The 54586-nt window shown below is 71.4% G+C and carries 62 protein-coding genes and 1 pseudogene (1 of these 63 cut by a window edge); 24 read left to right on the top strand and 39 right to left on the bottom strand.

Going from position 1 to position 54586, the window contains the following annotated elements; translation table 11 throughout:
• Positions 1-38: the end of a metallophosphoesterase gene (locus ABH931_RS19865; protein WP_370115040.1), read on the top strand. 1207 nt of this gene lie to the left of the window's left edge; the window shows 38 of its 1245 coding nt (coding positions 1208-1245); its start codon lies beyond the left edge, outside the window; it ends in the stop codon at positions 36-38.
• A 308-nt stretch (positions 39-346) separates the two neighbouring features.
• Here ABH931_RS19865 and ABH931_RS19860 read toward each other — a convergent pair whose 3' ends face one another.
• The gene (locus ABH931_RS19860) at positions 347-1312 is read right to left on the bottom strand and encodes a zinc-binding alcohol dehydrogenase family protein (protein WP_370115038.1); all 966 of its coding nucleotides are present in this window, start codon (positions 1310-1312) and stop codon (positions 347-349) included.
• A gap of 129 nt (positions 1313-1441) precedes the next feature.
• On the opposite strand from ABH931_RS19860, the gene ABH931_RS19855 reads away from it, so the two are divergent.
• From ABH931_RS19855 to ABH931_RS19845, 3 genes are all read left to right on the top strand, one after another.
• A complete protein-coding gene (locus tag ABH931_RS19855; protein WP_370115036.1) occupies positions 1442-2017 on the top strand; it encodes a TetR/AcrR family transcriptional regulator in 576 nt (191 codons plus the stop codon).
• A 172-nt stretch (positions 2018-2189) separates the two neighbouring features.
• Complete coding sequence (locus ABH931_RS19850) at positions 2190-2438, top strand: hypothetical protein (protein WP_370115034.1); 249 nt, start codon at positions 2190-2192, stop codon at positions 2436-2438.
• 46 nt (positions 2439-2484) lie between these two features.
• Positions 2485-3123 (top strand): class I SAM-dependent methyltransferase, encoded by a 639-nt coding sequence (locus ABH931_RS19845; protein ID WP_370115032.1) that lies wholly within the window; start codon positions 2485-2487, stop codon positions 3121-3123.
• A gap of 9 nt (positions 3124-3132) precedes the next feature.
• Here the strand turns inward: ABH931_RS19845 and ABH931_RS19840 are convergent, their stop codons facing one another.
• Positions 3133-4485: a TIM44-like domain-containing protein gene (locus ABH931_RS19840; RefSeq protein ID WP_370115030.1), complete on the bottom strand. Its 1353-nt coding sequence runs from the start codon at positions 4483-4485 to the stop codon at positions 3133-3135.
• 423 nt (positions 4486-4908) lie between these two features.
• Here ABH931_RS19840 and ABH931_RS19835 point away from each other — a divergent pair, with 423 nt between their 5' ends.
• Positions 4909-7359, top strand: a complete 2451-nt coding sequence (locus ABH931_RS19835) for a lamin tail domain-containing protein (protein WP_370115028.1) — start codon at positions 4909-4911, stop codon at positions 7357-7359.
• A 79-nt stretch (positions 7360-7438) separates the two neighbouring features.
• Here ABH931_RS19835 and ABH931_RS19830 read toward each other — a convergent pair whose 3' ends face one another.
• From ABH931_RS19830 to ABH931_RS19810, 5 genes are all read right to left on the bottom strand, one after another.
• Positions 7439-8509 (bottom strand): phosphatidylinositol-specific phospholipase C, encoded by a 1071-nt coding sequence (locus tag ABH931_RS19830; RefSeq protein WP_370115027.1) that lies wholly within the window; start codon positions 8507-8509, stop codon positions 7439-7441.
• A 175-nt stretch (positions 8510-8684) separates the two neighbouring features.
• Entirely contained in the window at positions 8685-11249 is a 2565-nt protein-coding gene (locus tag ABH931_RS19825; protein ID WP_370115026.1) for an ABC transporter permease, read from the bottom strand.
• Positions 11246-12034 carry an ABC transporter ATP-binding protein gene (locus ABH931_RS19820; protein ID WP_370115024.1) on the bottom strand — a complete coding sequence of 263 codons (789 nt, stop codon included), beginning with the start codon at positions 12032-12034 and terminating at the stop codon, positions 11246-11248. The genes ABH931_RS19825 and ABH931_RS19820 overlap by 4 nt, the downstream gene beginning before the upstream one ends.
• 284 nt (positions 12035-12318) lie before the next feature.
• The gene (locus ABH931_RS19815; protein ID WP_370115022.1) at positions 12319-13812 is read right to left on the bottom strand and encodes a transglycosylase domain-containing protein; all 1494 of its coding nucleotides are present in this window, start codon (positions 13810-13812) and stop codon (positions 12319-12321) included.
• Between the two features lie 251 nt (positions 13813-14063).
• Positions 14064-14891, bottom strand: coding sequence for a hypothetical protein (locus tag ABH931_RS19810; protein ID WP_370115020.1), 828 nt, complete (start codon positions 14889-14891; stop codon positions 14064-14066).
• Between the two features lie 274 nt (positions 14892-15165).
• Here ABH931_RS19810 and ABH931_RS19805 point away from each other — a divergent pair, with 274 nt between their 5' ends.
• From ABH931_RS19805 to ABH931_RS19790, 4 genes are all read left to right on the top strand, one after another.
• Positions 15166-15678 carry a SigE family RNA polymerase sigma factor gene (locus tag ABH931_RS19805; RefSeq protein WP_370115018.1) on the top strand — a complete coding sequence of 171 codons (513 nt, stop codon included), beginning with the start codon at positions 15166-15168 and terminating at the stop codon, positions 15676-15678.
• Positions 15671-16495 carry a hypothetical protein gene (locus tag ABH931_RS19800; protein ID WP_370115016.1) on the top strand — a complete coding sequence of 275 codons (825 nt, stop codon included), beginning with the start codon at positions 15671-15673 and terminating at the stop codon, positions 16493-16495. Before ABH931_RS19805 ends, ABH931_RS19800 begins: the two co-directional genes overlap by 8 nt.
• Positions 16496-16691: 196 nt before the next feature.
• Entirely contained in the window at positions 16692-17747 is a 1056-nt protein-coding gene (locus ABH931_RS19795; protein ID WP_370115014.1) for a polyprenyl synthetase family protein, read from the top strand.
• Between the two features lie 96 nt (positions 17748-17843).
• Positions 17844-18704 (top strand): hypothetical protein, encoded by an 861-nt coding sequence (locus ABH931_RS19790; RefSeq protein ID WP_370115012.1) that lies wholly within the window; start codon positions 17844-17846, stop codon positions 18702-18704.
• Between the two features lie 48 nt (positions 18705-18752).
• On the opposite strand, the gene ABH931_RS19785 is transcribed toward ABH931_RS19790, so the two are convergent.
• From ABH931_RS19785 to ABH931_RS19775, 3 genes are all read right to left on the bottom strand, one after another.
• Positions 18753-19100, bottom strand: a complete 348-nt coding sequence (locus ABH931_RS19785; protein WP_370115010.1) for an MmcQ/YjbR family DNA-binding protein — start codon at positions 19098-19100, stop codon at positions 18753-18755.
• 122 nt (positions 19101-19222) lie between these two features.
• Positions 19223-20353 carry a glycoside hydrolase family 19 protein gene (locus tag ABH931_RS19780; RefSeq protein ID WP_370115008.1) on the bottom strand — a complete coding sequence of 377 codons (1131 nt, stop codon included), beginning with the start codon at positions 20351-20353 and terminating at the stop codon, positions 19223-19225.
• A gap of 365 nt (positions 20354-20718) precedes the next feature.
• Positions 20719-21141 (bottom strand): arsenate reductase ArsC, encoded by a 423-nt coding sequence (locus ABH931_RS19775; protein WP_370115006.1) that lies wholly within the window; start codon positions 21139-21141, stop codon positions 20719-20721.
• 117 nt (positions 21142-21258) lie between these two features.
• Here ABH931_RS19775 and ABH931_RS19770 point away from each other — a divergent pair, with 117 nt between their 5' ends.
• Together ABH931_RS19770 and ABH931_RS19765 are read left to right on the top strand one after the other, a co-directional pair.
• Entirely contained in the window at positions 21259-21573 is a 315-nt protein-coding gene (locus tag ABH931_RS19770; protein WP_111499312.1) for a helix-turn-helix transcriptional regulator, read from the top strand.
• Positions 21574-21596: 23 nt separating this feature from the next.
• Entirely contained in the window at positions 21597-22412 is an 816-nt protein-coding gene (locus ABH931_RS19765) for an aquaporin (protein ID WP_370115189.1), read from the top strand.
• A 52-nt stretch (positions 22413-22464) separates the two neighbouring features.
• Here the strand turns inward: ABH931_RS19765 and ABH931_RS19760 are convergent, their stop codons facing one another.
• Positions 22465-22833 (bottom strand): ArsR/SmtB family transcription factor, encoded by a 369-nt coding sequence (locus ABH931_RS19760; protein ID WP_370115003.1) that lies wholly within the window; start codon positions 22831-22833, stop codon positions 22465-22467.
• Between the two features lie 80 nt (positions 22834-22913).
• On the opposite strand from ABH931_RS19760, the gene ABH931_RS19755 reads away from it, so the two are divergent.
• Positions 22914-24305: an FAD-dependent oxidoreductase gene (locus tag ABH931_RS19755; RefSeq protein ID WP_370115001.1), complete on the top strand. Its 1392-nt coding sequence runs from the start codon at positions 22914-22916 to the stop codon at positions 24303-24305.
• A 214-nt stretch (positions 24306-24519) separates the two neighbouring features.
• Here ABH931_RS19755 and ABH931_RS19750 read toward each other — a convergent pair whose 3' ends face one another.
• On the bottom strand, positions 24520-25023 hold the full coding sequence (locus tag ABH931_RS19750) for a GNAT family N-acetyltransferase (protein WP_370114999.1): 504 nt from the start codon (positions 25021-25023) through the stop codon (positions 24520-24522).
• Between the two features lie 339 nt (positions 25024-25362).
• On the opposite strand from ABH931_RS19750, the gene ABH931_RS19745 reads away from it, so the two are divergent.
• Complete coding sequence (locus tag ABH931_RS19745) at positions 25363-27159, top strand: alkaline phosphatase family protein (RefSeq protein ID WP_370114997.1); 1797 nt, start codon at positions 25363-25365, stop codon at positions 27157-27159.
• Between the two features lie 437 nt (positions 27160-27596).
• Positions 27597-27755, top strand: a complete 159-nt coding sequence (locus tag ABH931_RS19740) for a hypothetical protein (protein WP_370114995.1) — start codon at positions 27597-27599, stop codon at positions 27753-27755.
• 235 nt (positions 27756-27990) lie between these two features.
• Here ABH931_RS19740 and ABH931_RS19735 read toward each other — a convergent pair whose 3' ends face one another.
• The 6 genes and pseudogenes from ABH931_RS19735 to ABH931_RS19710 all read right to left on the bottom strand — a co-directional run bounded on the left by ABH931_RS19735 (position 27991) and on the right by ABH931_RS19710 (position 31470).
• Positions 27991-28272, bottom strand: coding sequence for a hypothetical protein (locus ABH931_RS19735; protein WP_370114993.1), 282 nt, complete (start codon positions 28270-28272; stop codon positions 27991-27993).
• Positions 28273-28532: 260 nt separating this feature from the next.
• On the bottom strand, positions 28533-28784 hold the full coding sequence (locus ABH931_RS19730; protein WP_370114991.1) for a hypothetical protein: 252 nt from the start codon (positions 28782-28784) through the stop codon (positions 28533-28535).
• Positions 28785-29129: 345 nt separating this feature from the next.
• Positions 29130-29471 (bottom strand): hypothetical protein, encoded by a 342-nt coding sequence (locus tag ABH931_RS19725; RefSeq protein ID WP_370114989.1) that lies wholly within the window; start codon positions 29469-29471, stop codon positions 29130-29132.
• A 250-nt stretch (positions 29472-29721) separates the two neighbouring features.
• Positions 29722-30063, bottom strand: a complete 342-nt coding sequence (locus ABH931_RS19720) for a CBS domain-containing protein (RefSeq protein ID WP_370114987.1) — start codon at positions 30061-30063, stop codon at positions 29722-29724.
• Positions 30064-30323: 260 nt separating this feature from the next.
• A pseudogene (locus ABH931_RS19715) lies at positions 30324-30960 on the bottom strand (DEAD/DEAH box helicase); the annotation flags it as partial.
• A gap of 306 nt (positions 30961-31266) precedes the next feature.
• Positions 31267-31470: a cold-shock protein gene (locus ABH931_RS19710; RefSeq protein ID WP_037603820.1), complete on the bottom strand. Its 204-nt coding sequence runs from the start codon at positions 31468-31470 to the stop codon at positions 31267-31269.
• Between the two features lie 484 nt (positions 31471-31954).
• Between ABH931_RS19710 and ABH931_RS19705 the strand changes: the two genes are divergently transcribed.
• Positions 31955-32182, top strand: coding sequence for a hypothetical protein (locus ABH931_RS19705; RefSeq protein WP_370114985.1), 228 nt, complete (start codon positions 31955-31957; stop codon positions 32180-32182).
• A gap of 126 nt (positions 32183-32308) precedes the next feature.
• Here the strand turns inward: ABH931_RS19705 and ABH931_RS19700 are convergent, their stop codons facing one another.
• From ABH931_RS19700 to ABH931_RS19685, 4 genes are all read right to left on the bottom strand, one after another.
• Positions 32309-32497, bottom strand: a complete 189-nt coding sequence (locus tag ABH931_RS19700) for a hypothetical protein (RefSeq protein WP_370114983.1) — start codon at positions 32495-32497, stop codon at positions 32309-32311.
• Positions 32498-32571: 74 nt separating this feature from the next.
• A complete protein-coding gene (locus ABH931_RS19695) occupies positions 32572-33096 on the bottom strand; it encodes a DUF5994 family protein (protein ID WP_370114981.1) in 525 nt (174 codons plus the stop codon).
• A gap of 151 nt (positions 33097-33247) precedes the next feature.
• Positions 33248-33415: a hypothetical protein gene (locus tag ABH931_RS19690; protein WP_370114979.1), complete on the bottom strand. Its 168-nt coding sequence runs from the start codon at positions 33413-33415 to the stop codon at positions 33248-33250.
• Complete coding sequence (locus ABH931_RS19685; protein WP_370114977.1) at positions 33412-34023, bottom strand: DUF5994 family protein; 612 nt, start codon at positions 34021-34023, stop codon at positions 33412-33414. The genes ABH931_RS19690 and ABH931_RS19685 overlap by 4 nt, the downstream gene beginning before the upstream one ends.
• A gap of 352 nt (positions 34024-34375) precedes the next feature.
• On the opposite strand from ABH931_RS19685, the gene ABH931_RS19680 reads away from it, so the two are divergent.
• The 3 genes from ABH931_RS19680 (at position 34376) to ABH931_RS19670 (ending at position 37693) form a co-directional block, all read left to right on the top strand.
• Positions 34376-34855, top strand: coding sequence for a DUF5994 family protein (locus ABH931_RS19680; protein ID WP_370114975.1), 480 nt, complete (start codon positions 34376-34378; stop codon positions 34853-34855).
• A 141-nt stretch (positions 34856-34996) separates the two neighbouring features.
• Entirely contained in the window at positions 34997-36265 is a 1269-nt protein-coding gene (locus tag ABH931_RS19675; protein WP_370114973.1) for an ATP-binding protein, read from the top strand.
• A 288-nt stretch (positions 36266-36553) separates the two neighbouring features.
• The gene (locus ABH931_RS19670) at positions 36554-37693 is read left to right on the top strand and encodes an SPFH domain-containing protein (RefSeq protein ID WP_370114972.1); all 1140 of its coding nucleotides are present in this window, start codon (positions 36554-36556) and stop codon (positions 37691-37693) included.
• Positions 37694-37711: 18 nt separating this feature from the next.
• On the opposite strand, the gene ABH931_RS19665 is transcribed toward ABH931_RS19670, so the two are convergent.
• Positions 37712-38959 carry a PP2C family protein-serine/threonine phosphatase gene (locus ABH931_RS19665; protein WP_370114970.1) on the bottom strand — a complete coding sequence of 416 codons (1248 nt, stop codon included), beginning with the start codon at positions 38957-38959 and terminating at the stop codon, positions 37712-37714.
• A 339-nt stretch (positions 38960-39298) separates the two neighbouring features.
• Here ABH931_RS19665 and ABH931_RS19660 point away from each other — a divergent pair, with 339 nt between their 5' ends.
• Entirely contained in the window at positions 39299-39685 is a 387-nt protein-coding gene (locus tag ABH931_RS19660; protein ID WP_370114968.1) for a hypothetical protein, read from the top strand.
• A 200-nt stretch (positions 39686-39885) separates the two neighbouring features.
• On the opposite strand, the gene ABH931_RS19655 is transcribed toward ABH931_RS19660, so the two are convergent.
• Entirely contained in the window at positions 39886-40287 is a 402-nt protein-coding gene (locus ABH931_RS19655; protein WP_370114966.1) for a CBS domain-containing protein, read from the bottom strand.
• 438 nt (positions 40288-40725) lie between these two features.
• On the opposite strand from ABH931_RS19655, the gene ABH931_RS19650 reads away from it, so the two are divergent.
• The 3 genes from ABH931_RS19650 to ABH931_RS19640 are packed head-to-tail and all read left to right on the top strand — an operon-like array spanning position 40726 to position 42842.
• Entirely contained in the window at positions 40726-41217 is a 492-nt protein-coding gene (locus ABH931_RS19650; RefSeq protein WP_370114963.1) for an inorganic diphosphatase, read from the top strand.
• A 15-nt stretch (positions 41218-41232) separates the two neighbouring features.
• The gene (locus ABH931_RS19645) at positions 41233-41616 is read left to right on the top strand and encodes an SAM-dependent methyltransferase (protein ID WP_370114961.1); all 384 of its coding nucleotides are present in this window, start codon (positions 41233-41235) and stop codon (positions 41614-41616) included.
• Positions 41613-42842, top strand: a complete 1230-nt coding sequence (locus ABH931_RS19640) for a PP2C family protein-serine/threonine phosphatase (RefSeq protein ID WP_370114959.1) — start codon at positions 41613-41615, stop codon at positions 42840-42842. Before ABH931_RS19645 ends, ABH931_RS19640 begins: the two co-directional genes overlap by 4 nt.
• A gap of 27 nt (positions 42843-42869) precedes the next feature.
• Here ABH931_RS19640 and ABH931_RS19635 read toward each other — a convergent pair whose 3' ends face one another.
• Together ABH931_RS19635 and ABH931_RS19630 are read right to left on the bottom strand one after the other, a co-directional pair.
• Positions 42870-43349 (bottom strand): DUF5994 family protein, encoded by a 480-nt coding sequence (locus ABH931_RS19635; RefSeq protein WP_370114957.1) that lies wholly within the window; start codon positions 43347-43349, stop codon positions 42870-42872.
• A 278-nt stretch (positions 43350-43627) separates the two neighbouring features.
• Positions 43628-43831, bottom strand: a complete 204-nt coding sequence (locus ABH931_RS19630) for a hypothetical protein (protein ID WP_370114956.1) — start codon at positions 43829-43831, stop codon at positions 43628-43630.
• A gap of 321 nt (positions 43832-44152) precedes the next feature.
• Between ABH931_RS19630 and ABH931_RS19625 the strand changes: the two genes are divergently transcribed.
• Positions 44153-44428 carry a hypothetical protein gene (locus ABH931_RS19625; RefSeq protein WP_370114954.1) on the top strand — a complete coding sequence of 92 codons (276 nt, stop codon included), beginning with the start codon at positions 44153-44155 and terminating at the stop codon, positions 44426-44428.
• Between the two features lie 261 nt (positions 44429-44689).
• Here the strand turns inward: ABH931_RS19625 and ABH931_RS19620 are convergent, their stop codons facing one another.
• The 12 genes from ABH931_RS19620 to ABH931_RS19565 all read right to left on the bottom strand — a co-directional run bounded on the left by ABH931_RS19620 (position 44690) and on the right by ABH931_RS19565 (position 52865).
• Entirely contained in the window at positions 44690-45265 is a 576-nt protein-coding gene (locus ABH931_RS19620) for a universal stress protein (protein WP_370114952.1), read from the bottom strand.
• Positions 45266-45300: 35 nt separating this feature from the next.
• Complete coding sequence (locus tag ABH931_RS19615) at positions 45301-45627, bottom strand: DUF3040 domain-containing protein (RefSeq protein ID WP_370114950.1); 327 nt, start codon at positions 45625-45627, stop codon at positions 45301-45303.
• Between the two features lie 614 nt (positions 45628-46241).
• Entirely contained in the window at positions 46242-46703 is a 462-nt protein-coding gene (locus ABH931_RS19610; protein ID WP_370114948.1) for a universal stress protein, read from the bottom strand.
• Between the two features lie 109 nt (positions 46704-46812).
• Complete coding sequence (locus tag ABH931_RS19605) at positions 46813-47223, bottom strand: STAS domain-containing protein (protein ID WP_370114946.1); 411 nt, start codon at positions 47221-47223, stop codon at positions 46813-46815.
• A gap of 295 nt (positions 47224-47518) precedes the next feature.
• Entirely contained in the window at positions 47519-48238 is a 720-nt protein-coding gene (locus ABH931_RS19600) for an ANTAR domain-containing protein (RefSeq protein WP_370114944.1), read from the bottom strand.
• A 74-nt stretch (positions 48239-48312) separates the two neighbouring features.
• Positions 48313-49041 (bottom strand): ANTAR domain-containing protein, encoded by a 729-nt coding sequence (locus ABH931_RS19595; protein ID WP_370114943.1) that lies wholly within the window; start codon positions 49039-49041, stop codon positions 48313-48315.
• Positions 49042-49222: 181 nt separating this feature from the next.
• Positions 49223-49759, bottom strand: coding sequence for a hypothetical protein (locus tag ABH931_RS19590; RefSeq protein WP_370114941.1), 537 nt, complete (start codon positions 49757-49759; stop codon positions 49223-49225).
• 313 nt (positions 49760-50072) lie between these two features.
• Positions 50073-50264 (bottom strand): YegP family protein, encoded by a 192-nt coding sequence (locus ABH931_RS19585; protein WP_370114939.1) that lies wholly within the window; start codon positions 50262-50264, stop codon positions 50073-50075.
• 137 nt (positions 50265-50401) lie between these two features.
• Entirely contained in the window at positions 50402-51403 is a 1002-nt protein-coding gene (locus ABH931_RS19580) for an SPFH domain-containing protein (RefSeq protein ID WP_370114937.1), read from the bottom strand.
• 239 nt (positions 51404-51642) lie between these two features.
• On the bottom strand, positions 51643-51813 hold the full coding sequence (locus ABH931_RS19575) for a hypothetical protein (RefSeq protein ID WP_370114935.1): 171 nt from the start codon (positions 51811-51813) through the stop codon (positions 51643-51645).
• A gap of 5 nt (positions 51814-51818) precedes the next feature.
• The gene (locus tag ABH931_RS19570) at positions 51819-52427 is read right to left on the bottom strand and encodes a DUF5994 family protein (protein WP_370114933.1); all 609 of its coding nucleotides are present in this window, start codon (positions 52425-52427) and stop codon (positions 51819-51821) included.
• A 180-nt stretch (positions 52428-52607) separates the two neighbouring features.
• Positions 52608-52865 carry a hypothetical protein gene (locus tag ABH931_RS19565; RefSeq protein WP_370114931.1) on the bottom strand — a complete coding sequence of 86 codons (258 nt, stop codon included), beginning with the start codon at positions 52863-52865 and terminating at the stop codon, positions 52608-52610.
• A 346-nt stretch (positions 52866-53211) separates the two neighbouring features.
• Here ABH931_RS19565 and ABH931_RS19560 point away from each other — a divergent pair, with 346 nt between their 5' ends.
• On the top strand, positions 53212-54186 hold the full coding sequence (locus tag ABH931_RS19560) for a magnesium transporter CorA family protein (protein WP_370114929.1): 975 nt from the start codon (positions 53212-53214) through the stop codon (positions 54184-54186).
• Positions 54187-54233: 47 nt separating this feature from the next.
• On the opposite strand, the gene ABH931_RS19555 is transcribed toward ABH931_RS19560, so the two are convergent.
• Complete coding sequence (locus tag ABH931_RS19555; RefSeq protein ID WP_370114927.1) at positions 54234-54479, bottom strand: hypothetical protein; 246 nt, start codon at positions 54477-54479, stop codon at positions 54234-54236.
• Positions 54480-54586: the final 107 nt, after the last annotated feature.

Raw genomic sequence — 54586 nt, 5'->3', positions numbered from 1 at the left:
CGAGCGAGATCACCCTGCTGACCCTGCGGGCGGCGTAGCGCGAGCGAACTCGCCGCGTTACGCACGGCTGGACTCGGCCTCGATCTGGAGCTGATCGAGCAGGCGCGCCCCGACTTCGAGCGCCAGCGGGCGGCGCTCGCCGCCGCGGGCATCGGTCACCACCGTGCACGTGTGGTGGTGGAGCCGGTGAGCGCGGCGCCACCCGCCACCTGGAACCCCGTGTCGTCAGCGCCGCCCGTGCCCTCGTGCCACGGCTGCATGGAGCGGGGGGAGGGGCTGAGCACGTACTTCCCCCGCGCGATCGCCGGCCCGGATGTCCCGCGACCGTGACCGTGAGCGTCGAGCCTCAGGGGCGTAGCACCAGCTTGGTGCCCGGTGAGGCGGCCTGCGCCGTCCAGGCGTCGGCGACCCCGTCCAGCGGGTAGGGGGTGACGGACAGGGGGAGGGTGCCGTCGGCGGCGAGCGTGGCCACCTCCTGGTAGGCGGCCACCACGCGCGCGGGAGGCAGTGCGGCGGCGCTGAAGCCCGAGAGCCGCAGCCGCAGGTGCCGCAGGACGGCGGCGTCGAGCCGGGCGTGACCGCCCGCCGTCTGGCCGAGGTTGACCCAGCGTCCGCCCGGCCGCAGTGCCGTCGCCGCAAGTGCCGCGTGCGGGCCCCAGAGCAGGTCGGCCACGACGTCGACGGGGCCACCGATCGCGGCGAGCTCCTCCGCGGTGGTCGGTGGCGCGTCCGGGGCGGAGGGCAGCGTCAGCGTCGCGTCGGCCGTCGCGCCGAGGGCCTTGAGCCGGTCCGCGTTGCGGCCGGCGGCCACCACCCGACCGGCGCCGAGCGCGCGCGCCGTCGCGACCAGGGCTTGGCCGAGCCCGCCGGTCGCGCCCAGGACCAGCACCGACTCGCCCGGCCGCAACGCGGCCTCGTCGCGCAGGGCGAGCAGCGCACTGACGCCGACCACGCCGACGGCGGCCGCGAGATCGTCGTCCAGCCCGTCCGGCAGTGGGACGCAGGTCTGGTCCGGGGCCAGGACGTACTCGGCGAGGGTGCCGTCGACCAGTCCGCCGGGCACCGCGACGCGGACGCGGGTGCCCGCGGGCAGGGTGCCGCCCGCGACGACCGTCCCCACCCCCTCCACGCCTGGCACGAACGGCCCCGCGGGCGCGCCCGCGGGGTGGGTTCCCGAGGCGATGTGCAGGTCCACCGGGTTGAGCGCGGCCGCGGTGACGCGCACCAGCGTGTGCCCGGCGCGCTCGACCGGGTCCGGTCGCTGTCCGAGGCGGGGTGTCCGGCCGAGCTCGTCCACGATCGCTGCGCGCATGGCGCCTCCTCATTCGTGTTCTTCGTGCGGGGATGCGGTGCTTCGGGGCTTCGGTGGTTCAGTGACCGACCGGTCAGTCACTCTAGCGAAGAGGGCGTGTCCCCACCAGGGGGCCCCTAGACTCCCGGCATGACCACCCGAGCGGCCGCGGCCGAGCGCACCAGAGAGTCCCTGCTCGACGCGGGGCTGGCGATCGCCGCCGAGCACGGGCTCTCGGGCATGAGCGTGAACCGCGTGGTGGCCGCCGCAGGGGTCGCCAAGGGCACCTTCTACGTGCACTTCCCGGACCGGGGTGCCTTCCTGAACGCCCTGCACGGGCGCTTCCACGCCCAGGTGGCCGAGGCGGTCGGAGCAGCGATGGACCCGCTGCCACCCGGCCGCGCCCGCCTCCGCGCCGGCATGGAGACCTACCTGGACCTCTGCCTGCGGCACAACGGCGTCAAGGCGATGCTGCTGGAGGCCCGCAGCGACCCCCGCCTGGCCGACCAGGTCACCGCCCGCACGGAGGTCTTCGCCGCCCAGGCGGAGGCCGACCTGCGCGCCATGGGCTGGCCGGACGCGGCCTCGGCCGCGCGCCTGGTCGTCGCGATGTCCGCGGAGCTCTCGGTGGCGGAGACGACCACGGGCGCACGGGACGCGGCCGGCCGCGCCACGCTCTGGCGGCTCCTCGACCGGCTCGATCTGGGCACTCCCGGGGCCGGCTGACTTTCGGGGCGTAGGAGCCGCCGGAACCCCGATTCCATGACGGTACGTCAGACCGGCATGGAGTCGGAGAGAGTTACCGCGGCGACATCCACGCCATCCACGGCATCCGCGACATCCGCAGCATCCACGGTATCCGCGACATCCGCGACGTCGGAGACGTCGGCGATTCGTCGTGCGGCGTGAGCCCGGGGTGGTGGCCGTGCTGGTGACGTGCGCGGCGTTGCTGAGCGGCTGCGTCTCGGGCGCACAGGTGCGGCCGGGCGGCTCGCCGCAGGCCGCGGCGCAGGCGGAGAGCACGGATCTGCTGACCGCGTTCCACGCGCCGCCCGGGGCCAGGCCGTTGACGGGGCCGCCCACGGGCGCGCCGTGGGAGGTGTCGGCCCCCTTCAGCCGACCCGCATCGCCGGCCCTCGCGAGCTGAGCCCGTCCCCGGCGGTGTGGGAAGGCCTCGTCGTACGATGCGGGACATGGACGAGGTCACACCGCCGCACGCCGGCGGCACCCCGATGACGGCGCGGCCGACCCGCTGGCAGGAGGCGGGCTGGAGCGGGAACTACGGCAAGCGGTTCGCCGACCTGGTCGCCGCCGGCCAGGACGTCGACGGCGAGGCCCGGCTCGCCGACACGCTCCTACCCCGCCGGGCCCGGGTTCTCGACGCCGGCGCCGGCATGGGCCGAGTGGCCGCCGCGCTCCTGCGGCGCGAGCACGAGGTGGTGGCCATCGAGCCCGACGCAGGGCTGCTCCGGCAGGCCCGGGAGACCTACCCGGGGCTGCCGATCGAGAAGCGGGACATCCTCGACCTCGGTCCCGAGGACGGTCCCTTCGACCTGGTCGTCTGCGTGGGCAACGTGATGGTCTACCTGGCCGAGGGGACCGAGCGGACGGCGCTGGCGGCGATGCGCGACGTGCTCGGTGACAACGGCCGCCTTCTGGTCGGGTTCCACCTGCGGGACCTGCCCCCGCACGCCCGCGTCTACCCGGCCGCGGAGTTCGAGGCGGACGCGGCCGCCGTCGGCCTCCGCGTCGACCTCCGGGCCGGCAGCTACGAGCTGCACCCCGCGAACGACACCTACGGCGTCTGGATCCTGAGCCCCGCCCGCGGGTGAGGGCGCGACCTACTCCGCGTGGGCGGCGATCACGCTCCACGCCGCGGCCGACGTGTCGTCCAGCCGCAGGCCGAACGCGAAGGTGATCGGCCTGCGCTTGAGGGCGTCGCCACGGAGCACCTGCTCGGTCCCGCGGTCGACCTCGTAGTAGACGCCCTCCGCGTCGACCGTGACCCGGAAGACGACCGGCTCGCGCGAGACCAGCGAGCTCACCGTGACCGACCTGATGACGGCGTCACGCATGACGGTCCGATGCGGCGTGCGCACGGCCGTGAAGTCCAGGCTGCCGTCGTTCATGACCCACTCCTCGAGGAACCGCTCGACGGCGACCTCGAGAACCGACCTGTCGAACCGGCCGTCGAGCACGCTCAGATCGCCGACAGCCGCGTCCGCGTCGGTGCTCCAGGAGATGTTGGTGAGCGACAGGAGGTCGCTCCCGCCCCCGACCGCGGTCTTCCCGGCCACCTCGAGCACCGCCTCCCGGGCGACCTCCCGCTGGTCCCAGCCGTCCGTCTCGATGGCGGCGGTCAGGTGGTGTGCCCCCTCGGCCGCCTGCTCGATGGACGAGACGATCCACTCGCCGGACGTGTTCTTGCGCAGCGTCCAGTACTCGACCGGCCGCGTCGAGCCGTCCTTGCGCCGGGAGTCCGGGCCGTAGTTGCTGCGGACGAAGTCGTTGAGGGTCGCGGTGATCCGGAAGGTGACGGTGTCGTTGATCTCACCGGCACGGTTCGCGACGTCGACCAGCTCGACGACCGGACCGGAGACGATCTCCACGATGTTGGTCTCGCCGCGCGACGCGTAGTCGCGCAGCTCGTCGGCCCACTTGCCGTAGAGCACCGGCGACAGGATCTGCTGGAGCATGGCGTGGTCGCGTGCCGTCCAGGCACGTTGCGCCGTCGTGTACAGCCAGGCGGCGCGGCTCTCGAGCGCCGTGCGCTCGAAGGTCGCGTCGGTGTCGGCGATGGCGTCGACCCGGGCCCCGACCTGGGCGGCGCGCTCGCGCGCCTGCTCGTCGGCGCGGTGCGCGGTGCGGTCCGACCCCGTGTTCAGGCCGCCGGCCAGCCCCGCCTTCCGGCGCCGCGACCTGAGCCACAGGATCAGGAGGACCACGGCCACGAGCACCAGCAAGGGGAGGATCCCACCGCCACCGGCTCCGAGGCCGACACCGAAGCCGCCGCCGAAACCGTGACCGAAGCTGCCGCCGAAGCCGCCTCCGCCCGACCCGTGGAATCCGCCACTGTGGCTGCTCCCGCCGCCACTGAACCCGTGGCTGCCACCACCACCACGGGCGTACGCCACCGTCGGGCTGCTCAGCACGACGACTCCAGCGACCACGGATATCCAGCGACGGGTGCGCACCGGGGCCTCCCCCCAAGAATTCAGAGATGTTCCACGCCAGCCTACAAGCCGGCCCACCCGGAACGCCCCGAGCCGGCCGCCGGGACCACGCGACCTCACGCGCGCTCGCGGGCACTCCGCCGCCCGGACCGGGGTCGACCCGGCCCCGGAACCCTCAGTTGCCACCGCTACCCCCGTCCGTCACCGGCAGAGCGTACCGAGGGCCCCGGCGGCGCCGGATCTACGCCCGTTGCCAACCCGCGTAGATCAGTCATGACCTGGGAGGATGTCGACGGCTCGGTGAACTGGCGCTGACAGCTTCGCGAATCGCCCTACGTGGTCTGTTCGAGGCCCCCATGCTGTCTCCTGAGCACCACTCGGAGACATCAGCCGACCGGAGACCTCCGCGTCGGCCGATGCAGGCTGCCCAGGTCTAGGAGGACCGTGTCCACTCCCCGCAACCGCCTGCTCGTGGCCGCCATCGCGGTCAGCAGTGCGCTCGCCGCCATCGCCCTCGCCCCTTCTGCCGGGGCCACGCCCTCGGCCGACCTGGTCGTCAGTCAGGTCTACGGCGGTGGCGGCAACTCGGGTGCGACCCTGAAGAACGACTTCGTCGAGCTGCGCAACAACGGGTCCGCCCCGGTCGACCTGTCCAGCTGGTCGGTGCAGTACCTCTCCGCCGCGCCCGGGGCGACGACGACGTGGCAGGTCACCCCGCTCAGCGGCAGCATCGCGCCGGGCGGCTCCTACCTGGTCCAGGAGGCCGCCGGCAGCGGCGGCACCGCCGACCTGCCCACCCCGGACGCGACCGGCGCGATCAACCTGAGCGGTACCTCGGGCACGGTCGCCCTGGTCACCTCGCAGACCGCGCTGACCTGCAAGACCTCCGCCGACTGCGCCGCCGACACCACCGTGCGCGACCTCGTCGGCTACGGCACGGCCGTGGTCCACGAGGGCGCCGCCGACGCGCCGACGCTGAGCAACACCACCGCGGACACCCGCAGCGCCGCCGGCGCGGACACCGACCAGAACGGCGCCGACTTCACGGCCGTCGCCCCGCAGCCGGACAACTCGGCCACCGGCGGCGCGAGCGGCAGCCCGAGCGCCAGTGCCGGCCCCAGCGCCACGGCGACGCCGGGCAGCGTCCGGATCCACGACATCCAGGGCACCACCTGGGTCTCGCCGTTGAACGGCAAGACCGTCACCAACGTGCCCGGCGTGGTCACCGCGATCCGCAGCAGCGGCAGCAAGGGCTTCTGGATCCAGGACCCGAACCCCGACGACAACCCGGCCACCAGCGAGGGCGTCTTCGTCTACACCGGTTCGGCCGCCCCGACCGTGGCGGTCGGTGACTCCGTGCTGGTCTCCGCCAAGGTCTCCCAGTACTACCCGCTCGCCAGTGGCGACACCGCCGCCACCACCTCCAACCTGTCGGTGACGGAGCTGGTCTCACCCACCGTCACCACGCTGAGCAGCGGCAATCCGCTGCCCGCGCCGATCGTCCTGGACGCCTCGGACGTGCCCGGCACCTACGCGCCCGATCTCGGCGGCGGCAACATCGAGAGCACGCCGATCACTCCGAGCCGCTCCGTGCTGGACTTCTACGAGTCCATCGAGGGCATGCGCGTCGAGGTGGACAACGCGCGCGTCGTCGGCCCCTCCGACTCCTACGGCGAGCAGTACGTCACGGTCAAGCCGACCGAGGCCGTCAGCTACCGCGGCGGCACCGAGCTGACCGGTGAGAACACCACCCCGTCCGGCCGCCTGGAGGTGGTCGCCGACGACGGCTCCAACCCCAGGGTGAGCGTGGGCGACGAGTTCACCGGCGCGACGGTCGGCACCGTCGACTACTCGCAGTACGGCGGCTTCCTGGTGGCGGCCTCCAACCTCGGCGCCGTCCAGTCCGGCCACCTGGCTCCGGTGGTCGCCACGCCGGCCGCCGCCAAGGACCTCTCCATCGCCACCTACAACGTGGAGAACCTGGCCCCGTCCGACCCGGACACCAAGTTCTCCGCGCTGGCCCAGGGCATCGTGACCAACCTCGCCAAGCCCGACATCATCGCCCTGGAGGAGATCCAGGACAACTCCGGCGCCACCGACGACGGCACCGTGGCCGCCGACCAGACCATCGGCAAGCTCACCGCCGCCATCACCGCCGCCGGCGGCCCGCAGTACAGCTACCGCGAGATCGACCCGGTCAACGACCAGGACGGCGGCCAGCCCGGCGGCAACATCCGCGTCGTCTTCCTCTACAACGCGGCCCGGGTGAGCTTCGTCGACCGCGGCCCCTCGGACACGAACCGCAGCACGACCGGCACCCACGTCGTCAAGGTCGACGGCGAGCCGCAGCTCACCCTGTCGCCGGGCCGGATCGACCCGGCCAACCCGATCTGGGGCTCCAGCCGCAAGCCGCTGGTGGGGGAGTTCAGCTTCCGCGGCAAGCCGGTCTTCGTCATCGCCAACCACTTCGACGCGAAGCTCGGCGACCAGAACCAGGACGGCCGCTTCCAGTACCCGGCGCAGTCCTCGGCGCTCCAGCGCTCCGGCCAGGCCCAGGTCGTGCACGACTTCGTGCAGAGCCTGCTGGCGGTCAGGAAGAACGCGGACGTGGTCGTCGTCGGCGACCTGAACGACTACCAGTTCAGCCCGGCCCTCCAGTCGTTGACCACGGGCACCGCCGACGGCACCGGCCCGCGGATCCTGACCGACCTCATCACCACGCTGCCGCTGGACCAGCAGTACACCTACGACTACGAGGGCGTCTCCGAGGTGCTCGACCACATCCTGGTCAGCCGGGGTGTCGGTGACAGCACCTACCAGGTCGTGCACATGAACTCGGAGTACACCAACCAGACCAGCGACCACGACCCGCAGGAGGTCCAGTTCCGCCCGTGATCTCCTGAGCGGACGACCGGGACGCCACCGGGCAGCGGCACGGCTCATCGCCGCCCGCTGCCCGGTGCCGTAGTGAACGTCAGCCGGATGAGCCGGAGTTGGCGTTGATGACGGCCTGGACCAGCCCGGCCCCGGGGAAGTCGGAGTAGACGATCCCGTAGCGGTGGTGCGTGCCGGACGCCGCGTCCATCTTCTGCATCGCCATGACGTTCACGCCCTGGAAGGCCACCGAGCAGGTGCCCCAGAAGCAGTTCACGCTGGGGTACTCCGGGATGCAACTGGACGACGAGCCACAGGTGTTGATGATGCCGCGGGTCCAGCCCGTGAGCAGGTCGGGCGCGCCGGTTCCCGGGCTGGAGTGGCCGCTGGCCACGAAGTAGGGGAAGGACCCGCCGGACCCGCTCAGGTAGTTGACGTACGTCTCCGTGGCCGGTCCGGAGGCCGCGGCGTCCAACTGGGCCGAGACGCTGTGCCACTTGTCGGCCAGGGACCAGTTGTCGGCCAGGGTGTAGTTGTCCTGGACCGACCAGCTGCTGTTGTCGTAGGGGATGCCCTCCCGGTCGGGGGAGGAGAAGTCCTGAAGCACGACGATCTTGCCTCTGATGTCGCCCAGTTGCGGATCGTCGCTGGTGCCGCGGTACACCCGTGGGTCGGCGGCGAGGTAGCTGTGCACCTGGGTGGCGAAGTCGGTGACGGTCTGCTCCTCCTTCACGCGCATCAGCACCGACTCGGTGGGGTGCGCCTGGAGGAAGGCGTCGGCGGTGGCGAGGACGTCGTTCTGGAAGTCCTGACCCTGCCGGGCCACACCGTGGTAGAGCTCCAGGCGACCGGAGGACTCGCCCAGCCGGATGTCCCAGGCCCGGATCCCCGAGTTCAACTGCGTCGGCAGGTCCATCGACTGCGTGAAGGCGATGTCCCCGCCGAAGACGGAGGCGCCGCTGTCGTGGGTGCCGGGAACGGACATCTCGCTCAGCAGCGTCGAGTCGGGCAGTCGGGCCATCCAGTCGGTGGCGGACAGCCCGATGCTGCCATCGTGGGAGTAGCCCGCGGTCTGGTCGGCCAGGGCAGGCGTGGCCGTGGCACCGGCCAGGCAGGTGAGCGCGGTGGCGAGAAGCGCGGCACGCGACGCGACACGGCGGGCTCCGGTCATGCGGTACTCCCTCGGGTTGGCTTCGGCTGGGCGTGGCGAAAGTCAACACCCTTGCTGACAAGGTAAGTTACCCAGCCGTAACGACGGTCGACGCGTATCCTCGCAGGGTCTTCACCACTCTTCAACGGGAGCGGCGGGCCCCGTGTTCTCACAGGGCCCGCCGTGCCTGGTGCTCTCAGTCCGTGGCGACGGCCTTGAGGATGTTCATCCGCCCGGCGCGGAAGGCCGGGAAGAGCGCGGCCAACAGGCCCACCAGTGCGGAGCCGAGGAAGACGACGCCGATCGTGGTCCACGGGATGCTGAGCACCCCCAGCCCCGACAGGGCCAGCAGCTTCTGGGCCGCGACGCCCCAGCCCAGGCCCAGGCCCACGCCGAGCACCGCGCCGAACAGGGCGATGACGACCGACTCCAGCCGGACCATCCGGCGCAGTTGGCGGCGGGAGAGCCCGATGGCGCGCATCAGGCCGATCTCGCGGGTGCGCTCGACGACCGAGAGGGCGAGGGTGTTCACCACACCGAGGACGGCGACCACGATGGCCAGGGCCAGCAGGGCGTAGATCATGTTGAGCAGTTGGTCGAGCTGCTGCTGGATCATGTTCTTGTAGTCGGCCTGGTCGCGGACCTTGATCTGCGGGTAGTCCGCGGTGGCGGCCCCCAGTGCGGCGGCCGCCTGGCTCTGCTGGCCGGGGAGCGCCGCGGCGAACATCATGTCGTTCGCGGGGAACCTGTCCGCGGGCAGGTACTTCCTCGCGTCCGCGATGTTCATGTACATCGCGCCCTTGTCGAAGACCGTGTCGTCCGAGGTGATCGCCTCCACCGTGAGGTGGGCGGTCGACCCGCTGGTGAAGGCGACGTCGAGCCGGTCGCCGAGGGTGACCTTGTGGGTCTTGGCCCACCCCTCGGGCACCGACATCGCGCCGGGCCCGTAGGCGTCGATCAGCTTGCCCTGGACGGTCTTGGCCTGGAGGTCGTCGGTGTACGACGGCGTGGCCGCCGCGATCACCGTCCGGTCCTTCGTGCCGTCGGGGGCCGTCACGGTCGCGGCGACGTCCGTGCGGTCGGTGACGTGGGCCAGGTGACCGGCCGCGTGAACGGCCTTCGCCGCGGCCGGGCTGATCGGATTGCCGTTGCCGGCCTGGATGATGAAGTCCGCGCCGACGGACCGGTCCATCTGGGCGGTCGCCGAGGCGACCATGGAGTCGCCGACCACCGACAACCCCGCGACCAGCGCCAGGCCGATCATGAGCGCGGCGGCGGTGGCCCCGGTGCGACGCGGGTTGCGCAGCGCGTTGCGTTCGGCGAGCCGGCCCACCGGGCCGAACCACCGCAGTGTGACCGCGCCGAGGACGCGCACGACGAGCCTGGCGAGCAGCGGGCCGACGACGACGAAGCCGACGAGCGTCAGCAGCACGCCGAGCGCGAGCAGCCCGGAGCCGGCCGACGCGGAGGCGGCGCTCGCGGCCAGCGCGAGGGCGGTCCCGCCCGCCGCCGTCAGCAGCACCCCGAGCGTCGCACGGACGCGACCCGCGCGGGCGTCGGCGGGAGTGCCGGCGTCCCGCATGGCCGCCATCGGGGAGATCGCCCCGGCGCGGCGGGCGGGCACCATGGCGGACACCACCGTCACGACCACGCCGACGGTCAGGCCGATCAGCGGCGTCGCCGCCTTGATCGTCAGATCGGCGGTGGTCAGGTGCATCCCGAAAGCGCCCATGAGCTTCATCAGGCCGACCGCGAGGCCGATGCCCGCGCCGATCCCGGCGACGGAGCCGACGACGCCGAGCAGTACCGCCTCGACCAGCACCGCGCGGTTGACCTGGCGGCGGCTGGAACCGATGGCCCGCATCAGCCCGATCTCGCGGGTGCGCTGGGCCACCAGCATGGAGAAGGTGTTGACGATCAGGAAGACGCCGACGAGGACCGCGATCCCGGCGAAGCCGAGCAGCACGTACTTCATCGGACCCAGGAAGGAACCGATGTCCTTCTGGTTCTGTGCCTTCAGCTCCGCAGCCGTCTGCACCTGGTAGCCGTGGCCGATCGCCGCGTCGACCCGCGCCTTGAGCTGGTCGTCGCTGACGCCGGGCGCGGCGTCCAGGGCGACGTCGGTGTACGCGGTGCGGGAGCCCAGCAGCCCCTGCTGCGCGGTCGGGGTGTCGAGGTAGACGACAGCCGCGCCCGGGTTGGTGGTCCTGAAGGTGGCGATCCCGGCGATGGTCACCTTGAAGTCGCCGGGACCGGCGATGACGCGCAGCGTGTCGCCGATGCCCAGGTGGTGCCTGGCCGCGGTGTCGGCGTCCAGGACGGCGTCGCCCGGCGCGAGCGGGACGTGGCCGGAGGTGATGCCCACGGATTTGGTCCGGGTCGGGTTCCAGTTCGCGACGATGGTCGGGGCGCCGGTCGTGGAGCCGATGTCGTTGTTGTGGCCGTCGGCGACGGTGGCCTGCTGGCTGCTGACCTCGGGCACGACCGCGGCCACGCCGGGGACCCGTGCGAGCCGGGCCTGAAGCGAGGCGGGCAGGGTGTCCGGCGTCCCGGTCTGCTGGGCGTTGTCGACCTTGGCGGGGCTGACGGTGACGTCGGAGGCGGTCGTCGCGAAGAGCTTGTCGAAGGTCGCGTTCATGGTGTCGGTGAAGACGAGCGTCCCGCAGACGAACGCCACCGACAGCAGCACCGCGACCGCGGAGAGGGCCATCCGGCCCTTGTGCGCGAGGAAGTTGCGCAGGGAGGTCCGCAGCACGGTCATGACGTCCGGCCCCGCGAGTCGAAGGACTTCATCCGCTCCAGGACGGCGTCGGCCGTCGGGGCGTGCATCTCGTCGACGATACGGCCGTCGGCGAGGTAGAGCACGCGGTCCGCGTAGGAGGCGGCGACCGGGTCGTGGGTCACCATGACGATGGTCTGGCCGAGTTCGTCGACCGAGCGGCGCAGGAATCCGAGGATCTCGGCTCCGGCACGGGAGTCGAGGTTCCCGGTCGGCTCGTCCCCGAAGATGATCTCGGGGCGGGCGACCAGGGCCCGGGCCACGGCCACGCGCTGCTGCTGGCCTCCGGAGAGCTGCGCCGGGCGGTGCTTCAGCCGCCCGGCCAGCCCGACCGTTTCCACGACGCGGTCCAACCACGCCCGGTCGGGCGTGCGGCCGGCGATGTCCATCGGCAGCGTGATGTTCTCCAGCGCGGTCAGTGTGGGCAGCAGGTTGAACGCCTGGAAGACGAAGCCGATGCTGTCGCGGCGCAGCCGGGTCAGGCGCTTGTCCCTGAGCTTGGTGATCTCCGTCTCGCCGACCCAGATCCGGCCGCTGGAGGCCGTGTCGAGACCGGCCAGGCAGTGCATCAGCGTCGACTTGCCGGAGCCCGAGGGGCCCATGATCGCGGTGAACCTCCCGCGCGGCATGTCGACGTCCACCGCGTCGAGTGCGACCACCCGCGTGTCGCCGCTGCCGTACGCCTTGGTGAGCCCGCGCGCGCGGGCCGCGACTGACGTGCGCGAGTCGCTGCCCTGGGCCGGGGGACTCGATACGGACGTGGTCACTGGGGGGCTCCTGAGTGCTCGACTGCCTGCTCGGCTGTGTGCTCGTCACGGGCTTGCGCCCGTGCGTCCAGCCTGCTGGAGCGGCATCTTGGGAACCATGGGGCGAGTCACCGGACCGGGGGTGGGGCTAACCCCCCGCGCCGGAAGGCGGCGGTTCGCGGCGGGCGGCCGCGGCCGGCTTGGCACCCCGGAGGGTCAACTCAGCTGAGGCCTCACCTGGTCCGCGTCTCGTTGTCGGGAGCCTGCTGGGGTTCGGTGACGCTGCGCGGATCCATGCGGCCACGCTACGGCAGCCGGGCCGGCGCGCTGGAGAGGATGTCGCGGGCGATGCGCGCCGCGACCGCGGTCGGTTCGCCCTTGGTGAGGCCTGCCAGCGTGGCGGGGGTGGCCGGCTTGCCGCCGGTGACGGGGTGCTGGGCGAAGAGGGCGACGGCCAGGGCGAGGTGGGTGTTCTCGCCGCCGACCGCCCAGGCGGTGCGCCGGCCGGCCTGGCCGGTGAGCAGCGTGTAGCCGCTGACGCCGGTCTGGGCCGTCGGGTGGGGTCGCGTGGTGTAGAGGGTCTGACCGCCACGGGTGATGCTGTCGACCGTGTAGGCGGCGCTGTACCGGCCGCCGGCCGGGAGGGCGGCGTAGAGAGCGGCCATCTGGACGGGGGTGACGGTGGCGGCCGAGGCGAGATCCCCGGCCCCGCTCAGACGGGCCCCGGTCAGGTGGCTCAGGGTGGTGCCGACCTCGACATCGCCGTCGGTGGCGTCGTCGAAGGGCTGCTGGGCGTAGTCGGCTCCCCCGTACAGGGCCCGGACGGCGCCGCCGCCCGGCGCGACGACGGCGACGGCGGTGTGCAGCAGAGCTGTCGTCCGGGAGCCGCCGGCGCCGTGCGGGCCGAGGGTGTCGGAGCGGACGGCGTTCGTCGTGGCGTCCTGGAGCGTGAGGTCGAACGTGGTGCGGACGACGTAGCCGCCGCGGGCGAGCTCGTCCTGGGTGATGCCGAGCCGGTGCGCGGCTTCGGCGGAGGCGACGTCCAGCAGGTACTGGCGCTGGCCGTCGGAGGGGCTGGGCGGGTAGGGCCGGAACGTGGGGAACCGGGCCTGGGCGCGCTGGGCCGGGGAGAGGGCGTGGTCGGTGACCATGCCGTCCAGGACCCACGACCAGCGCTGCCGCAGGGTGGCGGTGACGGCGGGGGCCGAGCCGGCGCGCTCGTAGTAGGAGGGCAGATTGATGATCGCGGCCAGGGCCGCGCCCTGGTCCACGGTCAGCCGCTCGGCGCCCACGCCGAAGTAGTTGCGGGCGGCGGACTGGATACCCGCCGCGCCGCGCCCGAAGTACACCGTGTTCAGGTAGTCCTGGAGGATCTCGTCCTTGGGCCGGGTCTGGTCGAGCTTGACCGCGATCAGGGCCTCGCGGACCTTCCGGGAGAGGGACTGCTGCGGGGTGAGCAGGGCGTTCTTGACGTACTGCTGGGTGATGGTGGAACCGCCCTGGCGCTCACCGCCCGTGACGGCGGCGAGCACCGCGCGGGCGATGGAGGAGGGGTTGACCCCGGTGTCGCTGCGGAAGGTGCGGTTCTCCGCAGCGATCACCGCGTCCTGCACGAACGTCGGCACCCGTGCCAGCGGCACCTCCTGACGGTCCACCGGCCCGCGGCGGCCGATGTAGGCCCCGTGCACGTCGTAGAACACGGTGCTCTGCATCACCGCCTCCGGGTGCGGCGCGGGGATGTCGACCATGGCGTACGCCCCCACGACGAGTCCGGCGATCCCGACCGCCGCCACCAGCACCACGCCGAGGATCCGGCGCAGCCACCGCCACCACCACCGGCGACGCGGACGCCCACCCCGGACGCGGCGTCGAGGCGCGTCAGGGGCGGGATCTTGCTGGGTGGGACCTCCCTGACGGACACGCCGGAACAGGGGGAGTGCAGGCAGGCGAGACATCAAGCAGCGCTTTCACCGTCATGAGAGAGAAGAGGACAGGGAACTCCCCGGGCGGGCCGTGGGCCCCGGTCGCACGCCGGGGCCCACGTCGCGTGTCAGAGTGTGGGGTCGTTCTTCTGGTTGTAGATCTCGTGGCCGGACGCGTCGTAGGCGTGGACGTAGGGGGTCGGGAGCTCGATGTTCGGGCCGAGCTGGTCGGCGTTGGTGGACAGGGCGGTGGTGTAGGCGAACGCGCCGCCGGCCATCTGGGCCGGGTACTGCTTCGGGTCGGAGCCGTAGCTGATGGTGATCCTGGCGACGTTCGCGGCGTAGTGCCCGGCCCCCAGCAACAGGTACCGGCCCCCGCCGGCGGGCTCGCCGGTGGAGTCGAAGTACTCGATCAGGTGGCCGCTGCCCCAGAGCCGGTCGTTGATGAACGTCGGCGGGACGGACTGGCTGGTGCCCTTGCGGCCCTTGGTCTCGCACTGCACGTACTGCTTCGCGGAGTTGACGGCCACGACCACGCCGTCCTGGTCCGCCGAGGCGATCGGAGCACGCAGCGCGAGCACCGCGTGGTAACGCGACGCGTCCGGGCCCAGGCACGAGGCCAGGATCTCGGCCACCGCCCCGGCAGAGATCGGCGTCCCCTGCGCACCGACGACCGTGAACGCGACCGGAGTGAGAGTCACCGGGCCGGAGGACGGGACGCCGCCGCCGCTGCCCGGGGTGCTGGACGCCCCGCCGGCCGGGGTGCTGGACGCGCCGGCGGAGGGCGTGGCGACCGGCTGGGAGGTGCCGGCCGAGGGCGTGGCGGTGACCGCCGCGGAGCCGGCGGAGGGCGTGGCGGCGGGCTGGGAGGTGCCGGTCGAGGCGGCGGCCACTCCACCAGCCGTCGCGACGGCGGCGGCAGCGGCCACACCGACGATGATCGGGCGCAAACGCATGAAAGTGAACTCCTTGTCCGCAAGCTTCGGTTGATGCCTGCGCCCGGATACGCCCCCTGGCACCTGCCAGGTCGCACCCGGCATACGTGATCTAGGTCATAGGTCGCGGGTGCGACCCTGGCACGGTGCTCGTGCGTACAGACCACGGCAGGGCCGCGCGACACGCGGGGGACACGCTTGGGGGAAACGGGTTTCAGGGCCTCAGGCAAACGAGTGTTCCCTGGCAGACCGCCTGTGACGTGCGCCGACCGACAGCACCAGAAGAGGGCCCTTGATGACACCACAGGAGTTCGACGCGTTCTACGCGGCGTCCTTCTCCCGCCTGACCGGGCAGCTCTACGCGATGACCGGCGACTGGTCCGAAGCACAGGACGTGGTCCAGGAGGCCTTCATCCGCGCATGGGACCGACGGCGGACCCTCGACCCTGACGACGCACCGGAGGCGTGGATACGCACCACCGCCCGGCGGCTCGCCGTCTCCCGGTGGCGACGCCTGGCCCGCGGCCTGCACCTGGCCGGACGCCACCAGCGCCACGAGCCACCCACTGTCGAGCCGCCCACCGAAGAACACCTCATGCTGGTCGCCGCGCTGCGCGACCTGCCCGAAGCACAGCGCAGTGCCGTCGTCCTGCACCACATATGCGACTTGTCCGTCGAGCAGGTCGCCGCCGAGACCGGCGCCGGACTCAGTGCCGTCAAGAGCCGCCTCGCCCGCGGTCGGGCGGCCCTCGCGGCCCAGCTCGGAGACCAGCACCCGACCAGCGAGGAAGGACGACTCCGTGTCTGACCCGATCCACGACACCCTGGGCGACCGGCTACGGGTGCTCGGCACTCGGACTCCTGCACCGACCCTGTCCGCTCCGGAGATCCGCCGACAGGCCGACCGGCGCCGCCGCCGGCGGCGCGCCGTGGGCACGACCGTGGTCTGTGGCGCGGCAGCCCTCTGCCTGGCCCTCCCGTCCGTGCTGCACTCGGCACGACCGGACCAGGGATCGGCCACCCCGGACGTCTCCTCCCTGCCGGCTTCCCCCCAACCCCGACCGCCGGTCGCGTTCACGGTCGTCGGTGCGCAGGGGACGCCGATCTCTGCCGGGGCGGTGGCCGAGATCCTGGCCTCGTGCCTGGGCCCGGACGCGTCGCGTTACCACGCGGTGCTCGCGCTGCGTGCTCCGATCGCCTCGGCGGACCAGGACGGCGTGGTCGTGGCCGTCAACTCCGCGAAGCAGTACGTGCAGTGCGAGACCAAGGGCCGCAAGGGCACCAGCCAGTCCGTCCCGCCGACGTTCATCAACGACCGGCTCTGGGGCAGCGGCCACCTGATCGAGTACTTCGACTCCACCGGCGAGCCCGCCGGCGGGGGCCGGTACCTGTTGCTGGGGGCCGGGCACTACGCCGCGAACGTCGCCAAGATCACCATCAGCTACGGCTCCGACCCGAAGCAGTACCCGGCCCAGATGGCCGGCGGCGCGTTCGCCTACACCACCGCCCTGTCCACCAACGCCGACCAGCTCGGCCCGAACATCGAGCTCCCGACCCCCTACGTCCACGCCTACGACGCGTCCGGCCACGAGATCTACAACCAGAAGAACGACCCCGCACGCTGACGAAAGGCCGGGTCGGTGGTGGTGGAGTGCGCCCGCGGTGCCGCGAGGCAGCGGGTCGGTTGGGTAACGCCGGTGGCTACACTGATCGGCCGGTCCCGTGTCCGGCCGCGTGCTCACACCGTTGCCCGGGCCGTCGGGGTGTCTGCCCGGGACGGCACGGGGTGACGTCGTGGTTTCCGTCCAGGGAGGAACTGTCTTGTCGAACGTCGCTGATGTCACGGTGCCGGACCTGGTGCGTATACGTGAGGCGGTCGACGGCACCCTGGGCGAGTTGATCGCCGCGAAGCGCGCCAGTGCCTGTGCGGGACTGCTCGACGACTTCTTCGACGTCCTGACCGGATTCCTCGCATCCGGAGGGCGGCGGGCGCGGCCGCTGTTCTGTTGCCTGGGCTGGCGCGCGGTGGACGGACTGCCCGAGACCCCGGAGGTCCTGCGCGCGGCAGCGTCCCTCGAACTCCTGCACACCTACGCCATGATCCACGACGACATCATCGACCGCTCCGACGTGCGCCACCAGCAGCCCACCGTCCACCGCGCGTTCGCGTTGCGCCACCCCGGTCCGCGAGCGGACTGGCTCGGCGGCAGCGCCGCCCTCCTGCTGGGCAACCTGTGCGCGGCGTGGGCCTCGGAAGGATTCAACTCCCTGCCGCCCAACGGCCGGACGCAGGCCGCACGTTCGCTGTTCGACGAGATGTGCACCGAGCTCATCGCGGGCGAGTACCAGGACGTGCGCGGATTCCAGGACAGCGCCGCCGACGTGGAGCACGCGCTGAGCGTCGTTCACCACAAGACCACGAGTTACTCGATCGAACGGCCGCTGCAGATCGGCGCGGCACTGGCCGGAGGCGGAAGGGCGCTCCAGGACGCCTGCAGCGCCTACGCCCGCCCGGTGGGGGAGGCCTTCCAGATGCTGAACGACCTCGACGATGTGGCGGTCGGCAGCGACAAGATCGGCGAGGACATCCGTACGGGCAAGCACACGGTCGTCCTCACCCTCGCCAGGCAGAAGCTCGACCGCGCCCCGGCCCAGCGCCTGCGAGCCCTCATGGGCGACCCCGACCTGACCAAAGCCGAACTGGAGGAGGCCCGCGCCCTCATCGAGGCCTCCGGCGCGCCCACGACGGTGCGCCGGATGATCGACGAACGCCTCGCGCGGTCCGAGGACGTGCTCGCCCGAGCCCCGTTCCACCCCTCGGTGCGCAGGCCGTTGCAGCTCATGATCGAGATGGGAAAACAGGGACACCGCGCCTGATCCCGCGCCTGATCCCGCGCCTGTCGGGCGCTGTCCGGGGCCCGGGCCCGTCGTGCATGCTGATCATCAACAGTGGATCAGCAGGGGGAGCAGGACATGCCGGAGTTGCACCTACCGCCGTCGCTGGTCGTGACCGGCGGCGCGGTGACGGCCCGACTGAAGCCGGGGGCTTTGCTGTGGGAGAGCGAGTCGGCGGTGAGCCGTATTCCCTACGGTGCGATCGTCGGGGTGACCGCGGAGCCGCAGGGGCCGAGAGGCCACAGTACGGTGCGGATAGCGGTCGACGACCGGGCACTCGTCTTCGAGCTGGTCTGCCGCCGCCAGGAAGCCTCCGTCCTGGCGGCTGCGATCGAACAGCAGCTCATCGCATACGCGCCCGACGGTTCGGGTGTCCGGCCGACGGTCACCACTGAGCCGCGCGAGGAGCCCGCGGCCGACAGCACGGGTGGGATGCCCCTCTGGGTCAGGCTTGCGCTGGGTGGACTCGCGGCACTCTGCGTGGTCGAGTCCGTCGCCCTCCTGCTGCTCGGGCACGCCGGCCGTGCGGTCCTCGCCCCGGTGGGTTTCGTCCTGTGGGTGCCGGGCCTGGTGCTCGCGTTCTGCGTTTTCCGGTTGTTGGGGGACGTGCGCCGTGGGCTGGGACCCGGGGTGAAGCTGGAGGCGCGGTTCGTCGGTCTCGAGTGGCGTCAGGGAGCCAGCAGGCCCATGCTCCACGAGGTGTACACCGTCACCGGCCTGGACCGCGCCGCCCATGAGTACACCCGAGTCCGCAACGGCACGTCGACAACCGAGCCCAAGCCCGTGCGCACGGTGACGGCGCTGACCGACGGCTCCGAGATCGACACACGCCTCGCCTTGGTGGCCGGACCGCTGCTGTTCGGGTTCTTCTGCCTTGTCGGCGTCGTCGTGTTGGTCGGGCTGGGTTTCGCCCTGGTGCCGGGGATGCTGCTCTGGTAGCCGACGCGAACGCGTCTGCGCCTGAGCCCCCGTTGACTTGACCTCCAGTCACCGGTCCTCCGGGCTGAAGTCCTCCACGAGCCGTTCGGGTGCGGCCTGCCTCCAGGAGTCCACCAGAATGTCGTACAGCTCGGCGCGGCCTTCCAGCGCGCCGAGCCGCACCCGCACCCAGGCGGAGGACGCCTCGTGCGGCGGCACCCAGAACTTCTGCGGCTCCGCGGCGATCAGCTCCGCCCGTTCGTGCTTCGGGCAGCGCACGGCGAACGACGTCTGGTCGTCGGGAACCGTGACGAACATCTTCCCGGCGACCCGGAACGTGGGCATGCTCCACGCCTCCTTCTCCACGGTCTGCGGGAAGGACAGCGCGATACGGCGGACATCATCGGCATCGACCACGGTTGACACCCTAGACGGGTGGGGCGGTGACGGCGGCGTCAGCCACTCGACCGGGCCGTGGCAGCCGATCGGCCGGACCGCGTGGGCGGTCACGGCCGACCGGCTGCCTGGGTGAGTCGCCGTCAGCAGGTGAGGTTGGAACCCGCGGGGACGCCGAGGATCGACGTGAAGGACGTGTAGTCGTTGACGCGGTCCTGCATCTCGGCGGTGTTGCCGCCGTTGCACTCGATGCTGCCGTTGATGCTCCAGATCGTCTGACCGAAGCCCGCGCCGTTGACCATGGCGTTGTGACCGGTCATCGTGCCCGGACCGGTCTGGGTGTTCCAGTACCAGAGGGCGGTCTTCCAGGAGATCGTCGCGTCGGAGGCGACGAGGCCGGGGTTGTCGAGCAGGTCGACGCCGAGCGCGTCGCCCGCGGCCTTGTAGTTGAAGTTCCAGCTGAGTTGCAGCGGGCCGCGCCCGTAGTAGGCGTTGGTGCCGGCGGGGCAGCCGTAGGACTCACTCGCGCAGTAGTTGCCGGACTGGTCGACCTCGTTGATGTAGACGAGTCCGCCCGTCTCGTGGTCCACGTTCGCCAGGAACGCCGCGGCCTCATGCTCCTGGACCGTGGTGCTGCCGGTGGTGGCGAAGCCGGGGTACGCGCTCAGTGCGGCCACCAGGCCGCTGTAGGTGTAGAAGGAGTTCCGGTTCGGGAACATCTGGTCGAACTGGGCCTCGCTGACGACGAATCCGCCGGAGCCACCGGTGCCGCCGCCGCCCGTTCCGCCACCCGTCGAGCCGCCGGTGCAGCTGTAGGGGGACCAGTACCAGGTGCTGATGGTGGGGTCGTAGCCGGGGTTGTCGTGGGTGGCGACGTAGTACTGCCCGTTGGCGGTGTACTGCACGACGGCGCCGGTCACGTAGGACTGCCCGGCCACCCAGGCGGGGTAGTTGCAGCTGCCCGAGCCGCCGCCGGTCCCGCCCCCGGTACCGCCGCCGGAGCTGCCGCAGGCGCCCTGGTCGGCCCAGACGCCCGAGCCCCCGGTGGAGGGCGCCTCGCCCTGCGTCCACCACTTGGCCTGCCAGTTGTCTCCGTTGTAGGAGGCGGTCATGCCGCCGGTGTACACCGCGCTGGAACTCCAGGCCGCGGCGCAGTCCGCCGCCATCGCCGGGCTTGCGGCACCGAGGACGGCGAACGAGCCGAGGAGACCGGCCAGGACGGCCAGCAGCGCGGCGATTCGCCTGCGGTGCCGGTGCTTTGGGGGTATGCGCATGTGCCACTCCAGATGTGGGGGTGAGTGGAGACTGGAGCAGCAAAGCGTGATTGGTCCAGACCAGTCAAGGGTCCCGTCAAAGTTTGTCGTGGCGCGACCAAGACCCGCGCAGGTAGGGACCCGTCTCTCCCGCCGGCGGATTGTCCTGCGCTGGTCGGAACAACGGTGTCCGGGATGGAAGTTGACGGGCGTTGGCCCGCAAGGGAGTTCGGTGTCGAGCGATCGTGCGATAGGGACGGCCTGGCGCATCCACGGCCACCTCAACGACCTCAAAGGCAAGTTCGTACCCGCCGATCACCACCGTCAGGAGGCCCGCAACCCGCTTCGTGGGGCCCGGCGTCCCCCGACCGGGCCCTGCGGAGCTGTCACTGCGCCTGCTGCCTCGCGTCGATCTCGGCGATCAGGCCCTCGATGAGCTTCCTGATCTCGTCGCGGATCGGGCGGACCGCGTCGACGCCCTGGCCGGCCGGGTCCTCCAACTGCCAGTCGAGGTACTGCTTGCCCGGGAAGAGCGGGCAGGCGTCGCCGCAGCCCATGGTGATGCAGTAGTCGGACGCCTGGACGGCCTCGGTGGTCAGCACCTTGGGCTTCTGGTCGGAGATGTCGATGCCCACCTCGGCCATGGCGGCGACAGCGGCCGGGTTGACCTGGTCGCCGGGGACGGAGCCCGCGGAGCGGACCTCGACGCGGTCCCCGGCGAGGTGGCGCAGGAACCCGGCGGCCATCTGGGAGCGGCCGGCGTTGTGGACGCAGACGAACAGGACGGACGCGACGGGGCTGGCGGTCATCATCGGTCTTTCGGGTGTCAGAGGCAGGCGGCGGGGGCCAGGTGGGGATGGGGTGGGGGCAGGCCGATGGGCCGCCCGGGCTGGTATCAGCGCCAGCTGATGTGAGACTATCAGTCCATGCTGACGTCAGTCGATACTGATCTGGTCCGGGTGCTGGCCGATCCGCTGCGTATGCAGATCGTGAGCCTGCTCGCGCGGGAGACGCTGTGCACGACGCATCTGGTGGAGGAGACCGGCGCGAAGCAGACCAACCTGTCGAACCACCTGAAGGTGCTGCGCGATGCCGGGGTGGTGGAGACCGAGCCGTGCGGCCGGTTCACCTACTACCGGCTGCGGCCGGAGGTGCTGGACCAGCTCGCCGAGCAGTTCACCCGTCTCGCCTCCCTCGCCCGCGTGAACGACGCGGCCAACTCCAAGAGGGCCTGCCCGTGACCAGCGCCGACGCCCCCGAGGCCATAGTGGACCAGCCCGCCACGCACGTGGACCCGGCGCTGCCGCCCGGCCCCGCGGTCGCCCACCGACCGCCGCTGTTCCAGCGGGTCGCCGCCGAGTTCGTCGGCACCGCCGCCCTGGTCGCCGTCGTCGTCGGCTCCGGCATCCAGGCCACCGAACTCACTCCGGACGTCGGCCTGGAGTTGCTGGCCAACTCCCTGGCCACGGTCTTCGGGCTGGGCGTCCTGATCCTGTTGCTCGGCCCGGTCTCCGGTGGGCACTTCAATCCGGTGGTCACGCTGGCTGATTGGTGGACCGGCCGCCGCACCGAGGGTGGCCTCGCCGCCCGGGACGTCGCCGCGTACCTGCCCGCGCAGATCGCGGGGGCCGTCGCGGGCGCGGTGCTCGCGGACGCGATGTTCGGCAAGCAACTGGTGCAGTGGTCCACGCACGACCGCTCGGCCGGGCACCTGCTGATCGGCGAGGTCGTCGCCACCGCCGGACTGGTCTTCCTGATCTTCGGCCTGGCGAAGAAGGACCGGCTGCGCTACGCGCCCGTCGCGGTCGCCTCCTACATCGGCGCCGCCTACTGGTTCACCTCCTCCACCTCTTTCGCGAACCCCGCCGTGGCGATCGGCCGCGCGTTCACCGACACCTTCGCCGGCATCGAGCCGTCCAGCCTGCCCGGTTTCGTCGGCATGGAACTCGTCGGCGGCGTCGTGGGCCTGGCCCTGGTGGCACTGGTCTTCGGCTCCCGCAGCAACAGCAACGGCAACAGCAACGGCAACAGCAACGGCAACAGCAACGGCAACAGCAACGGCGGAGCGGAGCAGGAGTGAACTGCCTGGCCGGCTCGCCCTCGGCGACTGAACGCCCGACGGCGGCATGCGGTCAGCGGCGCAGGTCCAGCAGCGCGGACATGGCGGCGACGACGTCCGGTGCCACCTTGTAGTAGACCCAGGTCGCCCGGCGCTCCGAGGTGAGCAGCCCGGCGTCCTTCAGCTTCTTCAGGTGGTGCGACACGGTTGGCTGGGACACGCCCACGTCGGAGATGTCGCACACGCACGCCTCGCCGCCCTCGTGCGAGGCGATCAGTGAGAACAGCCGCAGGCGCACCGGGTCGCCCAGTGCCTTGAACATGACGGCCGTGCGCTCGGCCTCCTCGGCCGACAGCGGGCGCTCGGTCAACGGCGGGCAGCACGGCACCGCCGTCTGCTCGGGCTGGAGGACCGGCAACTCCGACACGCTCAGATTCGACATGCGTCAATATTGACATCCATCTAGACAAGGGGCAATGCTTGCTGCATCGACAAACGTCGAACCAAGACCCGGGAGGCCCGATGCCCGACAGCACCACCCCCGACCTGCCCGTCGTCGTCATCGGTGCAGGACCGGCCGGTCTCGCCGCCGCCGCTCACCTGCTCGAGCGCGGGCTCGAACCCCTGGTCCTGGAGGCCGGACCGCAGGCAGGCGCGTCTGTGCGAGAGTGGGCGCACGTGCGGCTGTTCTCCACCTGGAGCGAGCTGACCGATCCTGCCGCCGAGAGGCTCCTCGCCCCGAGCGGCTGGGCCAAGCCCGACCCGGCCACCTACCCGTCCGGCGGCGACTGGGCCGAGCTCTACCTCCAGCCTCTGGCCGACGTCCTTGGCGAGCGTGTCCACTACGGCGCCCGGGTCACCGGGGTCTCGCGTGTCGGACGCGACCGCATCGTCGACACCGACCGCGAATCCCAGCCCTTCACCGTCCAGACCCGCCACGCAGACGGCCGTGAGGAGCGGATTCCCGCCCGCGCAGTCCTCGACGCCTCCGGTACCTGGACCAGGCCCAGCCCGGCCGGCGGCAACGGCCTCCCCGCACTCGGGGAGCGGGCCGCCGCCGACCGGATCAGCTACCGCGTCCCCGATCTGACCGACCCCCAAGTCCGCGCCCGCTACGCGGGCAAGCGCACCGCCGTCGTCGGGACCGGCGCCTCCGCCTTCACCGCCCTCGCCTACCTCGCGGACCTCGCCAAGTCCGCCGACGGCGCGGCCACGCACGCCGTCTGGGTGCTGCGGCGCGGCATCAGCGGCTCCACCTTCGGCGGAGGCACCGCCGACCAACTGCCCGCCCGCGGCGCGCTCGGGCTCACGGCCAAGGCCGCCGTCGACAACGGCCATGCCGACGCCGTCACCGGATTCCGCACCGAAGCCGTCGAACGCGACACGGACGGCCGCGTGATCCTCGTCGCCGAGGACGGCCGCCGCCTCGACCCCGTCGACGAGGTCGTCGTCCTCACCGGCTTCCGCCCCGACCTGTCCCACCTCGACGAACTACGGCTGCGCTTGGACGACCGCCTCCAGGCCCCCGTCCAGCTGGCCCCGCTGATCGACCCCAACCAGCACTCCTGTGGCACCGTCTACCCGCACGGCCACCGCGAGCTCGCCCACCCCGAGCCCGGCGTCTACCTGGTCGGCATGAAGTCCTACGGCCGCGCCCCCACGTTCCTCGCCCTCACCGGCTACGAGCAGGTCCGCTCCGTCGCCGCCGCCCTCGCCGGCGACCTCGACGCCGCCGACCGGGTCGAGCTCACGCTGCCGGAAACCGGCGTCTGCGGCGGCGCCGGACTGTTCGACAGCCCCGACGCCACGCAGGAGAGCGGGGGCGGATGCTGCACCCCCGCCCCGCAACCGGTGCGGATCGGCGTCGGCGCCCCCGTCGAGGTGGAGCCCTCCGGCAGCTGCTGCGGCTCGTGACCACCACGCGATCAGCCCAGCCTTTCCGCTCAGGTCCCGCGGTGGCGCCGCACGGTGGCGACGGTGACGGCCACCACCAGGACGCCGCCGTAGAACACCGGGGAGACCCAGGCTTGCGCTGACGCGGGACGGCAAGCCCGTGGGACGACGGTGATGTGGGTGCGTGACGTGACCCCCCTGACTGCCCGTCGAGCCTCCCGGCTTCGACCGGGTGTTACGCGCCGGCGTGTGGCGGCAGAGCGAGCCAGTCCTGCCAGGAGATCTCGCGGCCGAGGAATCGCGGCTGCTCGAACGGCCAGTCGGTGTCGATCCACTGCGGCACCAGCGCGTCCAGGGCCTGCTCGATCTCGCCGCCGACCAGCTCGTCCACCACCCACCAGGAGATCTCTCCGTCCGCGCCGGTCTTCTCCGGTGGGTCGATGTAGACGCAACCGAGCAGGGCCGTCTCCGCCGCGTCGAACAGCGCGTAGTTGAAGGACTGGTGAGCGGCGATCTCCTTCTCGTGCCGCAACAGGTCCGCCTGGTCTGCCTCGTAGGTCATGGTGGCCGCGGGCCAGCCCCAGGCCGGGCCGAAGACGGTCCACAGCCGCTCGCGCGAGCCCATCACGGCCGGATAGTCGAGGGGGGTGTCCGCCTCCCGGATCGGCCGCAGATGGTGGCTGCCACCCGTCAGCGGAACCAGGACGGGGTGGACGAAGTCATCAGGAAGCCAGCTCATGGCGGCCGACCGTAGCACCGCGCGAGCGCGGGTTCCCCTGGATTTTCCTCCGCACCGACACACGGACCGTCGTCTCCGGAAGCGGGCCCTGGAGACGAGAGGGCTGCGAACACGGAGTAGTTCGCACCTTCCTGGTCGACGTCGCCGCTCGTGCCGGGAGGCCGGGGCGAGGTGTGTCCGTGGGGCCCGGCGAGGGCTCGCGCGGACCCTCAGCATCCGGACGTGGCCTGGTGGTTGCTTGATGGACACCCAGTCTTTCTCGTGTGCCCGTCTGGGCGGTGAAGCATACGCGCGCACCGCAATGTGCGACTTCATTGGCTCGACCTGTAGGAGAGCATGATGCCCAGGTACACCCGTCCGGCGTTGGTCGGACTGGCCACGGCGACCGCGGCCGCACTGTGCGGGCTTCCGGCCCTGAACGCCAGCGCCGAGACGCACCCGTCCACCAGCAAGCACGTCCTGCTCATCTCGATCGACGGCATGCACCAGAGTGACCTCGACTGGTACATCGCCAACCACCCGGGCTCAACGCTGGCCAGACTGACGCACGGCGGCAGCGAGTACACCAATGCGGAGACGTCCAACCCGTCGGACTCCGACCCGGGCGGCACCGCGATCATGACCGGCGGGAACCCCAAGTCCACCGGCGTCTACTACGACGTCGAGTACAGCCACAAGGTCGACGAGCCGGGCGCCGCCTGTACGCCTGGCCACCCGGCTACCGGTGGCGACGTCATCTACGACTCGCCGGACGACGCGCTGGCCAGCGTCAACGACTTCGTCAACCCGGCGAACGGCACCTTCCCGTCGTTCGACGAGAACGGCTCGGTCTACCCCAAGGGTGTCGACACCAACCCGGCCGCGATCATGAACCTGAAGTTCGACCCGAAGACGTCGCTCAACCCGAAGACGTTCCCGGTCGACCCCAAGACCTGCAAGCCGATCACCCCGTGGGACTACCTCGGCGACAACACGATCTTTCAGGTCATCCACAACGCCGGCCTGCGCACCGCGTGGTCCGACAAGCACGAGGTCTACGCGTCCTTCAACGGTCCCGGCTCGAACGGGCAGAGCATCGACGACCTCTTCTCGCCGGAGATCGACTCGCAGGCCGTCATGCCGAACGGCGTCCCGTACCCGCAGGACGACGACTGGGCCCACATCGACGCCGCCACGAAGCAGTACGACGGTTACAAGGTCCAGGCCGTCCTCAACGAGATCGGCGGCCGCGACCACTCGGGCAAGACCAAGGTCGGCACCCCGGCGATCTTCGGCATGAACTTCCAGACCGTCTCGGTCGCGCAGAAGATCCGCTCGACCCCGACGACGCTGATCGGTCCGGACGCCCACGGCAACTACACCACCAGCGCCCCGGAGGCGGGCGGCTACCAGTGGGTGCACGGCAAGCTCGTCCCCGGGCCGGTGCTGTCCAGCGCGCTGGACTATGTCAACGCCCAGCTCGGACGCATGGTCCGCGCCATTCACAAGGACGGCCTCGCGGGCTCGACGACGATCATCGTGACGGCCAAGCACGGTCAGTCCCCGCAGGACCCCAACAAGCTCGTCACCGTCCAGGACGGTCCGATCGTCAGCGCGATCAACGCCGCGTGGGCGAAGACGCACCCGAGCAACAAGACCCTCATCGTCGCCGGCACCGACGACGACCTGTGGCAGTCCTACCTGTCGGACAACTCGCAGGCCGCGGACAACTTCGTCAAGAGCTACCTGTGGGACCACACCGCGCAGGGTTACGACGTCAACAAGAAGCCGGTCACCGTTGCGCACTCGGGCCTGGCGCAGATCTGGGCCGGCGCGGCCGCCGCGCACTTCTTCGGCGTCTCGGTGAACAACGGCCACTACCCGGACGTCTTCGGCGAGGTCCAGGAGGGCGTCGTCTACGCGAAGCCGACCAAGCTGGCCGAGCACGGTGGCATGAACACCGGCGACCGGCACGTCCTGATGATCGTCGACGGCCCGGGCATCCCGGCCCAGGTCGAGTCCGCCTCGGTCGAGACCACCCAGGTCGCTCCCACGATCCTGTCCGTTCTGGGGCTCAGCCCGCGTCAGCTGACGGCCGTCAAGGTCGAGGGCACGCGGGTCCTTCCCGGGCTCGGTGCACGCCGCCGGGACCAGTGACCAGGAGCCTCCACTTGCCGGCTGATTGACCGGCAGCACCCAAGCGGGAGGCCGGGGCCGATTCGCCCCGGCCTCCTCGCGTCCGGCGCTCGATCGAGCACGCGGGGGAGGCCTGGAGTGCGCACCTCTCTGCTGGTCCCCCCCCGTGCTGCCGCCCGGGGCCGGTGCACGGGCGCGCCCTGCGGTTGGGGTCCTGGCCCCTCGAACCAGCGCAGATCGTCCGCCTGGGCACAAGCCGGAGAGGCTGGCTCGTCGGCGTCATCCACGAGTACCGGCATGCTGTCCGAGCTCCACGGATGAGGGTGTCGGCGGGCGCAGTCCCGCGGAGTCGTCGTCACTCCCAGGACTGGATGCTCTCTTCGGGGCCCCAGCGCAGGGTGATGGTGCCGTTGTCCGCGTCGGGGGAGAGGCCCGAGAGGGTGGCGGCGACGAGGCCCGTGGCGGCGAGGGCTCTCGGCGCGGGCGTCTACTTCACGAACTTCTCTGATCTCAGCGGAGCCACCGCGATCATCAGCCGGGTGGTGTCGGGCGTGGTCGTGCTGGCCAGCGGAATCGGCCTGTGGCTGGTGCGCGGCGAGAGGGACGCCTCCCAGTGATCCGGTTCTGGGCTGCGTGAGGAGCGGCGGCGGGGCCTTCTGTGTGGACCGTTGTCGCAGATCATGTGGACCGCCGGAGGCCGGTCGGTCCGGCGGATGCGGTCGCCCGCCGAGCGACTGGACATCGTACGACCTGGGCGGCGAAACCGGTCTGGCCTCCGCTCACCTCACCGCCCGTTGCGGCCCCCACCGCAAGAACTCACTCGCGATGCTCACCCGGATCCTCCGGCTGGTCTCATGTGTTGCCCTGACGACCGCGTGGCGCGGCAGCACAGGCCTCGGAGCAGAAGCGGTGGCGTGCGTTGCTGCCCCAGCGCTCGTGCGCGGTGCCGCAGTGGGGGCATCGGCGGGTGATCCCGGCGATGGTGGGATCGATCAGGCCGAGAGCGTGGAGAAGGGCGCGGCAGTCCTCCGCGCTGTCTGCGCGCGAGGCCACGAGCAGGCGGGCCTGTTGGCGGGTGTGTCGGTCGTGAACGGTGAAGAGGTCGTAGTCGCTCGAGCCGTAGGGTTCCTGCACGGTGGACCCTCCCTTGGGTGTCGCTGTCGGGGTGTCTGATGTGGCTCTCCACCGGGGTGGGGGCTGTCCTGTCTTCGTGCTCGCGCCAGGGGATGTCGTGCTGGGCGGTCGTGATCGGCAGCGCCAAGGGTGGCTCTCGGGGCCCGCTCGTAGCGCCGCCTGTCGGCCGGTCGGACGTTGCCAGGTTGTCCACGGTGAGGGCGCACCCCGAGGGGTGGCGCCGCCCGGCTTCCTTTGGGAGCCGCGGCGAGCCCGTGTGGTCACGGCGTGCACTCTCCAGTCCCGCCGATCACGGGCGGCCAGTCCTGCCCGAGGTGGCCGGCGGGGTCGGTCGCGAGTGCAGTGGCGGCGGTGAGCGCGAGCGTGGCGTGAACCTGCGCTTTCAACAGGTCCGTCTGCGACGGTGCCCAGTGCCGGGTCACGCCGGAGCCGCGGTCCCGGTCCGCGGCGGATTTCTGTGGGCCGGCAAGCAGGCGTTCAGCCGACAGGTAGTGCTCAGGGCCGGTGGCCATGATGGATCTCCTTGGTACTGGCGTGCTGCGGACTTGCGTGCTGCGTGCTGCGGGCTGATGTCTGTGCTGTTGCTGCGCCTTCACCCAGGCTCGCGGAGTCAGGCGCGCGGGCTGTCCGTCCAGCGGGGCCCGCTGTCGTGGTGTCGGCAGGTGCCTTCTGCGGCGTGGTCGCCCCGGCTTGGGGCGGTGCGCGGTCGTCGCGCCGCGGACCGTGGACGGCCGCGTCCCGCATGCGATCGAGAAAGTCAACCCGATCGTGCCGGCCGTCAGTGTGGCGGTCAGCCACGTTGAGGACGCCGACTTCGTCCCCGCGCAGCGCCGGACTGGCGCTCGTCCCAGGCTGCTTCAGCGTGCGCCCTCGCGGATGTCCCAGCTGCCGTCGCCGGGAAGGCGGGGTGGCTTGAGCTTCTCCAGGCGCGCGTGCAGCCACGCGATGCGGCGTTCGGCGCCTGCGCCGCGGATGCCGAACGTGATGCCGTTTCGGCGTCCACGGTGTCGGCATTCGCGATCGCCGGCGGCTTCGTCGAAGCTGTCGAGGACCTTCTCGTACAGCAGCGCGTCCGCGTTGCCTTGCGGGGCCAGGTTGTCCACGGTGAGGAAGTGCCATCCTCGGGCGACGTCGCCGGCCTCTGCCACGATGAGCTCCTCGGCCTGGCGCTGTGCGTCGTCCTCGGGGATGGAGGTCACCTCGCCACCGCCGGACCCGGGCCCCGTCGGACCGGCTCACGCCTCGGCGTGTTCTGAAAGGGTCGGCGTCCGTCGGCTGTCTGCGCGGCGCGTGGCGGGAGATCGATCCGGAGGGACCGCAAGGGACGCGGGACATGGGAGCTCATGTCGGCGGGCGCGGCGTCGGAGCCGTTTCGCGCAGGGACGAGAGCGAGGCTCCCGACGTGTCGGCGGCGTGGCCGACTTCCTGGCCGCTCTGCGCCGGCCCGGGTCACGGTCGGCTCGGGAGGCGGAGGAGGCCGATGACGTGGCCGTCGTGGTCGACCACGGGCCAGGTGGCCAGGCCGCGGGAGCGCATGACGGTTGCGGCGGTGTTCGCGGACATGTCGGCGGTGGCGAAAGGGGCGCGGTCGAGCACGGCGTTGCGGACCGGGGTGCGTTCGGTGTACCAGGAGCAGGACCGGAACGGGGCGAGGTGCTGACGGGTCAGCAGCCCGGCGCAGCGGCCCTCGTCGTCCCGGACGAGAAGGTGGTCCGCTCCGGAGCTGCGCAGGATGTCGCTCGCGGCGTCAACGGTGACGTCGTCGCTGATCTGCAGTTCGGGATACGTCATGAGGTCGCCGACCGTGGTGGTCGTCGCGGGGGCGGGGTCGATGGTGAGGGAAATGGCGGGCTCCTTCGTGCTGTTGCTCGTGGGCCTGGCGATGGGTCGCCGGAGCCGCGGGGTCGATGACTCCTGCTCGGGGGCGTGTGCTGACCGTCGCGGTCGAGAGCCGGTGGGCCTGCTATGCGGCGGGGGCGCCGCGTCGTGGCGCCGCCGCGCTGCGGGGGGTGTCGGCGCTGTGCGGGCCGCGGCCACGGTGGGCGGAGGTGCTGCTCCAGCGGTTCCGGCTCGCGGAAGGTTAGGTCCTTCAGGCGGCCCGGGGTGGCCACCACGACCTCCGCGCCACGGGTCAGCTCTCGGGCCTGCGGGTTGATCGACATCCCGCCCACCACGGTCGCCATCCGCAACCGCACAGCGTCCGCGTAAGGGGTGAGGGCCTCGGTGACCTGTCGCGCCAACTCCCGGGTGGGCACCAGCACCAGGGCCAGCGGCCGGCGCGGCCGGGCGCGGCGCCCGGTGGTGCGGGCCAGCACGGCGAGACCGAAGGCGAGGGTCTTGCCCGAATCCGTGCGGCCACGGCCCAGCACGTCACGGCCGGCCAGCGCGTCGGGCAGCGTCGCGGCCTGGATCGGGAACGGCGAGATGACGCCGTTGCGGGTCAGCGCCCCCAGCAGTGCGTCCGGCACGTCCAGCTGGTCGAACGAGTCGACCGGAAGGACGGGGGCGGTGTTCGGCCGGGCTCGCGAACTCGCCCTGTGCCGAGGGATCCTGAGGTGCGTTCTGGTCCGGCGAGCGGTCCTTGTCCCCTGTGCGGAGGCTGGAGCCGGTGCTTTCGGCGCGGGATCGGGTGCTGCTCTCGGAGCGTGTGGTGGCGCGTTGGTGAGCGGGGCGATCAGAACGAGCCATGGGAGAACCTTCCTCAAGGGCGGCACGTCATGAGGAAGGCGCCGCGAGCGGAGGACGCCGACGAAGGCCACGGGAGGACGGGCCGAAACTGTCACGGGTGCGGCGTGAGCTGTGGATCTGTGGATCCGTGCGAGGTACGTCACCTGCGGCCGGCGCTCGCCGCAGTGGTGGGTGGTGGCATGGCCACCGGGCGCCCAGCGGGCTGGGACGTGCTGTGCTGTTTGTGGCGCAATGGCAAGAGGCCCGCACCGGGCACGAAACGCGGTGCGGGCCCCTCGCTGCCAGGCGGGTGCCACAGCAGAAGAACTACAGCGGACGAATGTTCTCCGCCTGCGGGCCCTTCTGGCCCTGCGCGACGTCGAACTCGACCTTCTGGCCCTCGAGCAGCTCACGGAAGCCGTTGGCGTTGATGTTCGAGTAGTGGGCGAAGACGTCCGGGCCGCCACCCTCCTGCTCGATGAAGCCGAAGCCCTTTTCCGCGTTGAACCACTTCACGGTGCCATTAGCCATAAAAACTATCTCCTTCAAGGGGCTGTCGGCAGCGAGCACACTGCACGCTGCGAGTCGCCGCGATGAGCACCCGCCCCGGCGGAAGCCGGGAAACAAAAATGCGCCTGCATACAAGAGCAGGCGCACACAAAGTTCATGGGAACCACTACTGCAACTACAGGCAGCTTAACAGGCTACGGCCCGTTACGCCGGGAATTTCGACCGCCAGTTTTCCGCGAAGATCGATCGCAGACGCCGGCTTGGCCTGATGGAGAATGAACACGCCTCGGGGCAAGGAGGGTTGAGGCGAAGTGGCGCCCGGTCCCCGGGAGGCGGCTGCGACGAGGGTGAGGGCCGCGGGCCATCGGCTGGGAAAGCCGGCGCCGCCTCCCGGGCGCCGCGGGCGATGCCTGAATTCGCGTCCTGCACTCGTATCTTCGGACGATCCGAAATCAAGCCTCGCCATGGGGTTCGCTCTCGGGGTTCGCGGCCCATGCTGAGGGCGATGAAGAAATCAGTAGCAGTACGCCGCCCCCTGCCCACCAGCCCCTTCAAGGCCCGGATCCAGGCGCCGCTCAGGCAGTTCGCACCAGGTGACCGCGTCACCCACGACCGCTTCGGCCTCGGCCGGGCCATCCGGGTCGAGAGCGACGGGGCGGTGCTGTTTCAGGCCGGTTGGGCGATGGCCTGCCGGGGAGTGTGGGTGCGCAGCGGAGATGTGACGGCGGCGTAGCAGGATCCGCCCGCTCGGGTGAGGTCTGTCGTCAGCAGGGGCGCGGCCATGCTCCGTTGCGGCGCCGGACGGGCGCGTCCGTCCGCGTGTCAGTGCGCTCCGTCGCGGATGTCCCGATGCTCGCTCTCAGCGCAGGCACGCGGGGCAGGGGTGGCGGTGGGCCAGGGCCTCACCGAGCGGGACCAGGACGACGGCGGAGGGGCCGCCGTCGTCCAGACACGCCACGTCCTGGGCAGCCAGGAACATCTTGCAGTCCTCGCGGGAGTGGTACGTGTCGCTCGCCTTGGTGGTGATGACGACTTCCGGGGTGGGCATGGTGGGTTACTCCTCGTGGGTTACTCCTCGTAGTCCTTGCGTCCTACCGCAGGGAGCGGCACAGGCATGTGCGCTCAGCCTTCGGCACGAGGGGTCTGGACCTGCCGGGCGCGAACATGGATGTGATCGCGAGGTGCCGTCGCCGAGGCGAGTGCGGGACCGTCGCTGACGAGCGATCGGGCGCTCTGCTGGTTGCCGGGATGCGCCGCGGCGGTCATCAGCTGCTTTGCCCGCCAGGGGGCGCTTGCCGGTGGCACGACGAGCAGCTCCCACTCCCCGATACGGTAGGAGAAGACCGTGATCGCATAGGGATCGTGGCCGGGGTCGTACCAGTTCACGCGCACGTCGTGGGATCCGGCCGAGAGGCTGCGGGGCAGCTGGGTCCAGGCGGTCTCGTGGACGACAGCCCGGGTGATCCGACCCCAGATCCCGTCCAACTCCGCAATCAAATCGGGGAGTTGCTCGAAGAGGTTGCGTGAGTACGGCCACCAGGCGCCGGCGAGTCGGGACCGGGGACCGTCGGGGCTCAGGGACAGTCGCAGCGGCGGTCGAGCCTGCGGAGCAGCAGTGGTGGGCGCGGCGGTGGTGTTCGTACTCATGAGGGTGACGGCCTCTCGGTCGTGGGCCGGGGTGCGCTGAGGTTGGCGGGTCGCGGCGGGCGTGCAGGCGGCGTCGGCGTGCAGTCGTGCGGCATGATCACCGCCCGCGTGTCGGCGGTCCGTCAGGGGCGATGCCCTGTGCGGCGGACCGTCAGGGGCGCTGCCCTGTGCGGCGGACGGTACTGCGGCGCCACTGGAGGCGCCAACGGTGTGCCTCGGCCGTCGTCTGCACGGTATGCCTGGCGTTGGCGAACTGGATCAGCAGCGCGCAGGCGCCGATCATGACGGCGAGGGCCAGGACGGTGAACAGCGTTGTCATCTCTGTCGCCGTCCCTCGGACACGTGCCCCCGGCCGACGGGCATGATCAGCGGAGGTGCCGGGGCTGCGCCGCCTTCGGACTCCCAGGCGGCCTCGGCCCCGGCCTCGCCGGGCGGTGCGTCCGTGTTCCGGTGGTGGCTGTCCTCGGCGGCGAGCAGGGCGCTCGCGCGCGTTGAGCCGGCCGGGTCGGCGGCGGCGGTCATCAGTCGCGCGGCGGACTGCGGGTCGGTGTGCGGCGGGACGACGAGCAGGTCCCAGCGGCCGGTGCGGTACGAGAGGAGCAGGAGCTTGTGCGGGTCCTGCTCGGTGGTGAACCAGCCGACCTTGACCACGTGTCCGGGGACCGGAACCTCGCGGGGCAGTGACTGCCAGTGGCGAGGGTTCACGTTGATCCTGGTGATCCGCCCCCACATCCGGTCCAGCGTGGGGATGAGGGAGGGCAGTTCGCGAAGGAGATCCTCGGAGTGCGGCCACCAGGCGCCGTCCAGGGCGCCGACGGGGAGGCCGCCGCCTCCGGCGGCAGGCCGGAGCGCGAGGCGCAGCGCGGTCGATTCCGTGCGGGGCGGGGGGAGGGCGACCGAGGGTGGTCGCATGAGTGACACGGACATGGTGCGCGTCCTGTCTCCGGACCCGCGCGCAGGCCCGGTGTCGGCGTTCGCCGAGAACGACAGGGGCACTGCAGCCGGTGTTCGGAAAACCCTCGGTACCTTCACCCTACTCCGCGGGGGGCCGTAAGGGACCGATCCCGGGTCGCCGATTCCGGCGTGCCCGGGCAGGCCGCGCCTGCATCGGGCTTCGCCCGGCGTGGCCGCCGGCAGCCACGCCACCCCGCCGCACGGGAGTAGCGTGGAAGCGGCTCCGAAGCTGCTGGGCGCGGCGTTCCTCGTGTAAGCCTACGCAGCCCGCACCCGCGGCGCCTCGCGGTGGACAGGCGGTGTTCCAGTGGACAGGCGGTGTTCCATGAGTGTCGATCCTTCCACTCCGGCAGCAGGAAGGCTGCTGCCGGACACCAGCGAGTGGCCGCAGGCACCCGGTGCGGTGGTGCTGCGGCTGGAGACGACCGCCTCCCGGCTGGGGGCTCACGACGGTGCCTGGTGGCCGCGCTCCCGCGACCTGGCAGCGGAGCTTCCGGCGCTGATCACGGCGGTGGCAGAGCAGGTGGGCCCCGTCGAGAGAGTGGGCCTGGACGCCGACGCGTGGGACGACGTGCCGGGGCGGATGACCGTCGGCGACCGCGTGGTCCACATCGACTGGTTCCCGGTCGGCGACGACACGGTGATCCTCACCCGCGGCGCCCACGACCACTTCCTGCTCCTGGTCGTCCCTCCCGATGCGGACCCCGAGGCTGCCCACGCCGCCATGGCCGCGGCGGTGCTGGCGGGTGTACCGGACTCGGCACGGCAGATCTTCGTCAAGACCGGCATCACACCTGCCGCGTGACCCGTTGACGCCCGGGCCCGTGCCCGCGGGCGGGGCCGGAATGCGGGCCGGCGGCTGGTTCCGTCGGACGTCCGGGCAGGCGGCTGAACCGAGACCGGCAGACGATGGAGGTCCCAGGACTACGACTTCCGGGGACTGACCATGGCCGTGTGGCACGTGCGTGACTTCACTCCGGACGATCTCGAAGCGGTGGTGCGGCTCGACGGCGAGAGCGCCGGCGCGGACCCGCCGGCTGTCTTCCGTCTCTCGGAGGTCGTGGCCGCGTTGCAGGCCCGGAATCCGAGCGTCGTCGCGGTTGCCGACGGACATCTCGTCGGCGCGGCGGTGGGCCGCGTGGACGGGGACCGCGCCTGGGTGCTGCGTATCGCCCTTCATCCGGCCTGGCGCAACCTGGGCCTGGGCACCGCGTTGATCACCGCCCTGGAGCACCGCCTCCAGTCGGTCGGAGCCAGGATCGTCGCAGCGGTCCTGTCGGCCGGGGCGACCGGCGCCACGGCGCTGGGCAACTCCGGCTTCCGCCCCCAGCAGGGCCTGACGTACTTCGAGAAGGTCGCCGCGGTGAGCGCACAGGGCTCCGCGGTTCTCGCTTCGCTCGGGGGATCGGTACCCGATGCCGATCTCTGGGGGCAGCTGAGGGGGATGACCGAAGAGAAGCGGCTCATCGAACGGCGCCTGGTGCTCCCGCTGGCCAACCCCGAGCTCGCGGAGGAGCACGGAGTGGAGCCGCCGCGAGCGGTGGTGCTGTTCGGGCCGCCTGGAACGGGCAAGAGCACGTTCGCCCGAGCGGTGGCAGGACGGCTCGGCTGGCCGTTCGTCGAGCTCTTCCCCTCCCGGCTCGCCCTGGAGGGCGGGCTCGCGACGGGGCTCGGCGACCGTTTCGGGCAGATCGCGGAGCTCGACCACGTGCTGGTCTTCATCGACGAGGTCGAGGAGGTCGCCGGCACACGCAACCTGGCCGATCCGGCCTCGGTCGGCGTGGTTAACGAACTGCTCAAGTCGATCGTGCGGTTCCGTGAGCGTGACGCCCGGCTGCTCGTCTGCGCCACCAACGCGGTCGCCGCCCTGGACCCGGCCTTCCTGCGGCACGGCCGCTTCGACTACATCCTGCCCGTCGGACCGCCCGACCGGCAGGCCCGCATCGCGCTGTGGACGGGCTACATCGCCAAGACGGGCACCGACGCCGACACGGCGGCCCTGGCCGCGGCCAGCGACGGATTCACCCCCGCTGACATCAAGCAGGTCGCCCGGGGAGTCGCCCAGACCGTGTTCGAGCGAACCCTCGACAGCGGGGAACGGGCACGTCCCACCACCGAGGACTACCTGTACGCCATCAGCCGTACCCGGGCGACCGTGAGCGAGGAGATGGCACTGGAGTTCGCCGACGACACGATCCGGTACGGCCGGACCTGAGCACTCGCGGCGCGGGCGGCCGCCAGGGCCCGCACGGCCGACTCTGCCGCCTCGGCGAACAACATGCCCGTGCCCCACCGCGTTGGTACTCCTTCGGGTGCACGATGGAAGGGACACACCCTGATCTCCGAATCGGCATGCCCTCCCCTGTGGATTCCCCTTCGGCCCGGGGCGACGTCGCGCCGAGGTCCGCTCGTGGCCCCGGAAGCGGCCGGCGCCTGGAGGAGCAGGTCGCCACCGGTGGCCCGATCGGATCCTGAGGGGGTGCTGTCGACCGAGGAGATGACCATGTTCGGTTATCGAGTTCCTGCCCCGGACCAGGCGATGCTGATCTCCGGAGGGCAGCGTGGCATGGGGGCGGCGCCGTTCCGGGTCGTGACCGGCCACGGCGCGTTCGTGCTGCCGGTCTACCGGAAGACGCGCTTTCTGACGCTGGCGATGTGCGAGGCGGAGGTCGACGAGACCTGCGTCACCCACCAGGGCATCGCACTGACGGTGCGCGCGGTGATCGCGTTCAAGGTGGGCAACGACAAGGAGAGCATCATCAACGCCGGCCAGCGGTTCCTGTCGGATCAGGACCAGATGTCGGTGCTCACCGGCCGGATCTTCGCCGGCCACCTTCGCTCCATCATCGGTTCGATGACCGTCGAGGAGATCGTCACCGAGCGGCAGAAGCTGGCCACGGAGGTGCTGGACACCTCCAAGGCCGAGATGGCCAAGATCGGTCTGATCGTCGACTCGCTGCAGATCCAGTCGATCGACGACGGGCAGACGGGCTACATCGCGGCGATGGCCGCCCCGCACCAGGCCGCGATCCAGCGGCAGGCGAAGATCGCCCAGGCCCAGGCGACCCAGGCCTCCGCCGAGGCGGAGCAGGCGGCGGCGCGGAACCAGGCCGAGTACGCGCGGCAGACGGCCGTCGTGAAGGCCCAGTACAACGCCGAGGTCGACCGCGCGCAGGCGCAGGCGGCGCAGGCCGGGCCGCTGGCCGCCGCACACGCCCAGCAGGAGGTCCTCACCGCGCAGACCGAACTGGCCCAGCGCGCCGCCGAACTGCGCCAGCAGCAACTGGTCGCCGAGGTCGTGCGCCCCGCCGAGGCGGAGGCCGAGCGGATCCGGGTGCTGGCCCTGGCCGACGCCGAGCGGATGAGGATCCAGGCGGAGGCGGCGGCGTCCAACGACCGGGTCGCGCTGGACCGGATGCTGATCGACCAACTGCCGCTGATCGTCAAGGAGGCGGCGGGCGGCCTGGCCGGTGCCAACGTCAACGTCCTCAACGGCGCCGACGGCCTCGGCGAGATCGCCGCGGGGTTGGTGGGGCAGGGACTGACCATCCTGGACTCGGTCCGGCAGAACCTCACCGCGACCCGCACCCCGACCGACGGCGAGGGAGCAGCAAGGACCCGGCGACTGGGCCCGGTCGACTGACAACCCGCCGGAGTCGGTTCAGCCCTTCTGCCGGCCGGATGGCGGTCGGCCACTGCGGTCGACTTCCGCCGTCGCATCGGGTTGTTTGACGGCGTCTCCGTGCCACTCGACCAGAAAGAGGCTCGCGTCGTCCGTCGTGGCACCGCCTCGTTCCTCCATCAGGGCGTCGGAGAGGCTCCGGACCATGGCCCGGACGCTCCCGCCGCGGGGGCCGACGCGTTCGACGGTGGCGATCAGTCGTTGCTCCCCGAACAGCTCACCGCCCGCCCGGTGCTCCTCGACGAGGCCGTCGGTGTAGAACAGCACGCGGTCGCCGCGCCGCAGCCGCCGCCGACTGATCTGCGGTGTGTCCCCGCCGAAGCCGACCGGAAGGGTCCCGGGGCTGTCCAGTGTCTGGAGCACGTGGTGGCCGCGGATCAGCAGCGGTGCCGGGTGCCCGGCGTTGACCCATTCCAGGTCCCCTGTTCCGACGTTCAGACGCATCATCTGGGCCGTGACGAAATGGTCGGGCCCGAATTGCTGGTCGATGGCGGCATCCATGTACGCGTACAGTTCGGCGAGCCCCACACCCGCGCGCCGCGCGTGCCGGTAGGCGCCGATGGCGACCGTCGCCAGAACGGCGGCGTTCAGGCCGTGGCCCATGGCGTCGATCATGGCGAGATGCAGGATGTCGTCGTCGAGCGCGTAGTCGAGGCTGTCCCCGGCGATGTCGTAGGCCGGTTCCAGGATTCCGGCGACGGACACCTGTGGTGTGGTCATCGCCAGCGGTGGCAGCAGCGACCACTGGATCTCCGCTGCCAGGCTCATCGGCGCCCGACGGCGGGCCCGGGCGAACTGGTCCGTGTACCCGTTCTTGGTGGTCAGGATGTCCGCGACCAGCGCCGCCAGCCGGCGGAGCAGTGCGCGGTCGTCGTCGTTCACGTCGGCCAGGGTGACTGCGAGCACGCCTCCGGGGTCACCGTCCGGCAGGGGCATGAACATCCGGATGCCTTCGGCCTGCGGGGACTCGACGGTGGTCGTCCGCAGGAAGGCTTCACCGGCCGGGGAGCTGCCGATGGGTACGGGATCTCCGGCGACGAGTCCCCGGCCCGGCAGCGGCACCAGCATGACCTGGCCGTAGTCGGGCAGGAGGATGGAGACGTCCCGGCCGCCGACCGCCCGCGCGGCCTCGGCCACCAGGGGAGCGACGAGCTGCGGCGGCATGCCTCGCGCCTGGTCCAGCAGCTGTCCCAGCAGACCCTCGCCGAATCCCTCGGATCGGTCCATCGCGGCCCTGTCGCTCTTCCTCTGCCGGCTTCACGGTGAGCATGCGGTTCGCCCGCCCGACCTCTCGCCCCCGCTCCGTCGCGGGACCCGCGGACGCTCTGCGGTGTCCTCCTCCGTCCCAGCATCACATCGGCTCGCGCACCGGACACTCCGGCCGGGCCGAACGCGCGGGCACGTCAGCCGGTCAGGGCCGCCAGGCCGGTGTCCGTCGCCGTGCAACTCCAGCCTGGGCGGCTGCCCCGGAAGCGCGAGGTGACCCGCCCGTCCAGGTCCCCCGGGTGCGACCCGCCGTGCCCGGCGGCACTCTGGACCGGGGACGCCCCACGTCAGGAGAACGGGATGGGTACAACGGCCGACCAGGTGGAGACGCGGATCTCCGTTCGGGAGAACAGCCCCGGGGCCGACACGGTCCTGGACGTCCGGATCACCGCGGACGCCGGGACTGCCGGACGGATCGCAGCCCTGGTCCGGGAGGCATGCGCTCCGATCCTGCGCGGCGATGGCTCCACCGAAGCCCAGGAACACGAGGAGACCCGGGTTCGGCAGTCCTCGGACGGCATCGCCCGGCTCGAACTCGTCTCCCAGGACCTGGCGCTGCTCGACATGATCCGGAAGCACGTCGGCGCCGTCTACACGACCTCGCCGGACAGCGACCGCGCGTCCGCACACGGCACCGTGCGCCTGGTGGTCCTGCGTGAGATCGACGGTCCGGCCGCCGCCGACTGAAACCCGACACCTTGGCGTCCCGGGACCTGCCGGCTGCGCGGCCTCGAGGGTGGCCGCCGCGCAGCAGGAGTTCGATGCCCCGCTGCTCGCCGACGCCAACCCGGAGCGCCGGCGTCCCGGCCGGTGCCGGGTGCCGGGGGCCGGGTGTAGGCGGCGAGCGGACCGTGGAGCGGAAGCCGCCGGCACCGTCGCTCGGTCGCTCAGCTGCCGCTGCCCAGTTGCTCGGCGCTGATGACGCCCAAGGCGAAGCCGTCCGCGTCGATGACCGGCCAGACGTGTGCGTCGTGCTCCCGCATGGCCTTGGCGACGGCGTCGATCGGGGTGTCGGGGTGGGCGAAGGGCTCGAGCGGGCGCACGAGGTCGCGCAGTCGGGCGTGCTGGCTGTACCAGGGCTGGGACAGGTAGCCGCTGAGGTCGTCCTTGGTGACGAGGCCGACGCAGTGGCCGTCGTCGCCTCGTACGAGGAGGTGTTCCACGTGGGCGCTGTGCAGGATGTCGAGTGCCTTGTCGACGGCGGTGTGGTCGCTGACCTGGAGGTCGGCGGGGACCATCACGTCGGCTGCGCGGCGGCGGTCCGCGGACGTGTCGAGGGTGGACGCCATCAGGGTCTCCCTTGGTGCTCGGGGTCGCTCCAGGCTTCGACGCTCTCGAGGGTGGCCTGGCCACAGGTCGGGGCCGGGTCAGGGTTCGGGCTGTGTGTCGACGCCTGGGCGGAGGGATCCAACAGGGGTGGGCGGGTGGCGCGTCCTGACGTGCCTACGGGAGAGGCGGACCTCGCACCGCGGCTGCCGTCGCAGGCACAGTCCCCTCGGTTTCATGCTAACCGGGCGGTCTCCTGGCCGGAGGGGGCCGACCGGCCCCCGGGGCCGCCGACCGGACCCGCGTTCCCGGTCCGGGCCCTGTCGTCGGTCGGCCAGGGGTGCCGCCCGTAACCTGGAGGCAGCGGCCGTGGTGTGCGGTGCTCCCCGGGCGCATGGTGAGGCGCAGGGGTGGACCTCCGAGCCTCGGACTTCCATCCATGCCGACGGCAGGAGCGGGACGTGGACTTCGTCGTCGTCGTGGAGATCCCCCAGGGATCCCGCAACAAGTACCGGATGGACCACGGTCTCGGGCGCATCCGGTTGGACCGGATGCTCTTCACCTCCACCCGCTACCCGGCCGACTACGGTTACGTCGAGGGCACCCTCGGGCTGGACGGCGAGCCGCTGGACGCACTCGTCCTGGGCGGCGATCCCACCTTCCCGGGGGTCCTGATCCACTGCCGTGCGCTCGGCATGTTCCGTATGAACGACCAGCGCGGCGAGGACGACAAGGTGCTGTGCGTCCCGGCCACCGACCCCCGTATGGGCCACCTGCACGAGCTGGACGACGTGCTGGCCCACGACCTCCGGGAGATCCAGCACTTCTTCGAGGTCTACACGGACCTGGAACCCGGCAAGTCGTTCGACGGAGCGTCCTGGCTCGGCCGTCAGGCCGCGGAGCAGGAGATCACCGCGGCGCGGTCCCGGCCGGACGGCCCGAGCGCACACTGACCACGGGGTTCTTCCGTGACGGGGGCTGGCGATGGCGGACGGCTCGCGGGCACCTTCCAGGCGGCGCGCGCCTACTCCGAGCACATCGCCCCGATCCACCTGCGCTCCCGCCAGGAGATCGCGGCCCTTCTGGACGGCTGGGACCCCGTGGAGCCCGGACTCGTCCCCATCCCCGACTGGCGCCCGGACCAGGCCCCCGCCGGTCCGGCCTCCGCCCACCGGCACGGCCTGGCGGTCGTGGCATGCACCCCCCGGACAGCGACGAGCCGAGGTGATCGGATTCGGGCTATGGGCCAGGCGGGTGACATGCCGCGCCCCCGGGCGGCGCACGACGCCACCCGGGCGGGTCGGCCTCCTATCGTGGGCCGGGAGCGGGCGAGGAGACGGGGCGTGAGGTGAGCCGAGGGGGCATCGACTACCAGGCGGTGTTTCAGGCACTTCCGGGGATGGTGGCGCTGCTGACACCGGATCTGGTGTACACGGACGCGAACGAGGACTTCGTGGCCAACTCCGGCCGGAGCCGGGAGGAGCTGATCGGCCGCTACCTGTTCGATGTCTTCCCCGACAACCCGAACGACCACGCGGCCAGCGGGACGCGCAACCTGGAGGCGTCGCTGCGCCGGGTGCTGGCGACCGGGGAGCGGGACACGATGGCGCTCCAGCGGTACGACGTGCAGTCGACGGAGCACCCCGGTGAGTGGGAGGAGCGGTTCTGGAGCCCGATCAACGCCCCGGTTCTGGACGCCGAGGGCCGCGTCGTCCTGCTGGTGCACCGGGTGGAGGAGGTCACCGAGCTCATCCACGCCCGCGGCCGGGCCGCGGCCGGCGGCCGGTCGCAGGTGATGGAGGCGGAGCTGTACACGCGCTCCCGGGAACTGCAGGACGTCAACGAGCGGCTGCGCCTGGCCCACGCCCGTGAGCGCGAGGTCGCGCTCGCACTGCAGGAGGCGATGCTGCCGACCCCGCGCCTGACCGACCACCACCGGGCTGCGGTGCGCTACCGGCCCGCCGTCGGCGCGCTGAACGTGTGCGGGGACTGGTACGACCTGGTCGAGCTGCCGGGTGACCGCATGGCGGTCGCGGTCGGCGACGTGGTCGGGCACGGACTGGCTGCCGCCTGCGTGATGGGACAGCTGCGCAGCGCGCTCAGCGCCGTCTCCCGCGTGGCGGCCGGCCCGGCCCAGGCCCTCGACGTCCTCGGCCTGTACGCCCGCGCGGTCGACGGCGCCGAGTCCACCACGGCCGCGTCCGTCCACGTCGACTGGACCAGCCACACCCTGACCTACAGCAGCGCCGGACAACTCCCGCCCGCCCTGGCGCGGGCGGACGGAACCCTGGTCTTCCTCGACCGGGCCACCGACCCGCCGCTCGCCGCCCGCCCGGAGCACCTGCCCCGCCCCCAAGCCGGCCAGGCCTTCACCGGCGGGGACACTCTCGTTCTCTACACCGACGGCCTCGTCGAACGCCGCCACGAGGACATCGGCACGGGCCTCGACCGCCTCGCCCGCTCCCTCGCCGCGCACCGCGTCCTGCCGCCGGAGCAACTCGCCGACGCACTCCTGCTCGACCTCCTCCCCACCCCGGGGGCCACAGACGACACCGCCCTGGTCGTCCTGCGCCTGTGACGGCCGAGTGGGAAGCCTGATCGGCTGTCAATACCGCAGAGCCACAAAACCGTCAGCCGAGGGTGGCGGGGCGAGCAGTTGGGCGGAGGTCCTGTGGTTGCCGCGGACGGAGGCACCGGCCATCGCGGAGGACGCCGTGTCCGCGTCCGTGGCCGGTGGCACGACCAGGAGCAGGACGTGGTCCTGGAAGCCGCGGGTGAGACTGATGGTCCAGTCGCAGCCCGGGAACCAGCTGATCCGGATCGCACGGCCGTCCACCGTCACCGTGCGGGGGACCTCGTCCCACGCCACGGAGTCGAGGCCGACCCGCAGGACGCTGCCCCCCAGGTGGGCGGTCAGCGCGGTGACCAGGTCCGGCAGCTCGACCCGGACATGGCGCGAGCGCGGCCACCAGGCGCCGTCGAACATCCCGGTCCGCGACAGCGTGGCCTCGAGCAGCAGCCGGGGCAGGAGCGGAGCGCCGAGCGCGTCCACCCGCAGAGGAGGGGGATAAGAGGAGAGGTCCATCGGCGCCATGTGAGGTCGCCCGTCCGGTCCGCGATCGGACCTGCCATGACCCAGGGCGGCACCAGCGCGAATGTTGGTGGGAAGCGCTTCCTCGGCTACCTCCACCCTACTCCGTCACCCTGCTCCGTCGCCGCGGATGCCATGCGGAGCAAGAACCTGCGGGTATGGCCCGTCATCGACTACGACGACCTCATCCCGGGTGTCCTGACCACGCGCCGCGCCCACGCCATGCCACTCGCCCTGCAACCGTCCTGAGGGGGCCTGCACCAGGCCGCGCATCAGTCCTCCCAGTGCACCCCCGACACCGCATGCACGGGCAGGGAGTAGTGCGGGGCCGCCGAGCCGGGCACTCGGACGTGGATCCAGGCGCCGTGGACCCAGACGGCCAGACGCATGTTCCCGCTGAACGTCCGCCCGTTCACCTCCACATCCCCGGCGAAGCGGACGATGGCCGGTCGGTAGGGGTCCTCGTGCGGTTCCATGCGTCCAGCCTCCCGCGACCGCAGGGGCACCGCACGCCAGGTGCTTCCTGCGACCGTGGCGATGCGTTGATCAACGCCGGCGGTGAGACATTCGATCTCGGGCGGGCAAAGGACGCTGAACCGTCATCGGCCCTCGCACCCGAACCGTCCGCCAGGACAGCCGGGCGCGGATGCCAGAAGATGTTCCTGGGCAGCCGGGACTTCCCCGGACTTCCCCGGGCTTCCCCTGGGCGGCCGGGACCGCCGGCGCGGGGTTCCCGTCGCACCACCACACGTACTGTGCCGCAAACCCGGTAAGGGCCGAGGGCGAAGGAGCCCGCTGTGAATACTCGCGCGAACACGTGGGCGACATGGACCACCGAGGGCATCTTCTCCGGGCATGGTGGAGTGCAGACGGAGGAGGGGGACGTTCTCCACGGCGAGTTGACGGTGCACACCACCTGGAGCGGCGGCGAGGCCGGCATCACGGTGCAGTACGTGGGGGCCGAGGAGTGGTACACGCTGCAGGGCAGTCCACTTCCGGCGGGCGACGAGGAGACCGCGCGGAGCCTGCACCAGGCAGCGGTGAAGACGGTCCAGCGGGGGCGCGGGGCGTAGCCGGGCAAGGTGGTGCGTCGCCCGATCGAGGCAGACCGCCGGCCGTGGGTGCGGGCGCGACGCGCGGGTAGATGCCGGTCGTGCCGAGAGGCGATGCCCTTCATCACGCCGGACGCACCCTGCGGTTGCGCGCGGCGGATCGCGGCGCGGCTGACGATCCACGGCGGTGACCTGATGGTCCGGCCCCCAGGTGCGAACGACCGGTGACGCGGCACGGCGTCACGGTGGGGCAGGCGGGGCGAGTGCGCCCTGACCGGGGCGCTACGTGGTGAGTTCGTCGAGGAGGGCATCCAACTCCCGGCGGCGTTGCCGCCGGTGCCAGGGCCGCCACTGGCCGCCGAGTTCGCGTGCTCCCCGTGGTGCGGGGACGATCAGGACCGGGCACCCTGCCCGGGAGACGCAGCGCCGGGCGACGGACCGTCTGGGCGGCCACCACGGGTGACGCCGCTGCGGTGCGGCGACGACGAGCAGGTCCTCGTCGCGGCACGCGACCGCCATCAGCGCCTGGTGGAGGGGAACGCTCTCGGCCTCGATGGACACCACCACGTCATGTGGCACACCGCCCATCGCCTGGTCGAAGACATGCCGGGCAGTCGCCAGTGCGTTCCTCCTGAGCGCCGACCGGGGATCCTCCGTCGCGAAGGACTGCGGGTCCATTCCGGTGTTCCAGGTGTTCCACCCCCCGTTTCCCGGTTCCGGTGGGGGCGAGTACGTGCGGACCGCTCGCACCTCCATGCCGCGGAGACGTGCCGTCTCCACCGCCTCGCGCAGTGCCCGCAGCCCGGCGAGCGAGTCGTCCACACCGACCACGACACGCCCGATGTCCCGCTCCCGCACGGTCGATCACCATCCTCGCTCGATGCGACCCGGCGTCACCGACGGTGAGTTCCTTCCCTGTTCAGGCCTCGCTGCCTGACCAGTGCCATCGCGGTGAGCAGCATCCACCAGGCCGCGTCCGCCAGCAGGACCGTGACGGCCAGCAGTAGCGCGCCCGCGCTGTGCACGGTGAACGCCACGGCGAGCAGGACGGCGGCGAGCGCCAGCCCGGCCGGCCCGACCACGCGGCGGAGACCGCGGTGGTGGTGTCGCGGCGGAGCCCAGGCATGGAAGCATTCCAGCAGGTGCACCAGATCGGGTTCGCTCGCGCGCAGGTGTTCCTCGATGTCGGACAATGTGCGTCGCTCGTGCTGGGAAAGCATCGTGTGCGCCTCCCACGTTCCGGTTCTGAGACTCGAGCGACGACAACAGGTTCGCGCGGAACCGTACGCGGCCACTCCACAGCCACTCGCACGTCTGCGCCGGGCGCCAACGGCAGGGGATCACCACACGGGCTCCGCCCGCTGCACGTCGGTGGTCGACGGCGGCCGGCAATCGAACCAGCCCGGTCGGGCTTCCTGAGAGCAGCCGTGGCCGGGCGCGGCCGGGCAGCTGCGTCGCCCGCGCGATGCGCGTGCCCCCGAAGAGTCCGCACAGACCGACATCTCCCGCCACTCCCGCCGAACGCCCGGACGGTGCGTGAGCGGACCGCGTATGGCCTTGACGGGCGGTGATGCTGTTCGCGGACACCCGGACTCCTCGGCTGTCGCGTCTGGGACACCGCCGGGGTCTGGGGCAGCTGGAGTGGTCGCCGCTGAAGTGGCCCACTCAGTCGGTCCGGCCGAGGCGTCAGAGCACGGGGCTTCGGGCGCTCGAACCCGCCGACAACGCATATCCGCTATCGACTCTACGCCGCGCTGCGGCAGCCGGATACCGAACAGAATGCCCCGGAACCGCCGAAGCACCGGTCGGCGTGGCCGGAGGCACCGCCGCCGGTTCAGTCCACCGTGCCGTCGTCGGAACCGCGCACGACGAGGACCGGGCAGGGCGCGTGCTGCACGCAGTGCTGTCCGACCGAACCCAGCAGAGCTCCGGCGAACCGTCCGTGCCCCCGGTTTCCCACCACCAGGAGCCTTGCGCCGCGGGCGGCGTCCAGAAGGACGGTGGCGGCGTCGCCGTGTGCCACCCGGGTCCGGATCCTTGCCGGCGGGTCGGGGCCGACGACCTCGTCGACGGTGTCGGCCAGGATCTGGTTCGCGATCTTCTCGAAGTCGTAGGCTTCCGACTGCGGGGGCGTCCAGCCGTACCAGGCCGACGGGTAGTCCCAGGTGGTGATCGCCTCGACCGTGCCGTCCGTCAGCTCTGCCTCCCGGACCGCCCACAGGAGTGCTGCTTTCGAAGGCCCGGATCCGTCGACCCCCACCACGATCCGTCGTGCGGACATCCGTTCGTCTTCCATGACGCACCGCCTCGGTAGTGGAGCAGCCCCCTCACCACTCTCCCCGGCGAAGCACGGTGGAGCCACCCCGGGTCAAGCGACGGGCCGGCGTCCATGGCCGTGAGCGCCGTCAGCAGTCCGCTCCGGTGCCTTCCGGGGACAGCAGGGGGGTGTCGGTGCAGGCCAGCGCGATCAGTCGGGCCAGGACGGGTCTGGGGTGGTGCAGCCGCAGGGACGCTCCAGCCGCGGCGGCCTGGTGGTAGGCCTGCAGAAACGCGCTCAGCCCGGTGCAGTCGCAGAAGTCGACCCGGCTGAGGTCGACGTCGATGGCGTGCACACCGTCGGCCAGGCACCGGGACAGTGCGTGGCGCAGGATCGGTGCGGAGGCCATGTCGATCTCGCCGACCAGGGTGATCTCGGCCCTGTCGTTGCAGTCGTGCCGTTCGACGGTGAGTGTCCCCGGCGGCAGCGATTCCCCGTGCTGGGGCGGCGGGCGATGGCGGACCGCCATCGGTCGGGCGGTGATGCGGTTCGTGGACATCCAGATCTCCTCGGCCGTCTCCTCTGGGACGCCGCCGGGGTCTGGGGCAGCTGGAACGATCGCGCGGAAGCGGCCGGCTGGGTCGATCGGCCCAGGCGCCTCAACACCGGGCGCTCGCATGCTCGGACCAGCCAAGAACAGGTCTTCCACTACGGACTGTACGGCCTGCCGGAGCAGAGCGGAACCGCCCTGCCGAGGTTGCCCGGATCCTGAGGCTGCGGGAGCTCTCGGTCGGCGCGGAACGGCAGCGGGCCCTGCGCGTTCTCGGCGACCCCTGCGAGGGCACGGAGGAGGGTCAGGAGGATGGCAGGGGGCCCAGTGTTTCCGTGCCGTCGACGAAGGCCCGTGCCAGTTCGGACAGCGGCCGGTTGTGCGCGCGGGCGTAGCCGCGCAGGGCGGTGAAGGCCTGCTCCATGTCGATGTCGAGGCGTTCGGAGAGCTTGCCCTTGGCCTGTTCGATCAGGACCCGGCTGTTGAGGGCCGTCTGCAACTGTTCGTTGAGCAGGGTGCTCCGTGCGGCCGAGCGTTGCTGTAGCACGCTGATGGTGGCCACGTCGGCCAGTGCTTGCCCGAGGGGGGCTGTGGCCTGCCCGAAGACGCCGGGGTCCGCGCTGAACAGGTTCAGGGCGCCGACCACTTCGTTGCGCAGCCGCATCGGCAGTGCCTGCACCCCGGTGAAGCCGCGCAGACGGGCCTGCCGGACGAATCGCGGCCAGCGGTGTGCCTGGCCTGTCAGGTCGGGGACGGTCACCACGGTGTTGCCGTGGAAGCACTCCAGGCAGGGACCTTCGTCGTTCTGCAGCTGGAAGAGTTCCAGCAGGCGCACCTGCTCGTCCGAGGCTGCCATCACCCTCAACTCGCCGTTGCGGTCCGCGAGCAGGACGCCGGCCGCGCCGGCCCCCAGCACCTCGACGCAGCGGTCGGTCAACAGGCGAAGGAAGTCGATGAGGTCGAAGTCGGCGACCAGGTTGTCGGCCAGCTCGACGAAGGTCCTGGCGAGCAGTTGTTCGTCCATGAGGATCACCCTGGTTCGAGAGTAGACCGATTCGGCGCGTGCGGGCGGTGCTTCGGGGCTCAGGCCGGAGGCCGTCAGGCCGTCCGGTCCGGCTCGTCGTCGGGCGGGAACCTGAGCCGGCGGTCCACCACCGCCGCGGCGACGGCGGACAGTCGCTCGCCGTGCGCATAGGCGTAGGCGCGCAGTCGGAGGAAAGCCTGTTCGATTCCGACTCCGAGCTGTGCGGTGAGCATGCCGCTGGCCTGGTCGATCTGCGCGCGGTAGCCGTCCGGCGCGTCGCCGTCGCCGATGGTGAGGCCCTCGCGTCGTGCGGTCAGGGTGCCGAGCAGGACCTGGGTGGCGCTGTCGGCGAACCCCATCGCGTCCGCCAGCTCGTCGGGGCTGAGGTCCAGCGGCGTCGGGGCGTACAGGTCCAGCACGCCGGGGCGGATGGCGCCGAGCTGGAGCGGGAAGGAGTAAACGGCACCGGCGCCGGCCTCCGCCGCGGCGGAGGCGAACACCGGCCACCGCACCTGCGCCCGACCGCCACGCAGGTCCGCCGTGGACACCGAGGTCTGCCGGGTGAACGCATCCATGCACGGCCCCTCGCCGAGCGTCAGTTGGAGTTCCTCCAGCTGCTCGCTGATGTCGTCGGTGCTGCACAGCGGATAGCTGGCCACGGTGGGTGACATGGCCGACAGGCCTGCGCCGCCGACCGGCAGCGCGGCCACGGCCGCCGTGCACACATCGACCACGGCGATCGTGGCGCCCCGCCGGCCGGCCTCTTCCGCTACGAGGATCGCGATCCGCGCCGCGCGGTTCATGGGCATCATTCACCACCTGGGGGACGGCGGCACCCGGTCGAAGTGGGCTTCGACCGGGTGCCGCCACCCTTGGCTCTAGACGGCCTCGGTGACCCTCTCGGGAGAGGAAGGAGCCGAGTTCGCCGATGGTGCAGCGTCGGCCCAGAGCGGTTCCTTCGAGGAACGCGCCGAACTGGGCAGGCTATTGGTGGGCGGGGTGGCGGCCGAACAGGTGCAGTCCGTGGCGGGCGCCGTTCGACGGCGCCGGTTCGGCGCCCGGTGCTCCGTTACCGCGTGGCGGTGGGGTGGTGGGCTGCTGCTGGCTGATCAGGTCGTTGCGCTGGCCTTCGAGGTCGTCCCGTTGCCGGGTGAGGTCGTCGCGTTCCCGGCCGGCGGACGCGCTCTGGGCGAGGGCGGAATCGCGTTGCTCGACCAAGTCGTCGTGGGCTTTGCCGGCGGCGACGGTCTCACGGCGGGAGTGCCGCAGTTCATGACGTGCCGCCATGCCGCGGCGGGAGGTGCGGCGCGCTCCGGCGAGGAGCATGCCCAGGCCCAGCATGGCGGCCGCGCCGACGATGATGCCGAACAGGAACAGGGTGCCCGTGGAGCCCGTCATGTGGTGGCCGAACACCGAGAAGGCGCCGTTGACGGCGTGCGCGCTGCCGGTGTTGGTGAAGATTCCGGCCACAGCCACGATGGCCGCAGCGATCAGGATGATGAGGCCGAGAATAATGATCATGAGGTGCTCCAGAGGGCTGCGGTCTGCGTGTGGTCCGGGTGTGATCGCTCGGGGTATCTGTTGATCAGGTGTCCGACTCGGCGGCCCAGGAGCGTGGTGCACTCGTCTGCGGTTCGGGTTGCCACCGGCGGTGGCCCTCGGTGCAGGTGGGTCGGGCCCGTGCAGGCGGGCGGCGCAGCCTGTGTGCCGGGTTGGGGTGCGGTGCCCATGCGGCGGTGATGGACTGCCGCGAGGGGTCGAGTCCTTGACGGCCAGGCCACGCGTTCGGACGGACCGTCGAACCGGGAGCCGTCGACCAACGTCGAGGCGCGGGTTACACGGCGGAGGGGGTGAGGACGGTGACCTGCGCGTCGCCGGTACCGGTCTGTATGGCGGCGACGCCGGCCAGGCAGGCGAGCTCGGAGGCGAAGGATGGGCTTGTGGCGATGGTCTTGCCGTCGACGTTCGTCAGCCGGAAGCGCCATTCTCCGGAGTTGTCGAGGTAGACCTCGAAGGTGCTGGTCATGACTTTCACCTCGTGGTGATTGCTGGATGCGGTCGGCGTCCGGCGACGGCGGGCCCGGGGGTATGGGGGCGAGGGGCGGTGTGCGTGGTCATGAGGTCGGCTTCTCTGGTCGGTAGTCCGGAGTGGGCCGTTCCGGGTCAGATCCGGGTGAGGGGTTCGTCGGTGCGGGTGGGTGTGGGCCAGGTGGCGGCGCGGGTGCGGGCTACGTCGGCGCGCAGGCGGGCCCTGCCCGGTTCGCCGACCGGAGGGGCCTGCGAGGGCAGCATCGGCAGCGTGGACTCGAAGCCGTCCTGGGCGGGGACGGGGTGGAGCAGGGCTTGCAGGAGTTCGGCATCCGAGGGTGCGAGCCCGCGGTAGGTCTCAGGAGGGGTGGGGGCCGGGCGGGACTGGGTTTCGAAGAAGCGGAGCATTTCGACGGGGAAGGGCATCACGAGGGTGCTGTTCTTCTCCGCGGAGACGTCGACGACGGTCTGGAGCAGTCGGAGTTGGAGTGCGCCGGGGGTGTCGGCCATCACGGCGGCCGCTTGGGAGAGTTTCTGGGAGGCCTGGAACTCTCCGTCGGCGGCGATCACCCGGGCGCGGCGTTCGCGTTCGGCCTCGGCCTGCTTGGACATGGAGCGCATCATCTGGTCGGGCAGGGCGATGTCCTTGATCTCGACGCGTTCGATGCGCAGTCCCCAGGGTTCCTCGGTAGGGGCGTCCATGACCTGTTTGAGTTCGGTGTTGATATGGTCGCGGTCGGACAGCAGGGTGTCCAGGTCGGCGCGGCCGATGACGGAGCGCAGCGAGGTCTGGGCGATCTGGGAGACGGCGTGGGGGTAGTTGTTGACGTTGACCAGGGCTTTGACGGGGTCGATGACGCGGAAGTAGACGACGGCGTCGACGGTGACGGTGACGTTGTCGGCGGTGATCGCTCCCTGGGTGGCGACGCCGAGGACCTCGGTCTGCACGGAAACTTTCCGCATCCGGTCGCCGATCGGGCGAATCAGTCGCAGGCCCGGGTCGCGCATGCCCGGCAGGAGCCGGCCGAAGCGGAACACGACGCCCTTCTCGTACTGCTGGACGGTGCGCAGGCTCAGCGAGACCAGGATCAGCGCGGCGATCGCGAGGACTACCGCGACAGTGATCAGGATGATCACGATGTTCACATCCTTCGATGGTTCGTCACGCTCCGCTGCGAGGACGGGTGCCCCGGCGCAGATTGCGTCGGTTCGCGGAGCGAAGCAGGATCAGGAGCAGCACCACGGCCGGCAGCCACAGCCAGTGGGCTGCGGAAGCGAATGCGAGCAGGGCCATCAGACAGACGACGAGCCACGCAATCACAGCGGGGTTGTCAAGGCGCATCGGTGGGGCCGTCGGTGCGTATGGCGGACGGCCGTCAGGGACGACCATTCGCGTGCCGGGCGGCAGCGCCTCGCCGTGGGAGGTGCCAACGGCGCGGCCGGACTGTCGTCGGCAGCGCGGTATGCCGGGCGTTGGCCATCTGGATCAGCACCACGCAGGTGTAGATCCAGATGGCGAGCACGAGCAGGGTGGGGAGCACTGTCATCGTTCTCACCTGCCTGAGGACACGTGCATGCGGCCGATGGGCATGATCAGCGGAGGTGCCGGGGCTGCGCCGCCTTCGGATTCCCATGCGGCTTCCGCGCGGGTGTCGCGGGTCGGGGCGTCGGTCGCGTCGTTGACGCTGCGGTCGCGTTCGGCGGCGAGTAGGGCGCTCGCGCGCGTTGAGCCGGCCGGGTCGGCGGCGGCGGTCATCAGTCGCGCGGCGGACTGCGGGTCGGTGTGTGGCGGGACGACGAGCAGGTCCCAGCGGCCGGTGCGGTACGAGATGAGCAGGAGCTTGTGCGGGTCCTGCTCGGTGGTGAACCAGCCGACCTTGACCACGTGTCCGGGGACCGGAACCTCGCGGGGCAGTGACTGCCAGTGGCGAGGGTTCACGTTGATCCTGGTGATCCGCCCCCACATCCGGTCCAGCGTGGGGATGAGGGAGGGCAGTTCGCGAAGGAGGTCCTCGGAGTGCGGCCACCAGGCGCCGTCCAGGGCGCCGACGGGGAGGCCGCCGCCTCCGGCGGCAGGCCGGAGCGCGAGGCGCAGCGCGGTCGATTCCGTGCGGGGCGGGGGGAGGGCGACCGAGGGTGGTCGCATGAGTGACACGGACATGGTGCGCGTCCTGTCTCCGGACCCGCGCGCAGGCCCGGTGTCGGCGTTCGCCGAGAACGACAGGGGCACTGCAGCCGGTGTTCGGAAACCCTCGGTACCTTCACCCTACTCCGCGGGGGGCCTTAGGGGGTCGATCCCGGGTCGCCGATTCCGGCGCGGCCGCCGGCAGCCACGCCGGAATCAGACTTCGCCGGGGTGCGGGTGGTCGCCGCCTGAGGAACGTTCGGGGAGCGGACCTGGCGGCTCGGGGACGCGTGTGGTGTCCACGGTCAGGTGAAGTCTCGTTCCGGTCCCGTCCGGGCCCGCCGGGTAGCTGCGCTGCTCGGTGCTGACGAAGGCGCTGCGCAGCAGGAGCGCGACCTGGCGCGCGGCGCCGGGGGTGGCGGCGATGATACGGACGTCGGCGTGGCCGAGGGGCGGCAACGGTTCGTCCTGCACAGTTCCTCCGTGGCGTCCTGTGGCGGGGCCCCGGCGCGGCCCGACAGCAGCCACGCTACTTCGGCCCCACCGCAGTAGCGTGGAATCCGGCCCTGGAGCGGCTGGGCGCGTCGGCCTCCTGGCCGACCGGCGTCGGGCGTCGGCTGTTGAGTGACGTTGCGGCAGCAGCTGATCGCGGACGTCGCGCGGCCCGCGGACGCGGAAGGGGGGCGGATCCTGGTGCCGACGCGGTGAGCGGAAGCCTGGGGTGTCATCCGTTCCTCGGGCAGCGGGTTTGCGGGCGGCGACACTCCGCTGGCATCGGCCGCGTCCGTGCCTGCCGGAGTGTCGCGGTTATGGTCGGAGCATGGCCCGTACCCGGCTGTACCGCAGCGGCACCCTGGCCCTCGAGGGTTTCCCGGTGAGCGAGGTCTCGCGGTATCTGGAGGAGCCGAACGCCGTCGTCTGGTTGGACCTGTGCCGACCGGAGCCGGCCGACTTCGCGGAGGTGGGCGAGGAGCTCGGGCTTCACGAGCTCGCGCTCGAGGACGCCGTTCACACCGGAGAGCGGCCGAAGCTGGACAGTTACCGATCCCACCAGTTCCTCAGCGCCTACGCGGTTTCCGTCGCGTCCGACGGCGTGAGCCTGGTGACCAGTGAGATCGCCGTCCTGATCACCGCGGACGCCCTGATCACCGTCCGCAAGGACGCCGGTCTGCCAATCGACGAGGTGCTGGCCCGCTGGGACCGGGCGTCTGCCACCTCGGCATCGGGCGTGGGCCTGCTGCTGCACGGCCTGCTGGACTACCTGGTGGACGGGCATTTCGCCGCTGTGCAGCATTTCGACGACCGCATCGAGGAGCTCGACGAACTGCTCTTCGGAGAGGCACGGAAGCAGATCGAGGAGGTGCAGCGGCGCTCGTACCAACTGCGCAAGTCGCTGGTCCGTCTGCGCCGGGTGGTGCTCCCCATGCGGGAGGTCGTCAACTCGCTGATGCGCCCGGACCTGGGGGTGGTCCCGGAGCCGCTGATGCCGTACTACCGCGACGTCTACGACCACGTGCTGCGCGTCACCGAGTGGACGGAGTCACTGCGGGACATGCTCACCTCCGTGGTGGAGACGAACCTCTCGGTCCAGGCCAACCGCATGAACATGATCATGAAGAAGGTCACCAGCTGGGCGGCGATCATCGCCGTCCCGACCGCGATCACCGGCTTCTACGGACAGAACCTGCCCTACCCCGGCTTCGGACAGCGGTCGGGCTTCCTCGTCTCCAGTCTCGTCATCGTCGCCCTCTCGGTCCTGCTGTACGTGACGTTCAAACGCAAGGACTGGCTTTGACCACCGCTGCCACCGGCCTCAGCCGGACCTCGTCCTACGGACGGTGATCAATTGCGACCCTGATCCACTGTTCGTCGTGGACCCTCGTGGCCGGCGTTGAGCCGTTCCGCCGTCCGGGCTGCGACCAGGTGCAGCGATGCTTCGAACGCTGCCTGTCGGAGCCTGCCCAGTTCGGCGCGTTCCTCGAAGGAACCGCCGTGGGCGGACGCCGCGTCCGGGAACCTGGCGCTGTACGCCTCCAGTGCGGCCTTCGCCGCGCGGGACCGGGCTTCGTGCTCGGCGATCGTTGACACGGCACAGAGTCTAGAACCGTTCCTATTCAGTGTGCAGGAGTGAGCTTTGGGCCCGATCCTGGTTCACTGGCGCATTCCGAACGGTTTTGGATGCGCTGGTCGTCCGC

It is taken from the genome of Streptacidiphilus sp. MAP12-33, from assembly GCF_041261265.1.
GTDB lineage: Bacteria > Actinomycetota > Actinomycetes > Streptomycetales > Streptomycetaceae > Streptacidiphilus.
Note: the sequence above shows the minus strand (reverse complement) of the source record. Positions and strands in the feature narration are given on the sequence as shown.

Coding starts and splice junctions, on each gene's coding strand:
- ABH931_RS19860 (WP_370115038.1), bottom strand. CDS start 1,312: ATGCGCGCAGCGATCGTGGACGAGCTCGGCCGGACACCCCGCCTCGGA.
- ABH931_RS19855 (WP_370115036.1), top strand. CDS start 1,442: ATGACCACCCGAGCGGCCGCGGCCGAGCGCACCAGAGAGTCCCTGCTC.
- ABH931_RS19845 (WP_370115032.1), top strand. CDS start 2,485: ATGGACGAGGTCACACCGCCGCACGCCGGCGGCACCCCGATGACGGCG.
- ABH931_RS19830 (WP_370115027.1), bottom strand. CDS start 8,509: ATGACCGGAGCCCGCCGTGTCGCGTCGCGTGCCGCGCTTCTCGCCACC.
- ABH931_RS19825 (WP_370115026.1), bottom strand. CDS start 11,249: ATGACCGTGCTGCGGACCTCCCTGCGCAACTTCCTCGCGCACAAGGGC.
- ABH931_RS19810 (WP_370115020.1), bottom strand. CDS start 14,891: ATGCGTTTGCGCCCGATCATCGTCGGTGTGGCCGCTGCCGCCGCCGTC.
- ABH931_RS19805 (WP_370115018.1), top strand. CDS start 15,166: ATGACACCACAGGAGTTCGACGCGTTCTACGCGGCGTCCTTCTCCCGC.
- ABH931_RS19790 (WP_370115012.1), top strand. CDS start 17,844: ATGCCGGAGTTGCACCTACCGCCGTCGCTGGTCGTGACCGGCGGCGCG.
- ABH931_RS19780 (WP_370115008.1), bottom strand. CDS start 20,353: ATGCGCATACCCCCAAAGCACCGGCACCGCAGGCGAATCGCCGCGCTG.
- ABH931_RS19775 (WP_370115006.1), bottom strand. CDS start 21,141: ATGACCGCCAGCCCCGTCGCGTCCGTCCTGTTCGTCTGCGTCCACAAC.
- ABH931_RS19770 (WP_111499312.1), top strand. CDS start 21,259: ATGCTGACGTCAGTCGATACTGATCTGGTCCGGGTGCTGGCCGATCCG.
- ABH931_RS19760 (WP_370115003.1), bottom strand. CDS start 22,833: ATGTCGAATCTGAGCGTGTCGGAGTTGCCGGTCCTCCAGCCCGAGCAG.
- ABH931_RS19755 (WP_370115001.1), top strand. CDS start 22,914: ATGCCCGACAGCACCACCCCCGACCTGCCCGTCGTCGTCATCGGTGCA.
- ABH931_RS19750 (WP_370114999.1), bottom strand. CDS start 25,023: ATGAGCTGGCTTCCTGATGACTTCGTCCACCCCGTCCTGGTTCCGCTG.
- ABH931_RS19745 (WP_370114997.1), top strand. CDS start 25,363: ATGCCCAGGTACACCCGTCCGGCGTTGGTCGGACTGGCCACGGCGACC.
- ABH931_RS19730 (WP_370114991.1), bottom strand. CDS start 28,784: ATGGCCACCGGCCCTGAGCACTACCTGTCGGCTGAACGCCTGCTTGCC.
- ABH931_RS19720 (WP_370114987.1), bottom strand. CDS start 30,063: ATGACGTATCCCGAACTGCAGATCAGCGACGACGTCACCGTTGACGCC.
- ABH931_RS19710 (WP_037603820.1), bottom strand. CDS start 31,470: ATGGCTAATGGCACCGTGAAGTGGTTCAACGCGGAAAAGGGCTTCGGC.
- ABH931_RS19705 (WP_370114985.1), top strand. CDS start 31,955: ATGAAGAAATCAGTAGCAGTACGCCGCCCCCTGCCCACCAGCCCCTTC.
- ABH931_RS19700 (WP_370114983.1), bottom strand. CDS start 32,497: ATGCCCACCCCGGAAGTCGTCATCACCACCAAGGCGAGCGACACGTAC.
- ABH931_RS19695 (WP_370114981.1), bottom strand. CDS start 33,096: ATGAGTACGAACACCACCGCCGCGCCCACCACTGCTGCTCCGCAGGCT.
- ABH931_RS19690 (WP_370114979.1), bottom strand. CDS start 33,415: ATGACAACGCTGTTCACCGTCCTGGCCCTCGCCGTCATGATCGGCGCC.
- ABH931_RS19685 (WP_370114977.1), bottom strand. CDS start 34,023: ATGTCCGTGTCACTCATGCGACCACCCTCGGTCGCCCTCCCCCCGCCC.
- ABH931_RS19680 (WP_370114975.1), top strand. CDS start 34,376: ATGAGTGTCGATCCTTCCACTCCGGCAGCAGGAAGGCTGCTGCCGGAC.
- ABH931_RS19675 (WP_370114973.1), top strand. CDS start 34,997: ATGGCCGTGTGGCACGTGCGTGACTTCACTCCGGACGATCTCGAAGCG.
- ABH931_RS19670 (WP_370114972.1), top strand. CDS start 36,554: ATGTTCGGTTATCGAGTTCCTGCCCCGGACCAGGCGATGCTGATCTCC.
- ABH931_RS19665 (WP_370114970.1), bottom strand. CDS start 38,959: ATGGACCGATCCGAGGGATTCGGCGAGGGTCTGCTGGGACAGCTGCTG.
- ABH931_RS19660 (WP_370114968.1), top strand. CDS start 39,299: ATGGGTACAACGGCCGACCAGGTGGAGACGCGGATCTCCGTTCGGGAG.
- ABH931_RS19655 (WP_370114966.1), bottom strand. CDS start 40,287: ATGGCGTCCACCCTCGACACGTCCGCGGACCGCCGCCGCGCAGCCGAC.
- ABH931_RS19635 (WP_370114957.1), bottom strand. CDS start 43,349: ATGGACCTCTCCTCTTATCCCCCTCCTCTGCGGGTGGACGCGCTCGGC.
- ABH931_RS19630 (WP_370114956.1), bottom strand. CDS start 43,831: ATGGAACCGCACGAGGACCCCTACCGACCGGCCATCGTCCGCTTCGCC.
- ABH931_RS19615 (WP_370114950.1), bottom strand. CDS start 45,627: ATGCTTTCCCAGCACGAGCGACGCACATTGTCCGACATCGAGGAACAC.
- ABH931_RS19610 (WP_370114948.1), bottom strand. CDS start 46,703: ATGGAAGACGAACGGATGTCCGCACGACGGATCGTGGTGGGGGTCGAC.
- ABH931_RS19605 (WP_370114946.1), bottom strand. CDS start 47,223: ATGTCCACGAACCGCATCACCGCCCGACCGATGGCGGTCCGCCATCGC.
- ABH931_RS19600 (WP_370114944.1), bottom strand. CDS start 48,238: ATGGACGAACAACTGCTCGCCAGGACCTTCGTCGAGCTGGCCGACAAC.
- ABH931_RS19595 (WP_370114943.1), bottom strand. CDS start 49,041: ATGAACCGCGCGGCGCGGATCGCGATCCTCGTAGCGGAAGAGGCCGGC.
- ABH931_RS19590 (WP_370114941.1), bottom strand. CDS start 49,759: ATGATCATTATTCTCGGCCTCATCATCCTGATCGCTGCGGCCATCGTG.
- ABH931_RS19585 (WP_370114939.1), bottom strand. CDS start 50,264: ATGACCAGCACCTTCGAGGTCTACCTCGACAACTCCGGAGAATGGCGC.
- ABH931_RS19575 (WP_370114935.1), bottom strand. CDS start 51,813: ATGACAGTGCTCCCCACCCTGCTCGTGCTCGCCATCTGGATCTACACC.
- ABH931_RS19570 (WP_370114933.1), bottom strand. CDS start 52,427: ATGTCCGTGTCACTCATGCGACCACCCTCGGTCGCCCTCCCCCCGCCC.
- ABH931_RS19560 (WP_370114929.1), top strand. CDS start 53,212: ATGGCCCGTACCCGGCTGTACCGCAGCGGCACCCTGGCCCTCGAGGGT.